The sequence below is a fragment of the Loktanella atrilutea genome (assembly GCF_900128995.1).
GTDB lineage: Bacteria > Pseudomonadota > Alphaproteobacteria > Rhodobacterales > Rhodobacteraceae > Loktanella > Loktanella atrilutea.
On the sequence record NZ_FQUE01000016.1, the window covers coordinates 1 to 40,557 of the forward strand.

General features: G+C 56.4%; 33 protein-coding genes and 1 pseudogene. 10 read left to right on the plus strand and 24 right to left on the minus strand.

What is annotated here, in order from left to right:
- A partial coding sequence (locus tag BUA54_RS21305) for a hypothetical protein (RefSeq protein WP_178352791.1) occupies window positions 1-536 on the plus strand: 536 nt, incomplete at its 5' end.
- A 279-nt stretch (window positions 537-815) separates the two neighbouring features.
- Here BUA54_RS21305 and BUA54_RS20995 read toward each other — a convergent pair.
- On the minus strand, window positions 816-1,217 hold the full coding sequence (locus BUA54_RS20995) for a hypothetical protein (RefSeq protein ID WP_072858759.1): 402 nt from the start codon (window positions 1,215-1,217) through the stop codon (window positions 816-818).
- Window positions 1,218-1,390: 173 nt separating this feature from the next.
- Here BUA54_RS20995 and BUA54_RS18550 point away from each other — a divergent pair, with 173 nt between their 5' ends.
- The 4 genes from BUA54_RS18550 to BUA54_RS18565 all read left to right on the plus strand — a co-directional run bounded on the left by BUA54_RS18550 (window position 1,391) and on the right by BUA54_RS18565 (window position 7,094).
- Window positions 1,391-2,278, plus strand: coding sequence for a LysR family transcriptional regulator (locus tag BUA54_RS18550; RefSeq protein ID WP_072858760.1), 888 nt, complete (start codon window positions 1,391-1,393; stop codon window positions 2,276-2,278).
- Window positions 2,279-2,757: 479 nt separating this feature from the next.
- Window positions 2,758-3,831, plus strand: coding sequence for a family 8 glycosyl hydrolase (locus BUA54_RS18555; protein WP_178352792.1), 1,074 nt, complete (start codon window positions 2,758-2,760; stop codon window positions 3,829-3,831).
- Window positions 3,832-3,940: 109 nt separating this feature from the next.
- Window positions 3,941-5,110, plus strand: coding sequence for an HlyD family secretion protein (locus BUA54_RS18560; protein WP_072858761.1), 1,170 nt, complete (start codon window positions 3,941-3,943; stop codon window positions 5,108-5,110).
- The gene (locus tag BUA54_RS18565; RefSeq protein ID WP_245810794.1) at window positions 5,070-7,094 is read left to right on the plus strand and encodes a glycosyltransferase family 2 protein; all 2,025 of its coding nucleotides are present in this window, start codon (window positions 5,070-5,072) and stop codon (window positions 7,092-7,094) included. The genes BUA54_RS18560 and BUA54_RS18565 overlap by 41 nt, the downstream gene beginning before the upstream one ends.
- Before the next feature lies 1 nt (window position 7,095).
- Here the strand turns inward: BUA54_RS18565 and BUA54_RS18570 are convergent, their stop codons facing one another.
- The 4 genes from BUA54_RS18570 to BUA54_RS18585 form a co-directional block, all read right to left on the minus strand.
- Window positions 7,096-8,187, minus strand: coding sequence for a cache domain-containing protein (locus BUA54_RS18570; protein ID WP_084114607.1), 1,092 nt, complete (start codon window positions 8,185-8,187; stop codon window positions 7,096-7,098).
- An 11-nt stretch (window positions 8,188-8,198) separates the two neighbouring features.
- Window positions 8,199-8,789: a hypothetical protein gene (locus BUA54_RS21000; RefSeq protein WP_072858764.1), complete on the minus strand. Its 591-nt coding sequence runs from the start codon at window positions 8,787-8,789 to the stop codon at window positions 8,199-8,201.
- Between the two features lie 294 nt (window positions 8,790-9,083).
- Window positions 9,084-9,302: an ATP-binding protein gene (locus BUA54_RS21915; protein WP_425434986.1), complete on the minus strand. Its 219-nt coding sequence runs from the start codon at window positions 9,300-9,302 to the stop codon at window positions 9,084-9,086.
- A 242-nt stretch (window positions 9,303-9,544) separates the two neighbouring features.
- On the minus strand, window positions 9,545-10,969 hold the full coding sequence (locus tag BUA54_RS18585; protein ID WP_072858765.1) for an ATP-binding protein: 1,425 nt from the start codon (window positions 10,967-10,969) through the stop codon (window positions 9,545-9,547).
- Window positions 10,970-11,329: 360 nt separating this feature from the next.
- Between BUA54_RS18585 and BUA54_RS18590 the strand changes: the two genes are divergently transcribed.
- Entirely contained in the window at window positions 11,330-11,974 is a 645-nt protein-coding gene (locus BUA54_RS18590; protein WP_072858766.1) for a tyrosine-type recombinase/integrase, read from the plus strand.
- Window positions 11,975-12,088: 114 nt separating this feature from the next.
- On the opposite strand, the gene BUA54_RS21005 is transcribed toward BUA54_RS18590, so the two are convergent.
- The 13 genes and pseudogenes from BUA54_RS21005 to BUA54_RS18660 form a co-directional block, all read right to left on the minus strand.
- Window positions 12,089-12,616: a hypothetical protein gene (locus BUA54_RS21005; RefSeq protein ID WP_143155518.1), complete on the minus strand. Its 528-nt coding sequence runs from the start codon at window positions 12,614-12,616 to the stop codon at window positions 12,089-12,091.
- A 338-nt stretch (window positions 12,617-12,954) separates the two neighbouring features.
- A pseudogene (locus BUA54_RS18600) lies at window positions 12,955-13,235 on the minus strand (IS66 family transposase); the annotation flags it as partial.
- Window positions 13,236-13,256: 21 nt separating this feature from the next.
- Window positions 13,257-15,512, minus strand: coding sequence for a S8 family serine peptidase (locus BUA54_RS18605; RefSeq protein WP_072858768.1), 2,256 nt, complete (start codon window positions 15,510-15,512; stop codon window positions 13,257-13,259).
- Entirely contained in the window at window positions 15,505-16,617 is a 1,113-nt protein-coding gene (locus tag BUA54_RS18610; RefSeq protein WP_072858769.1) for an AAA family ATPase, read from the minus strand. Before BUA54_RS18610 ends, BUA54_RS18605 begins: the two co-directional genes overlap by 8 nt.
- A gap of 495 nt (window positions 16,618-17,112) precedes the next feature.
- Window positions 17,113-18,450, minus strand: coding sequence for an MvaI/BcnI family restriction endonuclease (locus BUA54_RS18620; RefSeq protein ID WP_218588314.1), 1,338 nt, complete (start codon window positions 18,448-18,450; stop codon window positions 17,113-17,115).
- A gap of 250 nt (window positions 18,451-18,700) precedes the next feature.
- Window positions 18,701-20,440 (minus strand): nuclease-related domain-containing DEAD/DEAH box helicase, encoded by a 1,740-nt coding sequence (locus BUA54_RS18625; protein ID WP_072858772.1) that lies wholly within the window; start codon window positions 20,438-20,440, stop codon window positions 18,701-18,703.
- Window positions 20,428-22,320 (minus strand): DUF1998 domain-containing protein, encoded by a 1,893-nt coding sequence (drmB, locus tag BUA54_RS18630; protein WP_218588315.1) that lies wholly within the window; start codon window positions 22,318-22,320, stop codon window positions 20,428-20,430. The genes BUA54_RS18625 and drmB overlap by 13 nt, the downstream gene beginning before the upstream one ends.
- 1 nt (window position 22,321) lies before the next feature.
- On the minus strand, window positions 22,322-25,528 hold the full coding sequence (locus BUA54_RS18635) for a helicase C-terminal domain-containing protein (protein WP_072858774.1): 3,207 nt from the start codon (window positions 25,526-25,528) through the stop codon (window positions 22,322-22,324).
- Window positions 25,525-27,720, minus strand: a complete 2,196-nt coding sequence (locus BUA54_RS18640) for a UvrD-helicase domain-containing protein (protein ID WP_072858775.1) — start codon at window positions 27,718-27,720, stop codon at window positions 25,525-25,527. Before BUA54_RS18640 ends, BUA54_RS18635 begins: the two co-directional genes overlap by 4 nt.
- A gap of 292 nt (window positions 27,721-28,012) precedes the next feature.
- Window positions 28,013-28,456: a very short patch repair endonuclease gene (locus tag BUA54_RS18645; protein WP_245810795.1), complete on the minus strand. Its 444-nt coding sequence runs from the start codon at window positions 28,454-28,456 to the stop codon at window positions 28,013-28,015.
- Window positions 28,457-28,487: 31 nt separating this feature from the next.
- Complete coding sequence (gene dcm, locus BUA54_RS18650; RefSeq protein WP_072858777.1) at window positions 28,488-29,708, minus strand: DNA (cytosine-5-)-methyltransferase; 1,221 nt, start codon at window positions 29,706-29,708, stop codon at window positions 28,488-28,490.
- Between the two features lie 158 nt (window positions 29,709-29,866).
- Window positions 29,867-30,169, minus strand: a complete 303-nt coding sequence (locus BUA54_RS18655; RefSeq protein ID WP_072858778.1) for a type II toxin-antitoxin system RelE/ParE family toxin — start codon at window positions 30,167-30,169, stop codon at window positions 29,867-29,869.
- Between the two features lie 8 nt (window positions 30,170-30,177).
- Entirely contained in the window at window positions 30,178-30,444 is a 267-nt protein-coding gene (locus tag BUA54_RS18660; RefSeq protein WP_072858779.1) for a hypothetical protein, read from the minus strand.
- A gap of 172 nt (window positions 30,445-30,616) precedes the next feature.
- On the opposite strand from BUA54_RS18660, the gene BUA54_RS18665 reads away from it, so the two are divergent.
- Together BUA54_RS18665 and BUA54_RS18670 are read left to right on the plus strand one after the other, a co-directional pair.
- The gene (locus tag BUA54_RS18665; protein ID WP_072858780.1) at window positions 30,617-31,285 is read left to right on the plus strand and encodes a ParA family protein; all 669 of its coding nucleotides are present in this window, start codon (window positions 30,617-30,619) and stop codon (window positions 31,283-31,285) included.
- Window positions 31,278-31,571, plus strand: coding sequence for a chromosome partitioning protein ParB (locus tag BUA54_RS18670; RefSeq protein WP_072858781.1), 294 nt, complete (start codon window positions 31,278-31,280; stop codon window positions 31,569-31,571). Before BUA54_RS18665 ends, BUA54_RS18670 begins: the two co-directional genes overlap by 8 nt.
- Window positions 31,572-31,573: 2 nt before the next feature.
- Here BUA54_RS18670 and BUA54_RS18675 read toward each other — a convergent pair whose 3' ends face one another.
- From BUA54_RS18675 to BUA54_RS21625, 4 genes are all read right to left on the minus strand, one after another.
- A complete protein-coding gene (locus tag BUA54_RS18675) occupies window positions 31,574-32,617 on the minus strand; it encodes a replication initiator protein A (RefSeq protein WP_072858782.1) in 1,044 nt (347 codons plus the stop codon).
- A gap of 285 nt (window positions 32,618-32,902) precedes the next feature.
- Window positions 32,903-33,451, minus strand: a complete 549-nt coding sequence (locus tag BUA54_RS18680; protein WP_072858783.1) for a hypothetical protein — start codon at window positions 33,449-33,451, stop codon at window positions 32,903-32,905.
- 37 nt (window positions 33,452-33,488) lie between these two features.
- The gene (locus BUA54_RS21310) at window positions 33,489-35,333 is read right to left on the minus strand and encodes a type IV secretory system conjugative DNA transfer family protein (RefSeq protein WP_245810796.1); all 1,845 of its coding nucleotides are present in this window, start codon (window positions 35,331-35,333) and stop codon (window positions 33,489-33,491) included.
- Window positions 35,330-35,734: a mobilization protein gene (locus BUA54_RS21625; protein ID WP_245810797.1), complete on the minus strand. Its 405-nt coding sequence runs from the start codon at window positions 35,732-35,734 to the stop codon at window positions 35,330-35,332. The genes BUA54_RS21310 and BUA54_RS21625 overlap by 4 nt, the downstream gene beginning before the upstream one ends.
- A gap of 739 nt (window positions 35,735-36,473) precedes the next feature.
- Here BUA54_RS21625 and mobQ point away from each other — a divergent pair.
- The gene (mobQ, locus tag BUA54_RS18700; RefSeq protein ID WP_072858784.1) at window positions 36,474-37,685 is read left to right on the plus strand and encodes a MobQ family relaxase; all 1,212 of its coding nucleotides are present in this window, start codon (window positions 36,474-36,476) and stop codon (window positions 37,683-37,685) included.
- Between the two features lie 609 nt (window positions 37,686-38,294).
- On the opposite strand, the gene BUA54_RS18705 is transcribed toward mobQ, so the two are convergent.
- Both BUA54_RS18705 and BUA54_RS18710 read right to left on the minus strand, forming a co-directional pair.
- Complete coding sequence (locus BUA54_RS18705; RefSeq protein ID WP_072858785.1) at window positions 38,295-38,798, minus strand: hypothetical protein; 504 nt, start codon at window positions 38,796-38,798, stop codon at window positions 38,295-38,297.
- Window positions 38,799-38,994: 196 nt separating this feature from the next.
- Window positions 38,995-39,882 carry a LysR family transcriptional regulator gene (locus BUA54_RS18710; RefSeq protein ID WP_084114613.1) on the minus strand — a complete coding sequence of 296 codons (888 nt, stop codon included), beginning with the start codon at window positions 39,880-39,882 and terminating at the stop codon, window positions 38,995-38,997.
- Window positions 39,883-40,002: 120 nt separating this feature from the next.
- Between BUA54_RS18710 and BUA54_RS18715 the strand changes: the two genes are divergently transcribed.
- A partial coding sequence (locus BUA54_RS18715) for a hypothetical protein (protein ID WP_143155519.1) occupies window positions 40,003-40,557 on the plus strand: 555 nt, incomplete at its 3' end.

Sequence of the window (40,557 nt, forward strand, 5' to 3'; positions counted from 1 at the left end):
TAACGCTCTACCTCTCCCGAACAGATCTCGGCGACGCCGGACGCCCCCAAACAGTCCGACTGGCCACCGAGTCTGACGTCCCCGGCATCGTCACGCGGGCAGCGGAAAACAAGCAGACCCTTTTCGAGATCGACCCCTTTTGGGAACAGCATTCCGATGCAGATGCCAGATTTACTGGCTGGATGAACCGAAGCCTGACGCTGCGTGACCGGGACATGATGGTTATGGGGTCGCCGGAAAACCTGAATGGCTACGTGATCGCTCAGCCCGCTTCACGGCTGCATTTTCCGCCGGCGCACGACATCACCGGAACAGGTGTCATAGACGACTATTACCACCCGGACCTCGCCAACCCCACGGTTCTTGCAAACGATGGCGAGGGCGCGACCATGCTTCTGCGCGCAGCCGAGGCCGCCTTTGCGGACAGAGGGATGGGGGCTGCATTCGTGGTTTGCCCCGCCAAGTGGCGCTCCAAAATCGCAATGCTCGATGCTGCGGGATACGAAACAGCCATGGTTTGGTCCATTAAGCGGTAACGCCCAATAAAATGTCCGTCTAAATAGCCTCCGTTCATGTGTACCGCAGCATCGGTCATAAAGGACTTAGAGACGCCATTCTCTGCACTTGCGCAGACCGCCAAAGAAGTCGGTTTGTTGAATGCTCGAAAAGGTTCGGTGTGCGGACCTTGCTGCCGTTTGTTCTTCTAATATGATCGACCACTTGGTCTCAACCAGCTTGAAGCTTGCGGTTTCAGAAGGCTGCTGCCCACCCGGCATGCCTAGGCACGCCGTGCAGGCCTTGTGCGCCGAAATGTCTTAGTCGGCGGGGTATACCAAACACGGATCAAGAATAATCTGTCGTTCAGCATTTCTGTTGTAGCCGCCAGCAAAGCGGACGATCTCGTCCGAAGCATCGTGATCATGATAGGTGATACACATGACCTGAATATCCTCAGGCTCACACATGATGAGATAGGCCAGTGCTCCGTCGAAATGGTTCTCAACTATGGCACCATCGATAACCATAGATATTCGACCACCGTAATCAGGTACACGGTCGATCCAATCAGCCATAGTCTCGCATGTCGCTGGCGTCCCAAACCCTTCGCCTTCACGAAACGGTCCATCTTCATCAAAGTGGGGTTCGTTCTGTGCTGAGACTGGCGTTGCTAACATTGCCATCAAGCCAAGAAGTATCGTCGCATTTTTGTACTGCATTTTGCCTCACATTGTTTTTGCATTGCGCACCTGCGATCCGCTGTCTGACAACAGGTCATGGTGCGTATGAAGGTCGGGATACAAATTAATTTCTTGCTGAAACTGAATAGTTGGTTGCAGGCATACAGACAAACGACTATTTCTTGTAATAGTCATTAGAAAAATTTGGTCGCATGGATCGGCCCAACCTTCCTTTAACGGCTCTACGCACATTTGAAGTCGCAGCGCGACAGGGGAGCTTCACTGCAGCAGCGATTGAGTTGTGCGTGACGCAAGCTGCCGTCAGCCATCAGGTAATTGCCTTAGAAAAAAGCCTTGGCGTAACCTTGTTCAAGCGAAGTTCAGCGGGCCTCATTTTGACTGACGAGGGGGGTGCCCTTTTGCCCGTCCTGACCGAGACATTTGATCGGGTCGGACATGTTCTCGATCGGTTTCTAGACGGGCAGTACCGAGAAACACTTCACGTCGGCGTTGTCACGACTTTTGCCGTTGGCTGGCTTTTACCACGGGTAGAAGATTTTGCGCTCCAGCACCCGGGTATCGATCTGCGTATATCAACCAACAACAATCGCGTTGACCTGACCCGCGAAGGGCTCGATATGGCGATCAGGTTTGGAGATGGGTCCTGGCCTGGACTGACGAATACGCCCCTGCTAGCCGCACCGTTGACGCCGCTTTGTGCACCAGATGTCGCTACTCGACTTCATGTCCCAGCAGATCTGCTGGGTGAGCAACTTTTGCGATCATACAGATCGGAAGAATGGTCCGTCTGGTTCTCCCAAAACGGACTTAGCTGTCCTGCCCTGCGCGGACCGGTCCTAGATTCATCTCTCGCGCTGGCCGAACTGGCAGCAGAGGGATTAGGCGTCGCACTCTTGCCCTCGCGCATGTTCGCCAATCACATCAGAAATGGTCGCCTCATCCAGCCGTTTCCGCTCGAAGCCTCAACAGGTCACTATTGGTTGACGACAATAAAAGCGAAGGCCGTATCGCCTGCCATGGAGATGTTCGCTCATTGGCTCATGTCGATCGCGGGTTTGAGCGCGGAAGAACAAAGTTAGGTCTAAAACGCAGATATCTTTGCAGGGATCCAGTTGGATTTAACGCACGAGAAGCGTTTGGAACATGACAAAATTGCTGCAGTTTGGGCTCGGTCCCGACTTTCGCCGCAAATGTCATGAATGGCCGCTTTGGACAAAAACCCCTGGTCACAATATGCGGGACAAATACGGTCGTTTTTGTCCCCTTGCCCTACCTCTCGAAATATCAGCATCTTGGTCGGGTCAAAATCCCCACGCAAAACCGCGGATGTTCTGACACGTTTTTGACCCGCTTCCTTCCGCGACCAAGACCCGACCGACTTTACGCAGCATGCGAGCTTCTGGCTATATGCTTGCATGATGGTGCAGCCTTTACCGGCCCGATTCGACATAGGCCAAAAACACCATTTAAGGGCGTGCTGTGTCACCACATAAAGAACTTTAATTTTTTTTAAAACGTATATATATTTTATTTAAATCCAAAAATATTGAGTAGGGCTTTGCTCAAGAATTTCAAATTCAAATTGACCCGTCGTAGCGCGATACAAGGCTGTTTTATATTTTCTTTTTCTATCGTGAGACCCTCTTCTGGATATGCCGAAAGTAATGTGCCGACAAACCAATCCATCCTCTGGCCGACTTGGAAATCCAGATTCCTCTCGCGTGACGGCCGAATAGTTGATGCACAAAACGGCGGCATAAGTCATTCAGAAGGTCAGGGCTACGGTGCGCTTCTTGCACAGGCGAACGGCGATCGTGAGGCTTTCGACCGTATCGAGGCTTGGACGCGGGCGAATCTGTTAGTCCGGCAGGATCACTTGATGGCGTGGCGCTGGCACCCTGAGAGGGGGGTGGCTGGTCAGGATTGGCAATCCGCTACCGATGGAGATCTGTTTCGCGCTTGGGCGCTCCTACGCGCACAACGGGACTCCGGTTGGACCGGTATGGGGGACGCCGTCAGCAACATTGCCCAAGATATAGCGTCGCTTTGCATCCAACCTGATCCGCGCGAGCCAAGCGCTCCACTTCTGACGCCGGGAGCAGAGGCGCGGACCGACCAACAGCGGGTCCTGATTAATCCGTCATACATTATGCCGCGGGCCCTACGTGAGCTTGGGCTTGCGGCAAACCAGCCAAATCTGATCGCCGCAGCCGATCACGGTGAACAGGTGTTGTCTGAGCTCGCGGCCCTTGGGCCTATACCTGACTGGATCGACGTGAAGCCTGATGGCTTTGTGACAGCGCCAGAGTATGGGCGCAGTTCTGGCTACGATGCACTGCGCGTCCCACTTTTTTTAATTTGGTCAGATAGATTCAACCATCCTGCGGTGGCACGTGCGGCGGCTGAGTTTGCGACTGCAGACACTTTGGGTCATGTTGCTGTTTTAACGACTTCAGATAGCGGATTGGTCGCGCAAAGTAACCAGCGGGGATATCTTGCGATTGCCGCTCTCGCTAACTGCGAGCCACTCAATATCTCGCGGTACAATCTGCATCGCCAATCTTACTACCCAGCGACATTGCAACTTTTATCCGAAGTAGCCGAAAGGGAATCGACAAGCTGTCGCGACTAATGCGTCGGGCAGCCATCTACTTACATCGTCAACGCCACTCTAACTGCAAATTTTTGACACATAAGCACGTTATCCAAATGCAAATTTGCCAGCATCAGGAAGTTTTAGCATGAAGTACAAACGTCTTTTGCTGGGAGCTTTGGCCATTATCGTCGCCTTGTGGATCATTGTCGGGGAGCAGATGTCAGGCGCGAGTGCGGATGCCTTTATCAATGCCCGTTTGGTGACGGTCCGCAGTGATGTCGCCGGCCAGATCGACATGGAACGTCGCGCCCTTGGTGCGAAAGTGGGGCAGGGCGAAGTTCTAGCCTCGGTTACAGATCCGCTGGTCGACAATATTCGCCTGAACGATCTAATAATGGAGCAGGACTTTCTATTGTCGGAGCTGGCGCGTCTGACTGCGTATCGGATCGCGACGCAGGATGTTTTGGGCAAACTAGAGAAGAGATCTGCAATTTTTTCGCGCCACCGGATCGAAGAGATCGAGATCATGTTGGACCATGCGAAGGATCGTCTTTCGTTGATCGAACAACTCGGTACGCTCGAGCCAGAGACAGATGCGGTCTTGGATGCTGTTGGGGCTCCTAACGATGCGTTGCCGGCCGAACCGCGCTTTCCCGCCCTTGCGCTCAATCACGCCCGAGAGCGTGTCGCAGTGCTGGAAGTCGCCTTGCGCGCGGCACAGGCGGGTGTTTTTTTGGGGGATGGCTACAACGATGCTCCCAACGCGGAGCAACGCGCGGTGGAGTTGAGGAGCGAATTTGCAGCCACGGATGCCTCCATCGCGGATGTTGAAGCCCGGCAACTGGCTGTCGCCTCCCGTATCGGTCGCGAGAGACAACGCGTGAATGGATTGACGGGGGGCGATATTGCCGCACCGGTCGATGGCTTGTTATGGGAGGTTCTCGCAGCCGATCAAGAGCGTGTCGAACGAGGTGATCCAGTGGTCAGAATGGTCGACTGTGGGTCCATTATGGTCAGCCTGTCGGTTAGCGAGGGGATCTACAATACCTTAACGATCGGTCAGCCCGCCAAATTCCGCCCCTTAGGTAGTAGCCGTGTCTATGACGCGACGGTGTCGCGATTGGCAGGTGCCGGTGCTGCCACAATCTATCGGAACCTGGCAGTCGCCCCCAGCCAGAAGCATCTTGAACGCTACGATGTGACGTTGCTCGTTTCGGGTCTTGCGACCGATCCAGAGTTGTCCTGCGCCATCGGTCGCACAGGTCGTGCGTTCTTTGATCGCCGCCCCCTCGATGGCTTACGTAAGCTCTTCTGATCCTATGTTTTATCCCCATATGACAGAGGTCGAGACCAGCGCGGCATTGTTGCTGTTCTTAATCGGTTGCGGGATAATTCTTCCTGTCATCGTGAACCGAACCAACATCTGGCACCGGTCCACTATACTAACAATCGCAGGCCTTCTGGCGCTGCGCTACGCAGTCTGGCGCGTGACGCAAACTGTTGCGCCGTTTGGTTTTACCATTGATATGTTTGCCAGCTGGTCGCTCTTGGCGTTTGAAATGCTGGCACTGATCGGATCGATGAGCGCCTTCGTGATTATGTCACGCATCACGCTGCGCAGCGATGAGGCGACGCGCCATGCAAAGTGGTGGGGAGACAAAAGTCCTCGGGTTGCTATTCTGATCGCAACCTACAACGAAACGCTGGACGTCCTGGAACGTACGGTCATTGGCGCAAAGTCATTGCGACATGACAATAAAGATGTCGTCATTCTGGATGATGGGCGGCGGGACTGGTTGCAGGACTATTGTGCCAAACAAAGCGTTCGCTATGTCCGACGTCCGGACAACAAGGGATCGAAGGCGGGTAATATCAACTACACTCTTGGTCTGCTGGCCAAGGATCCGGTTCAACCAGATTTCATTGCTGTACTGGACGCGGACTTCGTGCCGCACCGAGGGTTCATATCACGCTCCATGGCGTTGTTTCATGACCCCGAAGTCGGCCTAGTCCAGACGCCACAGCACTTTTTCAACGCCGATCCAATCCAGCACAACCTTGGGCTCAGTCGGTCCTACCCCGACGAACAGAGGTTTTTCTTTGACCACATGCAACCCTGTCGAGATGGCTGGGGGATCGCATTTTGCTGCGGCACTTCTTCTATGGTGCGCTGGTCCGCGATACAGGACATCGGAGGATTTTCGACAGAGAGCATCACTGAAGACTTCATGCTGACCCTGACGTTACAGAACGAGGGCTGGACCAGTGTCTATCTGGCAGAGCCGCTGACAGAGGGTCTGGCCCCCGAAGGATTGAAGGAATACGTAACGCAACGCGCGCGCTGGTGCCTTGGCTTGATGCAGATTGCGCGATCGAACCTTGGTCCGCTTGGCAAGAACAAGCTTCGGTTCCGGGACAGATGGAGCGTCGCAGACTCGGTGTTCTACTGGTTGACCACTTTTCCATTTCGGATTGCCTCTGTCGTTTATCCGCTGCTGTACTGGTTCGGAAACATCACGGTCGTGAACGCAGATTTGCCGGATGTCATTGGCTATTTCGGAACTTATTATATTTGGATTCTGATTGTCCTGAACCTCCTGAGTCGGGGTATGGTTGTCCCCATCCTCAACGACGTGAGCCAGCTGATCGGGGCGATCGCGATCAGTCGCGCCGCGATCGTGGGGATCATCAAACCTAGGGGCCATCCGTTCAGCGTTACTGCTAAGGGAGGTGACCGGTCTAAGGTTGTCGTGCAATGGCGTCTGATGGCACCCTTTGCGGCGGTGCTGTTTCTGACCCTACTAGGCCTCTTGATCGGTATTTTTTCTGACCGTTTCGCCTTTTCCGATGCCGGCGACGGCAAGTGGGTCGTGCTGTTCTGGAGCATCTATAACGTGATTGTCCTATCGGTTACCGTCATCGCTTGCATCGAACTGCCTCGCAGGGAGAGACATATTGCGGACGAGCCGGAGCGAGCGACGTTTCTGACCGAGGGGCGCAGCCGTGATCTCTGGATTACGTCGCTGACGTCAGACACTGTCCGCTTACGCGGCACTCCTTATCCCGAAGGTACCCGCGGTCGCCTGCGGATTGACGATATCGGAGACGTCGAGGCCTATGTGATCGCCCAATTGCCCGAAGGAGCTCGCCTGCATCTGCTGCCAACTGAAGAACAACGTGAGGACCTCATGCTTAGATTCTACGCTGACGACAACATGCCGGGGGTCGCGAGAGTTCGGAGCACTGCAATGATTGCGGATATCGCGCGGCGCTTGTCATTCAACGCTGGTCGATCATGATTTAACGGCTTTTCAAAACCTGCATGCGGGCAAGAGAAGCCGATAATTGTGCCATCTCTTTAGTCCGGCTTAGGTCAGGAGGATAAATGTCTTTCCCCTCCGCAATGTCTTCTGCTGATTGTCCGAGAGTTGCGATGGGCGAAATGAATACGCGCACGAAGACTGCAGTGAGTAGTGCCATAACGACCAACAGGTTGGCTATCAAGATCATCCACTGACCTTTGACGGCTGCAACACTTCCACCAAATAAAGAACCGTCCAGACGGCCAACCAAACGCCATCCGAAGTTCGGTAGATCAGCGTACAGGATAGAAGGTACAAGCGACGAGAAGTATGTCTTCCCGTCCGGCCAAACTTCCCGTCCGTCCAAATCGGCACCAGACATGGATGACCGCAAGATCTGCAATTCGTCTACATTGGGAATTTCATCGTCAGATGCCATAATGATCTGGCCATCAGCACTTGCCAGATACAGCATCAGACCAAGAGCCTCCGCTTGTTCGCGCAGATAAGCTTCTGCCCAGGCAAAGTTGATATGGACGCCTACCACGCCTAGCCTTTGGCCCGTTTCGTCAATGACTGGCATGGCGAGATCAACGAAGCGTAAGTCCGATGGTGCATCGGGGCTTAGGATCTTGGCCAGCAGAACGGCCTTGTGGACGTCACCTGCGTATGGCGCTTGCAGCCCATTGCGGAACCACGGCCTTTCGCTTACATCCGCACCGACCAGCAGGCCATCTGATGCGTCGAGCACCTTCCCGTTCACGTCCGCGAAACCGATCCAGCTGATCCGCGATCCGTCGCCGCGCATACCGTCCATCATACCAGTAATCCGTTGCGGATCACTGCTTGGGATATTTTGAGTCAGTGATTTTAGGTTGCGCCAGTCAGTGTGGAGACTTTGCGCCAGATTCTGACCCGCGGAACTTGCCCGAACCCGCACCGCAGTATCAAGTGCGCCATCCAACATTGTAGATGACTTCGTGAAGAGTAGGAATGCCGTTGAAAGTCCAACTAAAAAAATACCGACAGCCACAAATCCATAAACGGCCCGCGTTAAAGTCAACTGCGTGTAGGTTGGTGAATTTGGCATAGTCTACCCTTTCAGAACGTATTAATCGAGATACCCGCAAAGACAGCTGAAGAATCGAATCTGTAGCCGACGCGCAAACTGACAGGACTTCCTGTCAGACGCTTCGCAATTGCGAGGGATGTCTCAGTGTAGGTAGTACTTTCACCGTGAGAAAGTTCGACGGCCATTCCAGCCTGCGCGAAGCTAAACTGAGACAGCAAGAACCATGACGTGTCGATGCTGTTAAGGTCAGCTAGAAAATAAAGACTGCCAAACTTCGTCGGAATATAACGCTCTGAGGCGATCTTCAGGCCAAAGTCGATGGGGCCAGGCTTGCCATCGTTATGGGTCGTTCCCAAAGATGGACCGACCCGTACGGTGACGAGGTCAGTGCGAAATGGCAGCTTGTATGTTGCGTTGAGTCCTAACGCGTAGCCGCCTTCATATCTGACAGCACCACCGCCATAGGTAAGTTCCCCACGACCGATACTGACCGTCACTCCAGACGTCGTCCCTGACAGATCTGTCTGAAAAAATGTCCCATCAGCATTGGCCCCTGAAGCAAAAAAAATCGCGGCCGAGCAGAGTCCACCACACAAAAGACGAGCGAATTTTGTTCTCATACTCTGTGGGAAACCTCTAGATGTCTTACTCACCCGCGCACCCCAAACATCGCTCCAATATCAAACTACCGAAAAGCCCACAAAAAATCAAGAATCCAAGTTCCGAGAGCCTGCAGAGGAATTATAGTTACATCGTGATTATGAAGCGCATGGGCGAATCGCGGTGAAATCTTAATCGAGACTAAATCAAACCCGGCCCGACTCTTTGGGATGCAGCCGGATCAATGACGTTTTGCGCAAGGCTGCGGGACTTGAATCTCGTGTGACGACTGCTTGGGTAATTAAGCAATGAAGCTAAGCTGCAACCCCGTGATGTAGAACTCTTTGTAGTGGAACTAAGATCGAAAGTGTTGAGCCTTGGCTTGGCTGGCTTTTAATGGTGATAGTACCTTCCATCCGGTCAACCATACGCTTCACGATGGGCATACCAAGTCCTGTTCCGCCGTAAATTCTCGGGTTAACCCCGTCAGCGTGCTTATAAAGCTGCAGTGGTAGCGCATTTCTAAATTTTATTAATTATTTTATTTTCAGTAGTCCGCGATGAAAATTTTACTTTACGATGAAGATATTCGGCCTGATCATTAAATAGGATTGCTAAATGATTCTAATTATAGAAAAATATTTCCCAGATAGCTCTTATCGATATATTGTGGTATCGTGTGTGCAGTTAAATATTTATTTGAGAAATAAAAAAACTTCTTACTGGTGATATTGAGTGATGAAAGTTTGGTTTCTGATTTATAAAGTCCAGACGTCTAATTTGCATGCACTGTAGGTAAAGTTATCCAAAAGGTAGTTTCATAATTTTGCTCTGATTTATAGTCTATTTTTCCAGACATCAGCTCAATGAGGTCTTTAGAAATTGCCAAGCCCAGGCCACTTCCTCCCTTATTTCTTATTAAGTGATCAGCTTGTTGCGAGAATGGCTCAAACATTCTTTTTCGAAAATCCTTCGATATGCCTCTTCCATTGTCTCTTACCAAAACTTTGCAATCATAATTACCATGCAATACGCTGATATGGACATTTCCACCAGGATTCGAGAACTTAACGGCATTAGATATAATATTTGTCAAAACCTGCTTGAGTCTTAATGGATCTGCATGAACCATGACGTTCAGATCCGGGACCTCAAGTGTAAGACTGATATTAAACTTATGAGCAAAAGGCTCGCTGTCAGTAGTTACCTGTCTGACGATGTCCACCATGTCAAGGAATTCCATTTCTACCGAAAAATGACCAGTTCTGAGCTTTTGAAAATCAAGAAGTTCGTCGACAACCTGAATAAGCCGCGCAGTGTTTCGCTGTGCTATGCCGATAAGTTTATTTATCTTTTCTGAACTCATTTCGTCTACAGATTTAGTTAGAAGTCCAAGTGCACCGTATGCTGCTGCGAGTGGCGTACGGAGCTCATGACTGACGGTTGCAACGAAATCGTTTTTAAGTTCTTCAACGCGCTTTTCCTCGGTAATATCAGTCATCGTACCAAGCAAATGCACAGCTTTCCCTTTTTCGTCACGCTCAGTCACCCTCAGGATTGATTTCATCCATCGCCATGTACCGTCCTGAACTTTCATACGAAAGACTGCCTCAGATTTTTCTGATAATCCTTCGATACACTGCGCATCGCTGGAAACAACGAATTCAAGATCATCCGGATGAACACGAGCGTGCCACTCTGCATCTGAATCTGAATCGATAATATCCGAAATTCCAAGCAAATCATACCAAGTCTTCGAGGCGAATCCGGCGCCAGTAAGAAGATCGGATTCAAAAACGCCAATCCGACTACCTTGCAATGCAAGACCCCAACGCTTTTCTTGATCTTCGACTGTCCGTAAAGCCTGAACATATTCTGTAACATCAATAAAAGTTAAAATGTTAAGCGTGCCACTGCTTGTGTCAGGTAAGTGATTTAACTTTATATTGTAATATTTTTTGTTTCCGGTCTTAGATGTTGTGGTTAATATATTTCTTTTGCTATCATAAAATTTACCTTCAGTAGTTGGTTCACTTGTAATTGATAGATTTGGGGTTAGCTCTCTTATATTCCGATCAAGAATAGATTTGCAGTCGACCGCTAGAATCTTGGCTGCCCTTTCATTACAAAAAATGACTCCACCGGAATTATTAAATACTACGACGCCGTTTGGTGAGCTTTGCACAATGTCTCGGAACATTACTTTAACTTCGCTTTGGTTAAATCCAAATAAACAGTATCGGGCAGTTCTTATCTTTCATCAGCCCTGCCAACGTACTTTTCTTGTATCTATTGCAGTCTACAGATTAGACCCCAAAGGAAAAAGTGCGTGCTGTGACGGTTGATAAGTTTGCTGTGTCTAATGCGTACTGTCATAGCTAACGAGCCAATCGTGGAGACAAACGCTTCTATGATGCGAGCTTTTTGGTATAAGCTCGCATGGCGGCCGATAGGGTGGAGCTATATAAAACAGGGGTTTCATGGGTTCTTTGCGCTTTGGATCTTCCACGATGCGTGCTTTCCCGCCATGATACGTGTGTAGCGTGCAAGGATTAGCCCCATGACAGCTCCTCCGAAACCGGCCTGGAACCGCGGCAAGGTGGTGGGCAAGAAGCCGCCCCTCACCCCCGACGAGGTCAGCCTGATCCGGCTGCTGCTGCGCCAGGACAGCCGGACGCAACCGGCGGCGGTGCGGGATCTGGCGCTGTTCAACGTCGCCCTCGATACCTGTTTCCGGGGCTCCGACCTGGTGCGGCTGCGGGTTGCCGATGTGGCGACGCCCCTCGGGGTGCGCGAGATCGTCGAGATCCGCCAGAAGAAGACCGGGACCCGCAATGCCCGCCCGGTCCAGGCCCGGCTGTCGGCCGTCACCCGGGAGAGCCTGCGGACTTATCTGGCTACGGAAGAGCGGCCGCTGCACAGCTGGCTGTTCACCGGTCAGGGCGTGCGGTGGTCGCACTCACACCTGAGCGAGAGCCAGCTCTGGCGTCTGTTCAAGGGCTGGCTGGTCCGGGCCCGGCTCGATCCCGCCCTCTACGGGCTGCACTCCCTGCGCCGCACCTTCCCGACGTACATCCACCAGCAGACCGGCAATCTGCGCGCGGCCCAGCTGTTGCTCGGCCACGTCAGTATCGAGAGTACCAAGGAGTATATTGGCACCGAACAGGCCGAGGCGCTCGATATCGCCCGCAAGTACCATCTCTGAAGTCGATGCAGACTCGGTTGGAGAAGCGGGATTCCGGAACAAGCCCCGCGCGGTCCAAATGCATGGCTGTTCTGCCGAACCATGTTGGACAAATTAACGCTCTATTTTTTGACGTTATCTGTTGGTAGCACGAGGAACTTGCGGACTATCGACTTGAGGCTCTGGCGCTACTGATCCAGCAGCTTGGCCTGTATATTTTGCAACACGGTCTGGCTGGGTGATGAGCAGCACGATTAGCGTGATGATTAAGGTGAAAGCCCATGCCACCACGTTCGTAACTATCGCACGTATCGGGCCGGTGCTGCCCGAAATGTGCTGCTTAATTTCTGACGTTCGCGCCTCAAGCGTGTTCAAAACGGCCGATTCTTGGATCTCCGCTCGAGCTTCATCAATCGATATAGAAGCAAAATTCTCGAGGCGCTGAGCAGCCGCTTCTCGATAAAAGCGCACTTTGTCGGGAGATGGGTCCTTCGGCACCCCTGAGATGCGGGATCCTTCCAGAACATCCTCTTTGATCATTTTTTTGTATAAGGCATAGGCCATCAGGCCGATGGGATCATCAGCGTCGCCTTCTGTCATTTTGTCGAAAGCTGTACTGTATCGAGGGCGATCAGAGTCCGGTTCGCCGCCCCCTTCGCTCATGCTGGTTGTTCAGACTTAGTGCGTTCGATAGCGCGTCTGAATACATCCTTACGTACAACACGAACCGTCTTGCCATTCGGAAGAGTCATACTGCGAACCACCTTCACGTTGCCTGTGCGCGGCACAGTTTTCTCGTTGCTCTTCGACTTGCTATCGTTCGTTCGTCTGATGCCAAACATTTCGATGCCCTCCGTAATTACGGTTCAACATAGTGTTGAAGATACCCTTTTACATACACAAGCAATATTTTTGTTGTGTCTTGCATAGCGTAATCGGGGAGGCGTGGTCGTTCAGGTGGGGTAGTTCCACCGCATTAGCTCATCGACGTCAGCACTGGGTCAGTAGCCGGCGATGCACATCAAGGTCAGCGTCAGCCAGGCGACGGGGTCGACGCCGTTCATTTTACAGGTCTGCAGGAGTGTGGCGATCGTGGCGCACGTCCGGTCAACACCATCCGATCCGGCGAAGAGGCTGTTGTTGCGTGGATGGTCTGGGCTCTGATGACACGTTCGACGATATTCGAACCCAGCTCGACGCGGCTGTCGATCAAGAAGCGCTCGAAGATCTGACGGAGCGTCATGGCGTAACGCAGCACTTCTCCCAGCTTCGACTTACGAGATTCTCCAATTTTCACTATAATTTAGGATCTCCGCTCGACTGTGATATCTTGCTCAATAACAGCACTTTCAACAAATGCACCGAGCTGTCGAACGACGGAATCATATGCAGCAGAGGTTTTTTCTGAAGATCTTAGAGTAAGTACAATAGCTACATTCTGGGGCGGTACTTTCCCTGTGCCTGGTAGAGTTGCCTGATACAGGTCTCGGGTATACAGGCGGGCACGCACACGAAATTTACTTCCAATTGTCGTTACACTTCTCATTTCTCGTTCATGGTGTCGAATGGGATTCCATTTGGAAAGTTCTGTTCGAGCTTCAGATTCCTTTAGTGTCGATTCTTTCATAGTTCCAAGAAGGTTGCTCCACTTCTCGCCATAACCAGTTTCAGTTTTACCCCAAACTTTGTGTTGCAATGATACTTCAATTCGACTCGAAAAATAGTTAGCCATTCCGTACGGTGACACAAGCGGATGTAGCACCGCTGTTAACGCACCGCTGCCTTTTATCTTTTCGGAATTTACCATACCGTCAGGAATGGGAATGTCATCCCAATGATACTCGAAACCGGGCTGTAGCTGCCCGGTCCAGAGTAGCGTTACAGTCCCTGGGGGACATTCCCAAGGTGCTACGTCTATCCCTGGTGTACCCCAGCCCTTTCCTCGATGATGCGACGGTGCATCAGCACGATTGATCAACAAAGCCTTAACTAGATCGGGTGTCGCACCACGAAGTTGCTCAAACGCGTGGGCTGACAGGGCGCTGTAAACTGCAGTTGGGAAACTAGTTCCGATGACGGTTTGTCCGCCAGCAACTGTGAGACTTGAATGACCAGAAAGCTCTGGTTTCAGCATACCCTGAGGACCTGGGCCAACGCAGCATTTCAAGCAGTGGTTTCCTACCGTGCCATGTTTAGTTGTCTCCCTTCCGCCGATTGTAAGTGCGGCCTCACAGTCCGCTGGTGGAAGCAGAGTATTGTTGCCCTTAGCTGCATTTCCGGCTGAAATTACCGGTAGACACTCAAAATTTCGGGCAAGAGATGCAATCTGGTGGCCGAGCGAGCTCACAAATTCTGTTTCGTCTGACTGTTCGTAATTAAAAGATAAATTCCACACCCGAACGTCACGATGCCTCGACGCCATACGCGTCATCGCATCCAGAAGGTCGTCCTCGAGAATAACAGCATTGGTTCCACGACGCGGAACCGCCTGAATTGTACCAAACCGGCATGAAAATTCAGGCAGATCGTATGTCGGATTGATTCCTTTTGCATTGGCAACGAGAGAACTTACAGCATTGCCATGAAATCGATCTGCAATTGCGTCTGGGATAAGCGGAGCCTCCCTCCAAGCCTCAGCCGTTGCATAGTTTGGATTGTCGAATCCACCGTCAACTACAGCAACGACTGGCTGTAGGGGCAGATCGAAAGGAGCATCGGACGGTTCCGGCTTTAAGCTCGGCGCGAGTATCAGTGGTTTCGCCGGGTCAATTCGGAATACAGCACCTGATGCGACGAGTATTTTGAGATTCTCCTTGGAGGGAACCTCAACTATTGCACGACCCACGCCTTCAGTCCGGCGATAGTTGCGGAGCAAACGGGCGACGCTCCCCGATGCAGATGAAGCTCTGCGCGCCAGCGAAGATTCGGGTGCTTCCGAGGCAGCGTTATTTGCCTCAATTGTCATAATCGTACCGTCTGTGGTGAGGCGTTCGAAGTCTTTCAGAACGTTCTCCCGAGCCAAGTCATCGGCGTATGGACGAAGCCACACTATGAAGAATCTACCTCGTGCGCCCTCAACGGCACGATCCCAGAGTCTATCAATGGAATGACCACGCAGAATAGCTTCTGATCTATACGGCTGAATGGATTTAACACGAGAAATGTCAGATCTGACCGCCCAATTCGTTGCCTGATAAATTAGATCGGCAATTTTTTTAAGGTGTGTGATGTCAATTTCAACAAGATATCCATCGAGCATTGGGGCTACAAAACTGCAATCGAGAGATCGGGGCAAAATATCCTTTGGCCTATGAGTGGGCGCCAAAGAGTCATCAAACATGTGCACATGCACCAAAAGACGACGGTCAGCATGAAGGGTCTCCGTAGCGAGTGTGTCCGCAATACTTCGCACCTCCCTTTCAAGCATTTTTTGCTGTTGCGATAGACGCTCTATTTTTGTTGTCTCCTGCCCCTTTCCTCGTCCTTCGATTCCTTCCGGAACAGGCTCAGCGCGCAGTCTAAGCGCAGGGTTGAGGGCGGGTGAAGTGCTGTCAGCCATTGTCAGCCTCGTTCAAAAGCCGAAGGGACCACTGTCGAGATACACCAAGAAGCTTAGCTATCTGCGGAGCGTTCAGGCCATGCTGTTGAAGATGTCGAGCCATTTCCTTGTTGTCCAATGCACCTTGCCGCCTTCGTTCTCCAGTATGGCCTTCAGACGTCCTTGCGTTAATAATGGCAGTCGTAACTTCACCTAAGTGCAGTTCATTTTTATTTAACAACATGCGCCGTCGAGCGGCCAGTGAAATTCGCTCGATATCTGCTCCTGTCAGGTTAGGTGAGATCACTGCCAGAATTTTACTAACACCTTCTGGGTCTTTGTCACCAAAGAGAAAATAATTCCACAGTGCTTCACGCACGGTTTCATTGGGCAGTCCTATTTCCAACTGATAAGGAAAACGCCGCCATATTGCGGGATCGAGCAGCTGAGAGTGATTCGTCGCAGCTACAACTACAGCGCTATCGTCAAGCGAATCCAAGCCTTGTATTACTGTATTTACAACTCGTTTTAGCTCCCCAAGTTCTTGACGATCATCGCGAAATTTGGCGACCGCGTCTATTTCATCCAAAAACAGGACTGCATTTTTAGTTGGAATAAAATCGAATACAGCCCGAACGTTTTTTGCGGTATCGCCGAGTAGTGAAGAGATTAAGCTGTCTAAGCGAACGACATAGAGAGGTCGGTTGAGTTGCGAGGCAATATGACCTGCGAGGAGGCTTTTTCCCGTCCCCGGCGGGCCGGACAGCATAATAGCAAGTCGCGATGCTATCCCATTCCTCGAAAATTCTTCTAAGTTTTGAGCGTCTGATACAAAATCAGCTATAGCCATATGCGCAGGTTCGTTGATGAATATCGGTGTCACGGGCCACTCCTGCTCTTCCACAAGCGGTAGTCGCGACTTCACGTCAACTGGTAGTTGCTCCATGTGGCCCGAGGCTCGTAAAGGTACCCCCTTTTTTCGCAACAGGCTCCGCAACGCCGTAGCCCCTTCTTCCTGACCATCATCTCCCATCACCCTCGCAATCGCGTTGGCCGCCTTGCGGACGCGTGGGTAGTCAGCGGCTAAGGCTGCCTCGACAAGTTCTATAATTTTTTTCGGGTCCACGGAAGCTCCTGCTCGTCCTGCTCTTGGCTGGTATGTAAACAAAAATAACGATATTGACAACAGAAAACATGAAGTGGTAGCCATTATTTGCGCAATTTTGCGCATCTTAGTCAAGAAAAGGAAACATGATGGCCAAGGGAACGATAGCACGGAGTGCTGGGACAGGAAGGTTCGTAACGAAGGCTCATGCGAAGCGGAGTCCAAACACTACGGTCGTCGAGCGGATCGGTGGTGGATCGACCAATGGGGCTGGTCGCAGCGCGATCAACGGCAAGTTTGTGGGCGCGAGCCATGTGAAGCGGCACCCTGGTACAACCATCAAAGACAGCTGACGAATGGCTTGTCCCTAAGCGTGTCCGACCTTTCTCGCGGTTGGGCACGCCACTACCCGCAAAATCAGCATCATCTTTCGCGAGTAGACGGACTCGAGCGACATTCAGCAGATCAGAATTTAAAAGTGGGGTAGTTCGCCCATTGGTTACTTTTCGGTCGCCATCATGCGCGACTGATACTCTTGTATAGTGCACTCAACCCCTCATGCCGGACGCGAAACTGGCTCCGCCGCTTGATCACCGGCCGTGCTGATCCTGCGTCTTCCATCTTGATGCCCGGATCATAGTACACGCTTCCGGCTGAAATCGCCGCCAGCAGCAGGAGCACGTCAGTTCCTTCGCACAACTGCACTACATTTCCATAGCTGTACTCCGGCGGGGGAAATTGCATCAGCGACGGTACATAGACAGCCTTAGCGTGCTTGCGGTTCCAGTGGGCCATGATCCCGCGGAAACCCCATGACGCTGCAACATTATCATCGCGGTCCAGCAGGACGATTCCGCCGTCGAGATCTGTGATCTTCCCCGTTGTCGTGTCGAACCCGTCAAGACGCAGCATGAGGCCGGTGTCTGCGTGGAAATCACGGCTGGCGGTGTAGATCCCGCCGAAATTGATACGGTCCGCCTTTCCCGACTTATCGGCATAGCCATAGCGGTGCAGAAACGCCGCAACGCCCTCTTCCCGGTACAGACCGCCAGTCGGTTCTGGTGTCATCAGGGTGACAGGGCTTCTCGCACGGTAGCTGGTAAAGTCACTCACCCCGTATTGCTTAACCTCCCACCCCATATAGTCCGGATCCGCGTAGCCGTTCGGAGCGATGCCCAGCTCGGCCTCCAGCGTATAGCCGCCGCCGTTGCGGGCGCTGTAGGGAGCCGGCACCCCTGCCCTGCCCATCTTCTGCGATGCGATCCAGCCTTTGGCATGAATGCGCCGGAGCGCTGCGAGCAGTGCGTCCTTCGGGTCTGTGCCGTCTTGGCGCAGTTTTTCCAGATCATGAAAGACGCCGGCCGTTTCGAGACTGGACGCTGCCGCGTCGAAGGCGTGGGCAATGGGATCGTCGGCTGCAACGACCTGACCGAGGACGCGGCCATCGGCGCAGATCCCGAAGACCAGCACCCGGCCCTCGTCGCGCGACTTCATCAGGACATTCGGTGCACGTTCTGCTCCGCGCAGGAAGCCGGACATCCGTACTTCAGGATATTTCGGATAGAGGATCAGCTGCGCATCGGGCGCAAGTGCCAAACCATCTTCATCGAGCCAGAAGAAGCTTACCATGGCTTTGGCCCTGTCGCGGACGCTCCCCGCGCGGTCGCTGTCGTCGCCCTCGACCGGACCATGCGGAATGATGTTCAGAGCGCCAAAACCGCCGCCCAGATAAACTTGGTTCTTTGAGTTGTCATTGGGAGCAAGTCGTTTGGCGTAGAAGCGTACTGCCCCGTGGGCGGCCATCTGGTCAAGCAGGTGGGTAAGCGGTGTTATCAATCCATTGGCCTTATTCAATGCAGAATTCATCTGAATCAAAGGACAGCCAGCGCGTCAGTGAGTCAATGACATGACCGGTGACAGACCCCCCCTGCCTTTCAGGGCACATTCCCAGACAACGCCACAGCGCCAACTTGCGGCCGTAGCTTCTATAAATGCAAGTTGTGCCGACTAAGCTGGCTTTATTGGACTTATCGACAGTGTGCTTTGTCCGGTCCACTTAAGTGCGCAGATCTTAACCCTGAAGGCATCTCGTCGGAGAGACCAGTTAAGACCTCCTCGCCTGAATGCGGCGGCCGAAATTCTCAGCCTGCCGCTCGTATGATTTGCGTTTGGCCGCGGGCACAAGAACGTGCAACAGTCCGCGCGCTCGAGAGAGGCCGGCATAGTGCAGCATAGACCACTTTGCGTCGCCGGTTTCCTCCATGTCGATCGCGATCACGACCTGCCGTTCCAGCCCCTTGAAGGCGTGCATGGTCGAGAAAAGGAGTGAGCCATTCCGGAGGGCGGTCTCATTTGAGGGATCAGCAAGCCGACGCCCCGCAATCTCGGTCCGTCCAGAGAGCAGCGAGTTCTCCCATCGGCGGGTCGACAAGATTGCAACGTCCCGAGGCGGGACGTCACGATCGAAAAGTTCGCGCAGGATCGTCTCGAGCTTCGCTACTCCCTCATCGGCGTTCGGATGATAGTGGACCTGGCACTGTGGTCCGTCTGGCGCTCCAGTAACCGCAAGGTCGATTCCTGACACGATCGATGCCTGTACCGCCACCTGCCGCGTGTTCCGGCAATTCTCGAACAGGTCATCGAAGGCCGGGGCGCCCTCGGCGAGACGCTGTTCTACTAGATCCTGCGTCTCGACGCCATAAATGTTCTGGAGCGGATCCAAGAAGATATGCCAGCAGCCGCGCCTGATGCCGTCACGCACGAGCAGGTCGAAAACATCCAAGTGCTCAGGGGTGAGGAGATCTTGGGCTTCGTCCACAACGAGTACATCCCACGGCTCCGACATCCGTGTGCAGAGCGCCTCAGCCGCGATCCCGGGAAAGCGCTTGGGGAAGAATTCGGGATGTTCTGAATCCTCTGCCGCCAAACTGTCAAGCAGTCCGGCCGAAGCAATCAAGTCACGATAAAGCGCGTGGACGTGCCGCACTTCGAGCGTGGCAGCTCTCTGATCGCCCGCAAAGCCGTTGCGTATGTGACCGGCTAGCAGCTGGTTGAAGCACAGCATGAGCACTTTTTTCCCGTCAGCGGAGAGCTGCTTCGCACGTTCGAGCGCAATGACCGATTTGCCTGTCCCCGCGGCCCCGCGCACGACTGTGCGGGGGTTAGCGGCGAGACGACGTGACGTTCGGATCTGCTCGTTCGTCAGCTGGAGTAGCCGCTCGTCCACTCCGGTAAGATAGCCGCCGAGGCTCAGCGCCGTGTCGAGGTCGGGTCGCAGGATCTGCCGCGCAAGCTTGATCTCGTCCGGCTTGAGTCCCCGGTAAGTTTTTCCGCGCTTGTCGAGGCAGACGCCGTTCCAATGGCGTTGCAAGGCGGAAATGTAGTGCCCCAGCGTGTCGCGGAACTGTCGCTTATCGAGCAAAACCTCTGAGACGATCTCAGCACCTTTCGTTGTAAATTGCGTGTAGGGCATAATCACGCCGAAGCCGAACAGCACGTCCTTGAAGGAGCCGGCTGCCCGCTGGAGCTGGTCGCGCACAGTGTTCATAGCGCCGGACGCCTGCTTCCACGGACTCTCATACTTGCTGTACGACCGGAAGTCGCCGGAGAAGGTCCACACACCGTCAGCGCACGAGACCTTACCTCCCTTGACTTCGAGCGCGAAAACGCCGTGGCTGGAAAGGACGATCATGTCCGCTTCTCCCCAGATTTTCGTCTCGTGACCGGGCAGTCCCAGCGAGTGCAGGATAATCCAGTTGTCGGGAAGCTCCCGGCCGAGTCGCTCGTAGACGAGCCGCTCGCTGTTCGGACAGTTCACCGGAACGTCGGGGATCAGGACGGCCATGCGGCCTCCTCGACGGCGTCGCCGAAGAACCCCGCGAAAGCGCCATCTGGCTCGCCGACGAGCGCGGTTCTGTCCAATTCGCGGTTGAAGCGCTCACACGCCGTTTCCGGCAGTAAGAGACAGCAATGGCATGCAGCCCCGCTGACCCGGTCGCCGGATTGTCGCGGATCGCTTTCAAGGCAAACGGGATCGCTGCCGCACCACGCGGCATTTGCCAGCGTCCGAAGCACGATTGGCTCCAGCAGGGCTGGCTCGGCCAGACGAACGAGCCCTCCGAGGCTGCCCTCGGAATCAGGGGAGCCTGTGTAGACAAGGACGCCGTTCATAGGACGTCCTGGGTCGTCCGAAACGTACAGCCGCTCCCGGAGCGCCGACGCGGAGTAACCGCATTCGACGGAAATCTGTCGGATGAGGGCGTGCGCAAATGCGTGTACAAGCAGGAGGCGCGGCCCAATCGTGTAGTCCCGCTCGTAGCCTCGCTGCTCGGCAATCTGGCGGCTGCGCATCTCCAGGATGGCGGCCCGGGCCACGACGCCCTCATTGTCTGCGATCCAAGCGTCCACAGCCGTAGTTTTGAACCGCAGGAATATGCCCTCACCCCTGATCTCCGCGCCTGGAAGCCAGCTGCGCTCGGTCTTGGATAGTGGCGAAACCTTGCCCTCGGCGATAGCCTGTCGTACCCGGTCAGCGCCTACTGGATAGGGTTCGATACGCGAGAAGCCGGCAAGTGCCCGCACCTCTCTTAGTCGTGAAGCGGCCCCGATGAGGTCAAACCAACGCGCGAGCGCAGGCGGCGGCGCAAGCAACTCATTGCGGAATTGCGGTATGACCCCGCCGATAATTGGGTCGTCGCGGTCCTGCGAGAGGGCATCGTATTCCTGTTCGCGCGCGACCCGCTCGGTGAGTGAAGGCCCTCCAACTTCCTGCGAGCGCATTCGCAGGTATGCTGCCAGCAGTTGGTCAACAGATACGTTGTAAGTCTGGCTAACGCCGATGAGTACGGAAGGCAGTGCCGCCTCCGGCACTCCGTCCAAAAACATCCTAGACTGCTCTACGATCTGGCTCAGCGCCTCCGAGGCAGGAGGTATTGAGAGCGAGGAACCTACGACGGCGAAGTGCACATTGGAGGCACCACGTTGCAAAGCGCGGACGGGTTCTCCGCAGTCGGGCTGGTAGTCGTGGAGCCATGGGCGGAAGCCGTCGCAGCGCAGACCCATGAGCGCGCTCGCCCCGAACGCGGTACCTAAAGACTGGCGGGTAGGATGTTCGGGCGTGCTGCAGGAATCGCATTGCACATACAGATCGTCGAGCGAAGCCGAATGGCCGCGGGAGCCGAGCTTCAGGACGGGCCGGGGGCAAATTCCCTCGTCCCGGCCGCGGTGTGCCCACCATTCCCAAGGGAAGTCGCTGAGGTGTCCTCGCCGGCAGGCAACCACAAAGCGGACCGGGTTCGTGTAAACTTTACCGGTATGACCGGTGCAGCGTAACCTCGCGCCATCGTCGGCCAATTCAAATGGCGAACCCTCCCGCCCGATCCGATGGCACTTGGGGCATTCGTGCCACTTAGGGAATCTGACAGCGGGGGCGGCGCTGCGCGCGCGTACTTTCGTTGTCCCGGGGATCTGCTCTTTGACAGGACCGAGGCGGAAGTGGCTGACGCCCAGCATCGACTGTAGCCGCTCCTCTCCGATCCGAAGCGAAGGAACGGAGTTGATCCGCTCCCAGTCCTCGAGTCCCATCGGCATAAACGAGCCTTTCTCGAGATCGACAATCGCGCCGATGGCGAAGCCGGAAACGAGCTGGGATCGCCTTACCGTGCCGATCGGCTCGACGGCGTCTGTGGCTTGGGGCGCATGCGCCCCGCGTGGTCGTCTGCCCAATTCAATTCCTCCTGGTCATAGTCTTGAGGACAAACGCCGTTGATGGCTCGACCTCACGCATTGAGTTGGGCGTTGGCCACGCGAGCGCTCCCGGTATTGTTCCTTCCTCTGCTGACGTCATCAGATGAGGCTTGGTCCGCCCGTACGGAGCGGGGCGTTCCCAATAGACCAATTCGGTGCCGGATGCCCGCGCGTTCTGGCTGCGCATGGCCCACTCCTCTAGGATGGCGTTAAGGTCGTCAGACGCGTCATCCGCCTCCACGCCCTCGGACGATGTTCGGGCTCGGTGGCGGATAACCTCCACGAGCGCCAGTACGTCGTCGGTCTGCGCATCGAAGTCGGCGGCAGCACTGTCGTCGTCCATACCAGCCGACAGGTGGCGGACGGCCGCTGCGACTACCGCGTGGAGGGCCTTGTCCCGTGCCCGCGGGGCCCAAGGTGTTACACTAGTTGCCTCGACGCTGCGGTAGAGTGCACCGTGGTACCCAAGAAAGTGCTCGAAGTGGGAAATGTCCCGCGGACGTCCGAAGTTGTAGAGCGTGAGCACCATTCCATCGATACCACGGCCGACGCGGCTGCTGGCCTGGATGTACTCCGCTGTGGACTTCGGTTGCCCGTTCACAAGCATGAGCCCAAGGCGGGAGACGTCGACGCCGACCGAGATCATGTTCGAAGCAAGCACCGCGTCCCGTGGTTCCGGCGTGAAGGGGTCCGTGCCGTCCATAAGCGGATGGCTTAGCTGGCCGAGGTAGTCAGGCAAGTTGCGTGACGCCACGCGGCTGCTGAGTTCGATTGCATCGGTCTCCAAAATACGGGGCTGCGACGCGAGGCGTCCGGCGAGGAACGCGATCTGGCGGGGAATATCGTCTTGGAGCAGGATGTGCGCACCGCCAAGCTCGCGCAGACTATTGAAATAGAGGACTGTGGTCCAGAACGGGTCGGCAATCGAAGGCGGCGTGCCGATGCTCACCAGATAGCCAATCCCTTGGAGCAGGGCCGCAGCCCCTGCCTGGAGCGCGAACTTGGGACTTCTTCCGGCCGAACAGAGGCCGACGTACAGCCGGTCGGGACCGTCCTCGTCCTGTACCGCAAAGAAGGAATCTGAGGCCTCGAAGCCTGAGGGCGGAAACTGGAGGACGGGCCGGTCGAAAAGCGCACGTACCTGCCGCGAGGCCTGTCCAATCGTAGCGGTCGATCCGATTACCTTAGGCCGGACACCCTCGTTGGTGCACAACATGTCCACAACGGTCTCGTACAACCCTGCCATCGAGCCGAGCGGCCCGGAAATGAGGTGGAGCTCGTCCTGGATGATCAGTCCGGGCCTGAGCCCGCCGTCTAGTCCAAACAGCGTGCGCAAGTCTCTGCGGCGCGGTAGTTGGGCGAATTTGTCGATAGTTCCGATAAGAAGGCTAGTCGGTGTCCCGTAAATGAAGTCATCGACGGTCAGCACCGGCAGCGGTTTGTTAGCTGTTTCGCAAGAAGCGTTGGCGCAGCGGATATCTATGCCAGTTCCCTGACCGGTCACCTTATAGCAGTTCACATCAAGGGCGGAGCCGCAGACGGGGCAGTCGAGCAGTTGGCATGGGGTCGACTTCGGCTGCTGGCCGTCGTGCTCGAGAGCCAAGGCATCAATCGCGGTGGCGGTGCGGTTTGGCGTAGCGTCGCCTCCAACGTAGAGGCCAAGCGTTATTGGGGCGTCGCCGAGGTCGCCGCGTTCGCTCCGGATCGCATCGCAGGCGCAGATCAGCGATGCCGCGCGCTGGAACTGCTGCACCGTCAGGAGCCGGAGCGTGTAGCGCATAAGGACGTCTACACCTCCCTCATCTCGGCGGTCTGCATCCGTAAGCCTGCGGTGAAGTATCTGAAATGCGGTAAGGCCAAGATAAGCCTCAGTTTTGCCACCGCCTGTCGGAAACCAAAGCAGGTCGACGTCGTCGCGGTCCGCATCCGCTGGATCGACGAGACCCGGCACAACCATCAGGAAGTAGGCCAGCTGGAAGGGGCGCCACGTGAGGGGGCCAGCCCGGTCGCCCTTCGCGCCGAACCTCGACTGGCGGTCCATTGCGGCGTTGGCTAGGGTGAACGCGGTCCATGCGTTGTCATCACGTACCAAGGTCGCGATCCCTGCGCGGATGCGCCGCAGAGCATCACTGCACCGCCCGAGGTTGCGTCCGGCAGCAGTCCCGAGTTCACCCTCGAAGTCGCCTGCCCGCGGCGTAAGGTCGGACCAGATCCAAGCTTCGTAGACGTCCGCGAAGCCTCCAAGCACTTTAAGGATTTCATCGCGGGCCCCGGCCCGGGCCAGCCATTCAGCTGATAGAGACTGAGGGTTGACTGCCAGAAACGACACAAGGCTGGGATGACCGGACGCGCTGGTGCCCTTTACCACGGATGTTGGCATCCACGTCGTATTGATGCTGGCGACCCTTTGCTCCGGTGTGGGCTCCCATGCGACTGCGATACCGTGGCCTACAGCATACTCTAGGACGTTACGGTAGAGGAGCGCGGCGGACTGAGCATCCTCATCGGCGCCTGCAAACGAAGGTGTAGGCCGGGGACGAATCGCACCTTGGCCGGCTGGCGTCACCGCATTCACTTTGAGGCCTGACTGAAGCAGGCATAATTCGTCTCTCAGACGGTCCTCGGTCGGCTGCGCCTTGTTGATTAGCGTCACTGTGAGGATCTGCCGGCCGTCCGCAATGCGGCGTCGGATATGCAGCCGCACTGACGGATCGCTGACCTGCTGGCCGTCCGGTGCGATAAAGTCCTGAACCTTCCAAGTCCTCGCAGGGCCTGGCACGATCTCGTATTGGTATCCGAGTTGCCGCCGTGTCCACATCCGCCGCGGTTTACCGCCCTGCGTGCAGGCCTCGCGTTCTACGGCCGTGTAGCGAGCAGTTTCGGCCGTTGAGACACGCACTGTGGTACCATCGTCGACGGCGAAGGTTAGTCCAAGTGAGCATGGCCGAACCGCGCGGTAACCCGGCACGCCTTGGTCGCGTTCGCCATCAGCATCGGATGGCGACCCCTCATCCTGATCGTCCTCAGTCGCGTCGAGCGTTTCCCCCTCGGGCCAGAGTATGCCAGTGACATAGGTGTCGACCGGTGCCGAGGGGATCTCTTCGTCTGCGGCGAGCGGCCCTAGCAAAAGCGCTCTGGCGATCTCCAGCAGCGCGGTACGTGCGGGGCGATGGTCGGGACGTGTCATTTTTTAGCCTTTCGCAGCTGGAAGTCGCCCGTGCCGAAAAGCCCAACGCCGAGCCACAGTCCACTCGTCCGTTCCGGGTCCCCGAGTCTAGACATATCATCCGAGGTGATCGTGCCCACGCCGGAGATGCGCAGATTCATGATGACGGGTGGCAGCGAGAGCCCTTTCTCGTAAAGGATCTTCAACAAATCGACTGACAGCTGGTTTGCCGTGCGCCCCATCAGACGGCCTGGTTTTTTGCCGTCCTGCAGGTGAATGTACCACACAGCCTTTGCGTCAGCGTATTGTTTGCACAGCATGACTTTGCGGCCGGCCAGTCCGCCAGCTTCGGCTAGGAGAAAGGACTGCAACTCCTCCACTCCCTCCTTATCGCCAAGTAGAGTTGGATCGGCGAAGCCGAGCGGGTCTATATCGCCACGTAATCCCATCTCCATATTGATCCACTTAAACGACCGCTGGCACAGCCTGCTGCGCCCGCCAGCGAACTGCCAGTGCCTAGGTGCTCTATGGATTGAATCAGCTGGCGCACGGTCAAGGGTACGTGCGGCGCGGGTCATAGCGACATATACGACGCTCGCCCGCTCTCCCACTTCCCCTGATAGCTCAGTCTGGCCGTGTTTCTCATCCTCCTGCCCCTCTCGGGTGCCCAGCAGGGTGACAGCATCGAACTCCATGCCCTTAGACTGGTGGACGGTGGTAACGATCACCCCGTCTTCGGCAACAAGCTGATCATCAGGGAAAGCGTCAGGCCAAGACAGTCGCATGCGCAGCTCAGTTACGTCGACCGAATTGTCTTCCTCACTGCCGCCAGCGGCGCGTGCGAGGCGGGACCACGCGACGTCCTCTTCGGGCAGATTCAGCCGGCTGCAGGTCGCATCGCCCCAAGCTGCCGCGAGATGTGCGTGAATCTTCCCAAACTGGGTACGTGTGAGCAACGTCGAGCGGAGCTTTCTCAGTAGGGCTCCGATCCAGGCAGGCGGCAGGGTGGCGTGCCCGCCAGCGTATAGCCTCACCGGCACCGCCGCTCCATCAGGCTCTGCACCGTAAAGTGACTGAAGGACGCGGAGAGCCTCACCATTTGTTTGCGTGAGGATGGCGCGGCTGCCGACTGTCGACGCCTCTAGAAGGACGCGCCCAATTGGCTGTGCGGGTGCAGGCAGCGCGGCAACCGCTGCCATCGTCACTCGGAACTTCTCCTCCTCGGGCTGGTCGCTGAGCAGAATAGCCCTAAGCGTCCTTGACATGTGGGCGAGCGGTGGATCGGAGCGGTAGTTCCGGGTGAGCTTCTTCTGCTCAAGCTCTTTACTGTAAATGCGGCACACCTCACGCCAGTATTCTAGCGGAGTAGGAAACGGTTCACCGTCGTCGCGCATGCCGCGGGCAAAGCCGAAGATAGCTTGGGCCGGATCACCCAAGATCGTGAAGCCGCAACCCGGCTGTTCCGGGGGAGCCATCAGCGCGAGCAAAGCAAGAACGAGGTCACCCCGGACCCCGGGGAGATCTTGAAACTCATCTACGATGAAGTGTCGGCGATCGCCCATCAAAGTTCTAAGGTCGTCACAACGCGGTCCCTTTGCTATCTCGGTCAGCGCCGCAACATTCGCGTCATGCCCCCGTGTCAGCAGCGTGTGCGGCGCTTCACCAAGCAGCCTAAGCATCCGGAACGCCCAAGAATCGAAAGTGCGGACCGATAGGTGACGCAACTCCTCAACGACACGGGGGTCAGTTTCAACGATTTTGCCGAGCCGTCGCGTCAGCGTCCTCACGGCACTGCGGGAAAAACAGAGCACGAGTATTTGCCCGGGGGATAGCTCAGTCCGAACTAGGTTGGCGATGCGGCGTGCCGCCATCTCGGTCTTACCGGTCCCAGGCCCCGCTTCAACGAGCAGGCGGGCCGAAGCAGGTGCGGCCGCAATGTAGGACCGGACGTCGGATTCGTCTACTTCCGCTTGCTCCGTTCCCTCCTGTGCCAAGGGGACGTGATTGTCTGGTTTCAGTTTCTCCGTTTTTTCTTGTGCCGGTGAAACGAAATCGTCAAGCGACGGCCCATCAATGTCGATACGGCCGTTCTTGAGGCGCCACAACTGGCGGCGGAAGGCAACTGCGGGGCCGTCACAGACCTCCCGCAGCGGACGCTCGATCGTCTTTATGATACGACCAGCCCTGTATACTACAACTTTTACGGTGCTCATTAACCCTCCGGGAAGCAGGCTAACCTGTTCTGTTCCGGGCGCAATCACTTAAGCGATGCTAGTTCAAACGCCCGCACTGAAGTGTTCCCTTAAAACCTGACACGGATGATGTGTCCCTTCGCAAAGCCCCACAATTAGCCCCATAGCTTTACTCTGGCGGGAGAACTGCATCAGGGAGGGTACTCAAACCGCCTTGGCATGCTTGCGATTCCGGTGGGCCATGATGCCTGGACAGAACATGATACGACTTCGTTGTCTTAGCGGTCGTGCCGCCCCGTGGGCGGCCATCTGATCAAGCAGGGGGGTAAGCGGCGTTATCAATCCATTGACCTTCAATGCAGAATTCAACTGCATCAGAGGACAGCCAGCACGCCAGTGAGTCAATGTCATGGCCGGGTGACAGACGCCCCCTGCCCTTCAGAGCACATTCCCAGATAACGCCACAGCGCCAGCCGGCGGCCCGGGCCGCTGCCCATGTGGCAGCGTCCCGTTCCTGATTGCGCCCGATCTTGGCCCGCCAGAAGTCCTCACGGCTCTTAGGCCAGTGAAACAGCGGGCAGCTGTGTCCGTGCCAGAAGCAGCCGTGGACCCAGAGCAGCGCATGATATTTCGGAAAGACCAGATCCGGCCTGCCGGGGAGGTCACGGCCCTGCAGTCTGAATCTGAACCCCTGTGCGTGCAGTCCTTTGCGGATGATCAGCTCAGGTTTTGTATCCCGGCTGCGGATGGCCGCCATATTGCGGCTCCGGGTTGCGGGATCATGTACATCAGCCAACTTTGCGCAGGTCCTGCCCTTCGGTCAGCGACAGAATATGCGGCCGCATCAGGCGGGCCACCTCGGCAAAAACCGGCACGGCAACCGAGTTGCCGAACTGTTTGTAAGCCTGTGTGTCCGAAACCGGAATCCGGAAGCTGTCGTCATAGCCCATCAGGCGTGCGCATTCCCGCGGCGTCAGACGACGCGGGTTCTGGCCCGGGCCACGGCTGACGAGGATCTCAGAGCCGTCCTTGTAGTAGCGTGCAGACAGTGTCCGCGAGATGCTGTCAGGGGTCACCAGACCGAACCCGAACCCGTTGCCGGCCGCTTTGTGCTTGGCCGCGTATCCCTGCAGGTACTGCCAGAGCTTGTCGCTGAGCGTATATTTGTCGCTCACCTTTGCATCCGGACCTACTGTGAAGTGACTTTCCGGTACTTCAGTCCCGTCTTCGGGATGCAGAACGTCGCGCATACCACGCCCTGCCCTGCCGGCCAGAACAAGGTCATCGAAGGAAAAGCGGGTCTTTTCCCGGAAGCCGACCATAACGATCCGTTCGCGGTGCTGAGGTACGAAGTTCGCTGCATCGATGATCCGGGTATGCAGCGTATAACCCAGTTCCTCAGTCAGCTTGCGCCTGATCACATTAAATGTGCGGCCCTTATCATGGCTTTTGAGGTTCTTGACGTTCTCCAGCAGAAACGCCGCCGGGCGATGATGCATCAGAATGCGCAGCACGTCGAAGAACAACGTGCCCTGGGTTTCATCCTGAAATCCGTGCAACCGGCCTAAGGCGTTCTTCTTGGAGACGCCCGCGATGGAGAATGGCTGACAGGGAAACCCGGCGACCAGAACGTCGTGCTCGGGGATGTTGGCAGCATCCACATCGCGGATGTCGCCTGCGATCGGCCGGTTGTCCGGAAAGTTGGCGTGATAGGTCTTCTGGGCAAAGGCATCCCATTCCGATGTGTAAACACAACGCCCGCCCGCACTGGCCATCGCTTTGCGCAACCCGCCGATCCCGGCGAAGAGATCGATGAAGGTGAAGGCTCCTTCAGGCTGTGCGCCCTTGTGCGTATCGATATGCATACGCAGCAGATTGATGACACCGTCCCGCGGCACTTCTTCGCCCCGTTTCCACCGGTAGACGTGGCCTTCAGAGTATCCGAGCACCTTAGCAGCCTCAGCAACACTCCAGCCCGTCTGCTGAACCAGCATTTCAAATTCGGTCATACGGTCAACGCTCCCAGTGCCCAGACATCTGGGAATATTTTTGACACTGTGTCGCGATACCTCCCAAAATACAAGAACATTGTAAAAACAGAGCTGCTATATGGAGTAACTTTCGCCGCTGCAGGGCATCACAAACCGTCAGACCTGTGAAGCTTAGACTATGACAGCCTCGCTTTTAGCCGCCGCAGAAAATCCATGCGTTCGTGCAAAATGGCAATTATGACCGGATGGCTCTCGCCCAGCCAGACGATGTAATGATGCTGGCATTGGTGAACACGGACGCCGTCTGGCAACTGGTCATTTACCCTGGAGCGCACCAGGCCATTACTTAAGGCTTCGCAACATGCCTCTATCTGATTGAAGTACGTCTCAGCCTGATTAAAGCCCCACTTGCGATAGGTATCATGCCAGATGTCGCGCAAATCTTCCTCGGCGGCTAATGTAAGGTCGTATGACTGCATAGCTGCAGTTATAGCCCCGCCCGCTTGTGTGCGTCCCGCCGAATGTCCGCTATGGACTTCACAGAAAGCTCGCCGCGCCGGGCTTGCTCAATCCGCGGCTTAAGAAAATCGGCCAGGGCTACGACCGCTTGGGCCTCGCTCATGTCGTCCAGAGAAGGCGTGTCCCCTAGTGTCCGGCTCAATACATATTCTTTGATGCTTTCGCCTTTCAGCGCAGCAATGGCTTTCAGCTTTTGATGCTGCTCGGGCGTAATGTCGATTGAGAGTCTGGGCATGAGATCAACCTAGCACGTCCTGCCACACAAAACAACATTTGTGTGGCTTGCCTTCAACCCCTCCAAAGTATACATATTATCTGGTATCTTTACTTATCCGGTAATTTTACATATCCAATAAATCAGCACATCCGGTTACTTAACATATCGGATAAAATAAGGGGGGGGAGTTATGCCCACAGTTGTCATCGCTTCGCCAAAAGGTGGGGCCGGAAAGTCCACTACGGCTGTCCTTTTGGGAACCGAACTTGCCCATGCCGGTGCAAATGTTGTCATGCTGGACTGCGACCCAAACCAATCCCTGACTTTGTGGTCTGACAAAGGTCCAGTACCTGAACGGATCACCGTTCTGTCGAACGTCAGCGAGTCCGACATCGTAAAAACAATCAAGCGTCATGACACAGACGGCCAGATCGTCATTGTTGACCTTGAAGGGGTGGCCTCCCGCTTAGTCTCGCGCGCAATATCTCAGGCTGATCTGGTCATTACCCCCATGCGAGCCACCACCTTGGACGCAACGATTGGTGTACGAGCTTTACAGCTTATTGCGGAAGAGGAGGAAGCACTGGACCGGAAAATTCCTCACGCTGTCGTCTTTACTATGACGAAGGCCATTAAGTCCAAGCAGCACAGCGGGATTGCGGGCTCACTAACCGAGCAGGGCGTGGATCTGATCAATCCCCCTCTGATGGAGCGCGCTGCCTTTTCTGCGCTTTTTGAGTTTGGCGGCGATCTGCATAGTATGCCCGCGCAAGGTAATATGGATAGAGCCATCGAGAATGCCGCGCAGTTTGCGCAAGCTGTATATCAACGACTAGCCGGTGAGGTGGAAAATGACTGAGAAGCCCTTCAATATCGACCTTGGCCGCCTGAAGACGCGCGAAAAAGACAGAAGCGCACAAGCTTTAGAGAAGACGGATAAGGCAGGAGAAACCCTTGGTTTTGTTGCACGGGAGCCCCAAAAGAAGCGCGGCCGCAAACCAAGCCCCCGCACTGATCAGGTTCATGCCAAAGTAATGCCTGGTATTTCAGAAGAGATCGCCAACGAAGCAAGGCGTCGGGGCGTTCAGCAAGGGGTCATCATCGAAGATGCGTGGGCCATGTATAAAAACAAATCCGGTATCTAAAATTATCCGGTATTTTTTCGATTCTGCACCCATTTTCTGCAAAATCCCAGAAATGCTGCTTCGGGATTGCGGGGCGTCTCAGGTAACCATTTTCGCCACTCCCGCTCCAAATAATAGACGTCATGGCCAGACACGAGCATACGTGCAGTCTCGTAGACATCCGGATCAAGTTGCGGCGCTGTCGCCTGTGGCAACACCAATTTGACGCTCTGCCTGTTCGAAAAAACGACCATGTCATCCTGCTCGTCCAGTTCAATGGAATAGTCAGGCATATGGTCATGTGACCGGTCTTCTAGGACAATATTCATGACCAAACGTCGAAACTCTCGAAGCGTGGAGTTCGACCCGCATTTTTTCTGAAGTAGCAGCAGACTAACCCGCCATTGTTTCTGTGCACCACAGTGTTTGCGCGCAATTTCATAAATGCGCCGTTCCAGTGGCTTACGGAGGCGAAAGTAGTCTCGATGGAGGGTCAATACCTCCTTTGACTGGATAGCATTAAATACCCAATCAGATAGCTTAACCTCCACTTCCTGCATCCGCCCATCACGTGTTTCACGCACGATCTCGGCACTTTCGATCAATCCAAAAGTTCTAAATACTTCCTGACCGCCCGTCACAATGTTTGTACTGATCCGGGTTCCAGCAAGCCTTTCTAAGGCTGCCTTCAATTGAGCATATCCAGATCCAGCTGTGTTACGATTGGTCGCAACCAGCATATCGAATGCACGGAAACGAACTGCTGGAGAGACCTTTTTACCATCGTTGATAGCAGTCATAAGTTGACTGATGCAGTAAATCAAAATGTCCCTGTCATGTACGGTTGCAAGTCCGTCTACTGAAGGCTTGATCGCAATCTTTATGCCATTGTGTTCATACTCACGGACACGAGTGTCCGGCTTGGTCGAAAGTGAAAAAATCGGATGCTCCATTGAAGCCATATCAGCTTTAGGAACCGCATCAAAAATATCGCAAACGAAAAAATCCCCTTGAGGGTGCCTGTCTGGTAAAAGAGGGGAGCGGTTGACCGCGCTCTCATCAGGCAAAACTGGATCCTTTCGTACTTTCACACACACTAAAGTTCAAAAAGCTCAAAGTCACCACGATTCGTACTTTCACACACACTGAGCAATCTTTCGTACTTTCACACACGGTTCTTCGTACTTTCACACACGTTCTTTCGTACTATTACACACGCATGCTCTAAAATATCTCAACAAAATCAAAATTTTACACGCGATATTTTTTGCTTAACACAGAGTCTAACACCTATTTAACACCCTCTTCGTTTTAGCAGCCTGTGGATAAGTCTCTTCCCAACCCCGTTTCGCTCAACTTCGGTTAAAGAACGCGCAGACGTAGGAGCTTGCACTGGTTTCCGTCCAGGTCCCGCTGAGAACACCGCAGCCAGCCGGAAACTGCGCGATGAAGCGCGGCACCGTCAGCGTCATGACCATCGCAAAGACGCCGACAGCAAATGCCATCCAGGGAAGCTTTGCCTTGAAAGCATCAATACGCCGTTCGCGCTCCGCAAGGCTCTGACGGTCCCGGTCCCTATCGTCATCCTTCTGCTTCAGGACAGTTACCGTCTGCCGGGTCTGATGATCGAGATCACTGATTGTCCCTTTCAGGTCCGAGAGTGAAACTTCGATCAGCTTCAGAGCCACTTCACCAACGATCTGTCCGTAGAACTCCGGATCGGTCTGCCTTTGTGCCGCGAAGGCCGCCTGGCGGGCCTCCGTCGTGGTCTTGTTCAGCCGCTCCAGAGCATCCGTCTGGGCGTCCACGCGATCAGAAACTGAGGCCACGACGGTGCCGATCATATCCAGCGTTTCGCGCAGCTCGCCGTCAGAGAGGGCAGGGGAGGTCTGGTCTGTCATCAGGTGGGGTCTTTCGAAACGGGGAGGGTGAGTGCGGTCAAGCGGCTTGCGCCACAAAGAGCCCCGCAAACTCAGGATCAGCGTAGTACCGCAGTTTCTGCACCACCGCCGGCGGCTGGCCCTGGATGCGGAGAAGCTGCACGGTGGACGGCATCTGCATGATCTCGTCTGGCGTCAGCAGATCACGGCCGGTGAGATTGTGCGACGTGGACGGGTCCTCGCCGAGCTTCATGCTCTGCGTCTGATACCCGGTGGTTGCCTGACCCATGGTCTGGCTCAGCCACTTCGCGGTCTCAAAATCGTTGACACCGAAGACCTGCTGCACCCCGGCGTTGGCGATGAAGGTATTGGCCCGGGCCCCGTAAAGATCCTTCAGCTGGCTCATATCCTGCAGGATGGGCCAGAGCTGCAGCCCGTACCCCGCCATCAGCCCCATCGCGCGCTCGACCGCCTCCAGACGCCCCAGCGCCGCAAACTCGTCCAACAGGAACAGGGTCGGGGCCGTAGGGGCTCTCCGGTCGCCTGTGGGGCCTTGTCGCGGCTGTGACGCCATGGCGGCACCGTAGGGGATGTTCTGCGCGTCAGCGACGCCCTCAGAGGCTGTCAAGGCCGCTGAGGGCTCTGTACGCGCCTGTAAGAGGGCAGGGGCTGTCCTGAAGTCCGTGCGGCCCCTTGCGGGGGTTGTGGAAGCCGCGGTGGTGCTTTGCGGTCCTGCGGCAGCCTCAGCGTCCCGTGCAATCTCCTGCAGGGCCTGTGTCACCAGCAGGCGCAGCCAGCGCGCATAGGCATCGAGGCGGTTCGGCGGCAGCACGAGGAAGACTGAAGCGATCCGCTGGCGCAGTTCCGCAAAATGGAAGTCGGACCGGGAGGTCACGCTGATAATCCGTGGGCTGTCGAGAAAGTGCGTGTGGCGCTGCGCCGTCGAAAGCACCGAAGCTGCTTCGCGGTCCGCCTTGCCGAGGTGCCGGTTGGCCGCCCGTGCGATCAGACCGCCGGCTGCCGTGCTCTCCTGCATCAGCTCCATCAGCTTCGTGAAGTTTTCTGCCGACAGGGTCAGGTACTCCCGGACCGTGGCGAGACACCGGCGCTCCGCATCCTCATGGGCGACGCAGAACATGATCAGCCCGCCGATCAGGGCTTTGGCCTCTTCGTTCCAGTGCGAGTCCCCGCCCTGACCCGCCGCATCCATCACCAGTGCATCCGCCAGAGAGCTCGCGTCATCGCCGAGATCGAGGCTGTCAGCCGACAACCGGTCGAGCGGGTTATAGGATGCCGACGCCATGCCCGTCGCCCCGAAGGGATCGAGGATGAACACATCGCCAAAGGTCCCGCGCGCCGCCCCCGCGATCCGTGCGTTCTCGCCCTTGGGGTCGATCACCAGCACGGAGCGCTCCACCAGCAGCAGGTTCGGCAGGACGCTGCTCACACCCTTGCCAGAGCGTGTCGGCGCGAAGGTCAGCAGGTGGGCCGGCCCGTCGTAGCGCAGCAGCCGGCCGGTATTCGGATTGCGCCCGACAATCAGGCCGGTGCTGCCCTCCATTCGCGCAAGATCTTTTTTGTCGGCAAACCGTGCCGAGCCGTGACTATCGCCCCGGCCGCGCCGGAGGCGGGCGGCAATGCCGGTATATTCTGTCCAGAGCCAGATCGCGACAGACCAGCATGCGACGTAAACAACGAGAGCACCGGCCCAGCCCAGAACTGTTGCCGGATCATCGAAGGCGTCCAGTCCCAGCACAGCGCCCCGAAATATCCCGAGCGCAAACAGACCCGCCAGTGTCGCCAGCAGCAGGCCGACGACAAGGTAGACCAGCATGACGGGTGCCATCACAATCAGCATGACCACACGCGCCACAGACTGGACCGCACCGAGCAGACCCCTCATTGCCCGTTCCGATCGGTGCCTGCGTCAGAGGACGATATGGCGGAGGTCCCGGACGGGGCAGAGGTGTCAACGGCCGCACGACCGCCATCATCTTCAGCAGCTGTTCCTGCGCCGCTCTGTGCGTCCGTATCGGTGGACGGGATCTGCGCAGTGGCCGGGTTTGCCCAGTCATCGAATGCTTTGCGATCGTTTGGACGTGGCAGGTTGCGGATCAGGCGGTCGATCATGGCGGCGGCGTTGCTGTCACGTCCGGCGAGATCGAGGAGGGCCCCGCCGAGGATGACCTTGCGCCGCGTATCCATCTTGCGTTCCTGGGTGGCTTCGCGGTTCTTCAGGGCCTGCAGTCTGGCTTTGGCCTGGGCGTAGCGCTGTTCTGCCCGCTGAAGTTCTGTCTCTGCCATTGTCATGTCTCCGCTTTTCCGAATGCGCTGAATTGAATGTAGGATTGCCAGATCAACCGCTAGCGTTTACCCGTGGGCCTGTAAAGGACAAGGGCGCACTTATGCAAACTCTCCGCCTCCCTGCGGTCGTGCTGCGAGATTTGCGTGCGATCTCCCCGGGGTTCCACCCCGGCCGACGGCCAACCCCTTCGCAGCGTACCGCTGCAATATGGAAGGGCGCACAGCCCCTTCCAGACCATCCCAGACCAACTTCAGCAGTTGGATTGCTGTCCACCGCAGGGCGCGGTGGAATGAAAGGCCTGCCCGGCCTCTCAAACTCTCCAGTGCCAACCTCAGCGGTTGGATCGCGTCCCGCCGGGTCTTGCCCGCAGCCCGACCGTGGTCCCGCGGTGCGGGCCGGTCTGCTGCAGGCGGCGCCCCTGCGAAAACGGCCCGGCGCCGGACCTCACGGTGCCGGTGCCATGCCGCAGGTCTGCCGGTGGCAGACCGCCCGTGCGGTGGTCCGGAAACCCCCGCCTTGTGCGGTGCAGGTTCCTGATACCCCGCAGGGACAAGCGCGTCTCTCAGCGACCCTCCGGGCCGCTTCGGACACCTTACCGTCTGTCCGCCGGCCCCAGCGATGTGGGGCGCGGTCCGGCGGACAGACGACGCGGCACCCCGGGATCCGGCACAGCACGGATTCCGGGGCGCCGATCGCGCTGCGGCATGTCCATCATCCGGCCGCGGCGGGGTAGGGCGCATGGCGAGCTACCACCTTTCCGTGAAGACGGTGAAGCGCAGCGCCGGGCGCTCCGCGACCGCGGCTGCGGCCTACCGTGCCGGTGAAAGCATCGCCTGCGAACGGGAGGGCCGCGTGCACGACTACACCGCAAAGAGCGGCGTATTGGAGACCTTCATCCTTGCCCCTGAAGGCGCCCCGAACTGGGCCCAGGACCGGGCCGCGCTGTGGAACGCGGCCGAGGCCCGGGAGACCCGGAAGAACTCGGTCACCGCCCGCGAGTGGGAGGTGTCGTTGCCCTCTGAGATCAGCGACGCCGACCGCGTCGAGATCACCCGCGACTTCGCGCAGGCGCTCGTCGACCGCTACGGCATTGCCGTCGATGTCGCGATCCACGCGCCGCACCGCGAGGGGGATCAGCGCAATCATCACGCCCACATCCTGACTAGTACCCGGCGGCTGGAACCGGAGGGGTTCACTGACAAGACCCGCGTGCTTGATGCAGCCAAAACTGGGGGCGTCGAGATCGAGGAGATGCGCGGTGTCTGGGCCGGCTTGCAGAACGCGGCCCTGGAGCGGGCGGCGGTACTGGAACGCGTGGATCACCGCTCTTTGGAGACTCAACGTGAAGCGGCACTTGAGCGCGGCGATGCGCTGGAGGCCGAGGCGCTTGACCGGGATCCGGAGCTGAAGCTGGGGCCGGCGGCGAACGCGATCGAGCGGCGGGAGATGCGGGCGGCGGAGCGCGAGGGGCGCACGTATGAGCCGGTCACAGAGCGCGGGGCCGTGGTGTACGCAGCCCGGCAGGCGCGGACTGTGTACAACGACATGCGGGCCCGAGTGCTGGCGGCCCGCGAGACCTACGCGCTGGAGCGTGATGCCGGGCGGGACCGGGTCAGTTCGGGTTTGGCAGCGCTCAGGGCTGCAGCCGGGCGGCAGGGGCTGGGTGATGGGCATAGCTTAGTCGAGGGGGCTGAGAAGACGGCGGAGCCGTTGGCGCGGGGGTCGATCCGGGAGCGGCTGGCGGGGATCGTGGCCCGGGACGTGGGTGCGACAGAGCTCAAGGCGGATGTGGAGGATACGCGTCAGAGGCTGGTGTCAGCGCTGGGACGGGCCGTGCCGGTGAAGGGGACGGAAATCGAGCTGGAGGACGGAGACGAGCGCGACGGCAAGGAAAAGGTCAGGCAGCGTGAAGGACGCAGTCTGGGAGACGATACCGGATGGAGCATTTAAGGGGGCAAGTTAGATATCGAACTCGAACGCCAAGTTTATTGATGGGACTATTCATTGAGGAATGGTTGAGGTACCGGCATCGGCGGGGCTATGGATGGCTGAATGGGTATCGCTAGCTGCATGCCCATGTAAGGGCGCACGGCGCAAACGGTCGTCGTTTTCGCCTGTGACATAAACGTATGAGTTTTGGCCTTGATCGACATCAAGGCAAATCTGATAACGAGAAACTGTACTCACAATCGACGTAAGCAACCTTGCCAATTCCACTAAACCCCGAGCCGCTCTCAACATGCAGATGGGCGCAGAATGAGAGTGGTAACTGGGTTTCCAGATCGGTTCCTGGGATCGTGTACGGCAAAAGGCTTCCAACCTCTGGTGCTCCGCACCTCGGATTGTTGCTCCAGTATCCAAGCACTGAACCAGGGCTTAGGCTGCTCGCGCGGATGAACCTACCGTCCGGAGCAGTATGGCAAACTAGGTAACTCGCTGTGCAGCCTCGGTCGGAGCCCTTTCGGCATTCCGCTCGCAAGGTGACCGTTTCTGAAGACCCAACTGTAGGCGACAAGACCAGTGCCGCCGCGAAAACTAAAGTGCGCATCAAAATCCCCCTCAAGAACAGACTTGAGAAATCGCATCTTGCACAATTATAAGCTGCGTCTCAAGTTGCCTGATTGCCGTTTCTATGTTGGAGCGAACATCTGTTTCAATTGCAGCGGCCACCCGCTCGGATTCTTCCTGAAGGCTGGCTTGAAGCTGCTGCAGCCTGCCTTGAAGTACTCCGCACTGTGGGGACTGCTTATTCTCTGGCAGAGACTCGCTTGCAATTATCTCCGTCTCAGCCTGGATTGTAGATAGGTTTTGAACGATTGAGATTACACTATCGCCGTCGCCGTACACCCGTTGAAGAATAGATAGTGCGGCGTTCCTTCGTTCTGCATCTTCGATGGAAAAGCTATCAATCAGAAGTTTCGCTTGCTCTCGGCGAATTTCTTCTTCGGTTGCCTCACGATTCAGAATGCTTCCTGGGTGTTGCACGAGAAAGAAGACGGCAATCGCTAAGCCTGCGGTTACCAACGTCTTGAATATCTCATTGATCAGCTTCGCAAGTTCCATGGCGTTAGCATAACCGAACGTGGCCGCGCGGCTAGTCTTTCCTGTTTGACAAAAACACCTTGCCAGAACCTATTCGCCAAAAATGGTGGATTCCGCCGGTGTCAGAAACATATGAGTTTTGGCCGCCAACCACCCCTAACCGGACCTCCGCTGCGGCCAGTGGTAAGGTCCGGTGAGCGGACCTTCCGGCCATTCCTTACCAATTTTGCAGCGTCCGGTCTTGTTTAAACTCCGTGGCGATCCACTCCACAACTCCAAGCACGTCCGGTTGTCTTACATGCTCTTGCGACCAAGAAACGAAGAGCTGTTCGGTAGGCGGTCCTGGGCTGACCCACACCTCTACAAGACGTTTCCGCAATACATCGTTTTCAATAATGTAGGTCGGAGCGATGGCGACGCCGTGCCCCTCTATTGCTGCGTCCAGAGCCAGCGCAGATCGGTCGAAATTCAGCAGCTTGTGTCGGACGCGGTGCCCGGCCCCCTCGATCAAACCTTCCCATGTGCGATGCGCGTCCTGAAGTAGCGGTAAGGTCAGCACTGTCTCCAATTCCATCGGCCAATTGGGTCTCGGGAAGTCTGGGCTGCATACAGCGACAAGGCGGATATCGGTCAATCGCCGCGCATTGTGAAACGGCCTTGGATCGGATGCTTTGCCTGGCCAGATGGCAATCTCGTTGCGGGCCAGGTTGCGTGTCAATTGCTGAGTGTGAACCTCGGTCCTGAGCGAGATACGAGGAAATCGGGCGGAGAAGACCTCCATACGCGGCATCAGCCATTTCGCCGCTGTGGACGACCCAAGGTGAAGCGTGATCTGCTCTCCATCTCGCCCAAGGTCGGTGGCCATCGTTTCGAGCGTGGCGAGGGCCTTGTCGACGGCCTCCCGGCAGCGCACACCTTCGGGGGTCAGCGTGACGCCCCGCGCCTGGCGTTCCAGAAGGATTTTTCCGAGGTCGATTTCGAGCTGTTTGATCCTTTGGGAAATAGCGCCGCGCGTCAGGTTCAACTCGTCCGCCGCGCGCTGAAGGTTGCAGTGTCGCGCCACGCAAGCGAACACCCGAAGGGAGTTGAGGTTCATTTGCTTCATCGACGGGGCCTAAGGCGTTAAGTTTTCTAAAGGCTCTCTCACATATCCTGTTTTGTCAAACGGACGGACCGCGTCGATAAAGGGTCAGAAGCCCACGCGATGCCATTGAGGAGCAATCAGATGTCACACGCCGTTCGCATCGCCAGCACCGGCGATATACCACGCCTTGTTGATCTTCTTCTGCTGGACGCCAAGGAACGACATGTCATCGACCCAATCCTGTGGAAGATAGCCGCGGATGCACCGGCACAGATTGAAAAGGCGCTGACCTTCGCGCTGACATCCGAGCAGCAGCCGTTCCGCCAGATATGGCAGGTTTCCGAGCGCAATGGAGCGATCACAGGCGTGATCCACTCGATGCGCCTTCCGGTGCCACCGATCTATGCGGGCGGACAAGGCGATCCGGGATTGATCCTGCCCGACAGCGCGGTCTCGCCCGACGCACCGGAGGGCACGGTCGATGCCCTTGTGTCAGCAGCGGAACGTGCCCTTACGGAGACCGGGGCAAAGATACTCTTGTCCAGCTATGTGACTGGCGAGCCTTGGCGAGACGTCTTTCAGGATCGCGGTTACGATCCGCTAACGCTCTACCTCTCCCGAACAGATCTCGGCGACGCCGGACGCCCCCAAACAGTCCGACTGGCCACCGAGTCTGACGTCCCCGGCATCGTCACG

What these genes read in the sequence shown, in the direction of transcription:
- BUA54_RS18645 (WP_245810795.1), bottom strand. Translation starts at nt 28,456, where the DNA reads ATGGCGGCCATCCGCAGCCGGGATACAAAACCTGAGCTGATCATCCGC.
- BUA54_RS18660 (WP_072858779.1), bottom strand. Translation starts at nt 30,444, where the DNA reads ATGCCCAGACTCTCAATCGACATTACGCCCGAGCAGCATCAAAAGCTG.
- dcm (WP_072858777.1), bottom strand. Translation starts at nt 29,708, where the DNA reads ATGACCGAATTTGAAATGCTGGTTCAGCAGACGGGCTGGAGTGTTGCT.
- BUA54_RS18635 (WP_072858774.1), bottom strand. Translation starts at nt 25,528, where the DNA reads ATGACACGTCCCGACCATCGCCCCGCACGTACCGCGCTGCTGGAGATC.
- BUA54_RS21005 (WP_143155518.1), bottom strand. Translation starts at nt 12,616, where the DNA reads ATGAGCGAAGGGGGCGGCGAACCGGACTCTGATCGCCCTCGATACAGT.
- BUA54_RS21625 (WP_245810797.1), bottom strand. Translation starts at nt 35,734, where the DNA reads ATGGCAGAGACAGAACTTCAGCGGGCAGAACAGCGCTACGCCCAGGCC.
- BUA54_RS18655 (WP_072858778.1), bottom strand. Translation starts at nt 30,169, where the DNA reads ATGCAGTCATACGACCTTACATTAGCCGCCGAGGAAGATTTGCGCGAC.
- BUA54_RS21000 (WP_072858764.1), bottom strand. Translation starts at nt 8,789, where the DNA reads ATGAGAACAAAATTCGCTCGTCTTTTGTGTGGTGGACTCTGCTCGGCC.
- BUA54_RS18605 (WP_072858768.1), bottom strand. Translation starts at nt 15,512, where the DNA reads ATGGCTGACAGCACTTCACCCGCCCTCAACCCTGCGCTTAGACTGCGC.
- BUA54_RS20995 (WP_072858759.1), bottom strand. Translation starts at nt 1,217, where the DNA reads ATGCAGTACAAAAATGCGACGATACTTCTTGGCTTGATGGCAATGTTA.
- BUA54_RS18670 (WP_072858781.1), top strand. Translation starts at nt 31,278, where the DNA reads ATGACTGAGAAGCCCTTCAATATCGACCTTGGCCGCCTGAAGACGCGC.
- BUA54_RS18570 (WP_084114607.1), bottom strand. Translation starts at nt 8,187, where the DNA reads ATGCCAAATTCACCAACCTACACGCAGTTGACTTTAACGCGGGCCGTT.
- BUA54_RS18710 (WP_084114613.1), bottom strand. Translation starts at nt 39,882, where the DNA reads ATGAAGCAAATGAACCTCAACTCCCTTCGGGTGTTCGCTTGCGTGGCG.
- BUA54_RS18585 (WP_072858765.1), bottom strand. Translation starts at nt 10,969, where the DNA reads ATGTTCCGAGACATTGTGCAAAGCTCACCAAACGGCGTCGTAGTATTT.
- BUA54_RS18705 (WP_072858785.1), bottom strand. Translation starts at nt 38,798, where the DNA reads ATGGAACTTGCGAAGCTGATCAATGAGATATTCAAGACGTTGGTAACC.
- BUA54_RS18550 (WP_072858760.1), top strand. Translation starts at nt 1,391, where the DNA reads ATGGATCGGCCCAACCTTCCTTTAACGGCTCTACGCACATTTGAAGTC.
- BUA54_RS18590 (WP_072858766.1), top strand. Translation starts at nt 11,330, where the DNA reads ATGACAGCTCCTCCGAAACCGGCCTGGAACCGCGGCAAGGTGGTGGGC.
- BUA54_RS18560 (WP_072858761.1), top strand. Translation starts at nt 3,941, where the DNA reads ATGAAGTACAAACGTCTTTTGCTGGGAGCTTTGGCCATTATCGTCGCC.
- BUA54_RS18625 (WP_072858772.1), bottom strand. Translation starts at nt 20,440, where the DNA reads ATGGCCGTCCTGATCCCCGACGTTCCGGTGAACTGTCCGAACAGCGAG.
- BUA54_RS18680 (WP_072858783.1), bottom strand. Translation starts at nt 33,451, where the DNA reads ATGACAGACCAGACCTCCCCTGCCCTCTCTGACGGCGAGCTGCGCGAA.
- mobQ (WP_072858784.1), top strand. Translation starts at nt 36,474, where the DNA reads ATGGCGAGCTACCACCTTTCCGTGAAGACGGTGAAGCGCAGCGCCGGG.
- BUA54_RS18665 (WP_072858780.1), top strand. Translation starts at nt 30,617, where the DNA reads ATGCCCACAGTTGTCATCGCTTCGCCAAAAGGTGGGGCCGGAAAGTCC.
- BUA54_RS21310 (WP_245810796.1), bottom strand. Translation starts at nt 35,333, where the DNA reads ATGAGGGGTCTGCTCGGTGCGGTCCAGTCTGTGGCGCGTGTGGTCATG.
- BUA54_RS18640 (WP_072858775.1), bottom strand. Translation starts at nt 27,720, where the DNA reads ATGAGCACCGTAAAAGTTGTAGTATACAGGGCTGGTCGTATCATAAAG.